54 protein-coding genes and 1 pseudogene (1 of these 55 running past the window's edge) are annotated in these 42,675 nt (G+C 54.7%); 16 read left to right on the top strand and 39 right to left on the bottom strand.

Features of this window, described 5'->3' with window-relative positions; translation table 11 throughout:
- The 22 genes and pseudogenes from F8R23_RS23650 to F8R23_RS23550 all read right to left on the bottom strand — a co-directional run.
- The coding region (locus F8R23_RS23650; RefSeq protein WP_151415504.1) for a GpE family phage tail protein at positions 1–109 on the bottom strand (109 nt) is incomplete at its 3' end.
- 32 nt (positions 110–141) lie between these two features.
- The gene (locus F8R23_RS23645) at positions 142–444 is read right to left on the bottom strand and encodes a phage tail assembly protein (protein ID WP_151416102.1); all 303 of its coding nucleotides are present in this window, start codon (positions 442–444) and stop codon (positions 142–144) included.
- A 63-nt stretch (positions 445–507) separates the two neighbouring features.
- The gene (locus F8R23_RS23640; RefSeq protein WP_151416101.1) at positions 508–1,026 is read right to left on the bottom strand and encodes a phage major tail tube protein; all 519 of its coding nucleotides are present in this window, start codon (positions 1,024–1,026) and stop codon (positions 508–510) included.
- Positions 1,027–1,042: 16 nt separating this feature from the next.
- The gene (locus F8R23_RS23635) at positions 1,043–2,212 is read right to left on the bottom strand and encodes a phage tail sheath protein (protein WP_151416100.1); all 1,170 of its coding nucleotides are present in this window, start codon (positions 2,210–2,212) and stop codon (positions 1,043–1,045) included.
- Between the two features lie 274 nt (positions 2,213–2,486).
- A complete protein-coding gene (locus F8R23_RS23630; protein WP_151416099.1) occupies positions 2,487–3,650 on the bottom strand; it encodes a phage tail protein in 1,164 nt (387 codons plus the stop codon).
- A 12-nt stretch (positions 3,651–3,662) separates the two neighbouring features.
- A complete protein-coding gene (locus F8R23_RS23625) occupies positions 3,663–4,373 on the bottom strand; it encodes a LamG domain-containing protein (RefSeq protein WP_151416098.1) in 711 nt (236 codons plus the stop codon).
- On the bottom strand, positions 4,370–6,178 hold the full coding sequence (locus tag F8R23_RS23620) for an SGNH/GDSL hydrolase family protein (protein WP_151416097.1): 1,809 nt from the start codon (positions 6,176–6,178) through the stop codon (positions 4,370–4,372). Before F8R23_RS23620 ends, F8R23_RS23625 begins: the two co-directional genes overlap by 4 nt.
- Positions 6,171–6,779 (bottom strand): phage tail protein I, encoded by a 609-nt coding sequence (locus F8R23_RS23615; RefSeq protein WP_151416096.1) that lies wholly within the window; start codon positions 6,777–6,779, stop codon positions 6,171–6,173. Before F8R23_RS23615 ends, F8R23_RS23620 begins: the two co-directional genes overlap by 8 nt.
- The gene (locus F8R23_RS23610; RefSeq protein WP_151416095.1) at positions 6,772–7,680 is read right to left on the bottom strand and encodes a baseplate assembly protein; all 909 of its coding nucleotides are present in this window, start codon (positions 7,678–7,680) and stop codon (positions 6,772–6,774) included. Before F8R23_RS23610 ends, F8R23_RS23615 begins: the two co-directional genes overlap by 8 nt.
- Before the next feature lie 4 nt (positions 7,681–7,684).
- Positions 7,685–8,035, bottom strand: a complete 351-nt coding sequence (locus F8R23_RS23605; protein WP_151416094.1) for a GPW/gp25 family protein — start codon at positions 8,033–8,035, stop codon at positions 7,685–7,687.
- Positions 8,032–8,673 (bottom strand): phage baseplate assembly protein V, encoded by a 642-nt coding sequence (locus F8R23_RS23600; RefSeq protein WP_151416093.1) that lies wholly within the window; start codon positions 8,671–8,673, stop codon positions 8,032–8,034. The genes F8R23_RS23605 and F8R23_RS23600 overlap by 4 nt, the downstream gene beginning before the upstream one ends.
- A 70-nt stretch (positions 8,674–8,743) precedes the next feature.
- A complete protein-coding gene (locus tag F8R23_RS23595) occupies positions 8,744–9,193 on the bottom strand; it encodes a phage virion morphogenesis protein (RefSeq protein WP_151416092.1) in 450 nt (149 codons plus the stop codon).
- On the bottom strand, positions 9,186–9,653 hold the full coding sequence (locus tag F8R23_RS23590; protein WP_151416091.1) for a phage tail protein: 468 nt from the start codon (positions 9,651–9,653) through the stop codon (positions 9,186–9,188). The genes F8R23_RS23595 and F8R23_RS23590 overlap by 8 nt, the downstream gene beginning before the upstream one ends.
- Positions 9,628–9,906, bottom strand: a complete 279-nt coding sequence (lysC, locus tag F8R23_RS24345) for an Rz1-like lysis system protein LysC (protein WP_244953415.1) — start codon at positions 9,904–9,906, stop codon at positions 9,628–9,630. The genes F8R23_RS23590 and lysC overlap by 26 nt, the downstream gene beginning before the upstream one ends.
- A pseudogene (locus tag F8R23_RS23585) lies at positions 9,830–10,180 on the bottom strand (Rz-like lysis system protein LysB); the annotation flags it as partial. The pseudogene F8R23_RS23585 and the gene lysC, both read right to left, overlap by 77 nt.
- Complete coding sequence (locus F8R23_RS23580; protein WP_151416089.1) at positions 10,177–10,686, bottom strand: lysozyme; 510 nt, start codon at positions 10,684–10,686, stop codon at positions 10,177–10,179. The pseudogene F8R23_RS23585 and the gene F8R23_RS23580, both read right to left, overlap by 4 nt.
- On the bottom strand, positions 10,670–10,879 hold the full coding sequence (locus tag F8R23_RS23575; RefSeq protein WP_151416088.1) for an HP1 family phage holin: 210 nt from the start codon (positions 10,877–10,879) through the stop codon (positions 10,670–10,672). The genes F8R23_RS23580 and F8R23_RS23575 overlap by 17 nt, the downstream gene beginning before the upstream one ends.
- A gap of 2 nt (positions 10,880–10,881) precedes the next feature.
- Positions 10,882–11,085: a tail protein X gene (locus F8R23_RS23570; protein ID WP_151416087.1), complete on the bottom strand. Its 204-nt coding sequence runs from the start codon at positions 11,083–11,085 to the stop codon at positions 10,882–10,884.
- On the bottom strand, positions 11,085–11,591 hold the full coding sequence (locus tag F8R23_RS23565; protein WP_151416086.1) for a head completion/stabilization protein: 507 nt from the start codon (positions 11,589–11,591) through the stop codon (positions 11,085–11,087). The genes F8R23_RS23570 and F8R23_RS23565 overlap by 1 nt, the downstream gene beginning before the upstream one ends.
- Before the next feature lie 94 nt (positions 11,592–11,685).
- Positions 11,686–12,432, bottom strand: a complete 747-nt coding sequence (gene gpM, locus F8R23_RS23560) for a phage terminase small subunit (RefSeq protein ID WP_151416085.1) — start codon at positions 12,430–12,432, stop codon at positions 11,686–11,688.
- A 3-nt stretch (positions 12,433–12,435) separates the two neighbouring features.
- A complete protein-coding gene (locus F8R23_RS23555; protein WP_151416084.1) occupies positions 12,436–13,641 on the bottom strand; it encodes a phage major capsid protein, P2 family in 1,206 nt (401 codons plus the stop codon).
- Positions 13,642–13,711: 70 nt separating this feature from the next.
- Positions 13,712–14,557, bottom strand: coding sequence for a GPO family capsid scaffolding protein (locus F8R23_RS23550; RefSeq protein WP_151416083.1), 846 nt, complete (start codon positions 14,555–14,557; stop codon positions 13,712–13,714).
- Positions 14,558–14,717: 160 nt separating this feature from the next.
- Here F8R23_RS23550 and F8R23_RS23545 point away from each other — a divergent pair, with 160 nt between their 5' ends.
- The 3 genes from F8R23_RS23545 to F8R23_RS23535 are packed head-to-tail and all read left to right on the top strand — an operon-like array spanning position 14,718 to position 18,204.
- Positions 14,718–16,487, top strand: coding sequence for a terminase ATPase subunit family protein (locus tag F8R23_RS23545; RefSeq protein ID WP_151416082.1), 1,770 nt, complete (start codon positions 14,718–14,720; stop codon positions 16,485–16,487).
- On the top strand, positions 16,487–17,167 hold the full coding sequence (locus F8R23_RS23540; protein ID WP_151416081.1) for a terminase large subunit domain-containing protein: 681 nt from the start codon (positions 16,487–16,489) through the stop codon (positions 17,165–17,167). The genes F8R23_RS23545 and F8R23_RS23540 overlap by 1 nt, the downstream gene beginning before the upstream one ends.
- Positions 17,164–18,204, top strand: coding sequence for a phage portal protein (locus F8R23_RS23535; protein ID WP_151416080.1), 1,041 nt, complete (start codon positions 17,164–17,166; stop codon positions 18,202–18,204). Before F8R23_RS23540 ends, F8R23_RS23535 begins: the two co-directional genes overlap by 4 nt.
- Positions 18,205–18,723: 519 nt before the next feature.
- Here the strand turns inward: F8R23_RS23535 and F8R23_RS23530 are convergent.
- From F8R23_RS23530 to F8R23_RS23490, 9 genes are all read right to left on the bottom strand, one after another.
- On the bottom strand, positions 18,724–19,359 hold the full coding sequence (locus F8R23_RS23530; RefSeq protein WP_151416079.1) for a hypothetical protein: 636 nt from the start codon (positions 19,357–19,359) through the stop codon (positions 18,724–18,726).
- Between the two features lie 128 nt (positions 19,360–19,487).
- Positions 19,488–21,776: a replication endonuclease gene (locus F8R23_RS23525; RefSeq protein ID WP_151416078.1), complete on the bottom strand. Its 2,289-nt coding sequence runs from the start codon at positions 21,774–21,776 to the stop codon at positions 19,488–19,490.
- Positions 21,773–21,976, bottom strand: coding sequence for a hypothetical protein (locus F8R23_RS23520; RefSeq protein WP_099784753.1), 204 nt, complete (start codon positions 21,974–21,976; stop codon positions 21,773–21,775). The genes F8R23_RS23525 and F8R23_RS23520 overlap by 4 nt, the downstream gene beginning before the upstream one ends.
- The gene (locus tag F8R23_RS23515) at positions 21,976–22,257 is read right to left on the bottom strand and encodes a DUF5405 family protein (RefSeq protein ID WP_099784755.1); all 282 of its coding nucleotides are present in this window, start codon (positions 22,255–22,257) and stop codon (positions 21,976–21,978) included. The genes F8R23_RS23520 and F8R23_RS23515 overlap by 1 nt, the downstream gene beginning before the upstream one ends.
- Positions 22,258–22,259: 2 nt before the next feature.
- Complete coding sequence (locus tag F8R23_RS23510) at positions 22,260–22,475, bottom strand: TraR/DksA C4-type zinc finger protein (RefSeq protein WP_151416077.1); 216 nt, start codon at positions 22,473–22,475, stop codon at positions 22,260–22,262.
- Positions 22,476–22,477: 2 nt separating this feature from the next.
- Positions 22,478–22,777 carry a DUF5405 family protein gene (locus F8R23_RS23505; protein ID WP_151416076.1) on the bottom strand — a complete coding sequence of 100 codons (300 nt, stop codon included), beginning with the start codon at positions 22,775–22,777 and terminating at the stop codon, positions 22,478–22,480.
- Positions 22,770–23,027, bottom strand: a complete 258-nt coding sequence (locus F8R23_RS23500; RefSeq protein ID WP_151416075.1) for a DUF2732 family protein — start codon at positions 23,025–23,027, stop codon at positions 22,770–22,772. The genes F8R23_RS23505 and F8R23_RS23500 overlap by 8 nt, the downstream gene beginning before the upstream one ends.
- A gap of 63 nt (positions 23,028–23,090) precedes the next feature.
- Positions 23,091–23,591 (bottom strand): replication protein B, encoded by a 501-nt coding sequence (locus F8R23_RS23495; RefSeq protein ID WP_151416074.1) that lies wholly within the window; start codon positions 23,589–23,591, stop codon positions 23,091–23,093.
- Positions 23,592–23,771: 180 nt separating this feature from the next.
- The gene (locus F8R23_RS23490; RefSeq protein ID WP_099784767.1) at positions 23,772–24,044 is read right to left on the bottom strand and encodes a Cox family DNA-binding protein; all 273 of its coding nucleotides are present in this window, start codon (positions 24,042–24,044) and stop codon (positions 23,772–23,774) included.
- 134 nt (positions 24,045–24,178) lie between these two features.
- Between F8R23_RS23490 and F8R23_RS23485 the strand changes: the two genes are divergently transcribed.
- Together F8R23_RS23485 and F8R23_RS23480 are read left to right on the top strand one after the other, a co-directional pair.
- Positions 24,179–24,472 (top strand): helix-turn-helix domain-containing protein, encoded by a 294-nt coding sequence (locus F8R23_RS23485; RefSeq protein WP_099784769.1) that lies wholly within the window; start codon positions 24,179–24,181, stop codon positions 24,470–24,472.
- A gap of 66 nt (positions 24,473–24,538) precedes the next feature.
- Positions 24,539–25,567, top strand: a complete 1,029-nt coding sequence (locus F8R23_RS23480; protein ID WP_099784771.1) for a phage integrase — start codon at positions 24,539–24,541, stop codon at positions 25,565–25,567.
- Between the two features lie 136 nt (positions 25,568–25,703).
- Here F8R23_RS23480 and cpxP read toward each other — a convergent pair whose 3' ends face one another.
- Positions 25,704–26,198 (bottom strand): cell-envelope stress modulator CpxP, encoded by a 495-nt coding sequence (gene cpxP, locus F8R23_RS23475; RefSeq protein WP_129936359.1) that lies wholly within the window; start codon positions 26,196–26,198, stop codon positions 25,704–25,706.
- Between the two features lie 149 nt (positions 26,199–26,347).
- Here cpxP and cpxR point away from each other — a divergent pair, with 149 nt between their 5' ends.
- From cpxR to F8R23_RS23455, 4 genes are all read left to right on the top strand, one after another.
- Positions 26,348–27,046 carry an envelope stress response regulator transcription factor CpxR gene (gene cpxR, locus F8R23_RS23470; protein ID WP_004953234.1) on the top strand — a complete coding sequence of 233 codons (699 nt, stop codon included), beginning with the start codon at positions 26,348–26,350 and terminating at the stop codon, positions 27,044–27,046.
- Positions 27,043–28,416, top strand: coding sequence for an envelope stress sensor histidine kinase CpxA (cpxA, locus tag F8R23_RS23465; RefSeq protein ID WP_099063886.1), 1,374 nt, complete (start codon positions 27,043–27,045; stop codon positions 28,414–28,416). Before cpxR ends, cpxA begins: the two co-directional genes overlap by 4 nt.
- A 63-nt stretch (positions 28,417–28,479) precedes the next feature.
- Complete coding sequence (gene trmL, locus F8R23_RS23460) at positions 28,480–28,953, top strand: tRNA (uridine(34)/cytosine(34)/5-carboxymethylaminomethyluridine(34)-2'-O)-methyltransferase TrmL (RefSeq protein WP_012147485.1); 474 nt, start codon at positions 28,480–28,482, stop codon at positions 28,951–28,953.
- 151 nt (positions 28,954–29,104) lie between these two features.
- On the top strand, positions 29,105–29,776 hold the full coding sequence (locus F8R23_RS23455; RefSeq protein WP_012147486.1) for a DUF3313 domain-containing protein: 672 nt from the start codon (positions 29,105–29,107) through the stop codon (positions 29,774–29,776).
- Positions 29,777–29,842: 66 nt separating this feature from the next.
- Here F8R23_RS23455 and cysE read toward each other — a convergent pair whose 3' ends face one another.
- The 5 genes from cysE to F8R23_RS23430 all read right to left on the bottom strand — a co-directional run bounded on the left by cysE (position 29,843) and on the right by F8R23_RS23430 (position 33,024).
- Positions 29,843–30,664, bottom strand: coding sequence for a serine O-acetyltransferase (cysE, locus tag F8R23_RS23450; RefSeq protein WP_099063888.1), 822 nt, complete (start codon positions 30,662–30,664; stop codon positions 29,843–29,845).
- A 99-nt stretch (positions 30,665–30,763) separates the two neighbouring features.
- Entirely contained in the window at positions 30,764–31,783 is a 1,020-nt protein-coding gene (gpsA, locus tag F8R23_RS23445; protein ID WP_129936356.1) for an NAD(P)H-dependent glycerol-3-phosphate dehydrogenase, read from the bottom strand.
- Positions 31,783–32,253, bottom strand: coding sequence for a protein-export chaperone SecB (gene secB, locus F8R23_RS23440; RefSeq protein WP_012147489.1), 471 nt, complete (start codon positions 32,251–32,253; stop codon positions 31,783–31,785). The genes gpsA and secB overlap by 1 nt, the downstream gene beginning before the upstream one ends.
- Positions 32,254–32,312: 59 nt before the next feature.
- On the bottom strand, positions 32,313–32,561 hold the full coding sequence (gene grxC, locus F8R23_RS23435) for a glutaredoxin 3 (protein WP_012147490.1): 249 nt from the start codon (positions 32,559–32,561) through the stop codon (positions 32,313–32,315).
- Positions 32,562–32,589: 28 nt separating this feature from the next.
- A complete protein-coding gene (locus F8R23_RS23430) occupies positions 32,590–33,024 on the bottom strand; it encodes a rhodanese-like domain-containing protein (RefSeq protein WP_085120037.1) in 435 nt (144 codons plus the stop codon).
- A gap of 300 nt (positions 33,025–33,324) precedes the next feature.
- Here F8R23_RS23430 and gpmM point away from each other — a divergent pair, with 300 nt between their 5' ends.
- The 3 genes from gpmM to F8R23_RS23415 are packed head-to-tail and all read left to right on the top strand — an operon-like array spanning position 33,325 to position 37,181.
- On the top strand, positions 33,325–34,869 hold the full coding sequence (gene gpmM, locus F8R23_RS23425) for a 2,3-bisphosphoglycerate-independent phosphoglycerate mutase (protein ID WP_129938889.1): 1,545 nt from the start codon (positions 33,325–33,327) through the stop codon (positions 34,867–34,869).
- Between the two features lie 9 nt (positions 34,870–34,878).
- The gene (gene envC, locus F8R23_RS23420) at positions 34,879–36,213 is read left to right on the top strand and encodes a murein hydrolase activator EnvC (protein WP_129936354.1); all 1,335 of its coding nucleotides are present in this window, start codon (positions 34,879–34,881) and stop codon (positions 36,211–36,213) included.
- Positions 36,214–36,215: 2 nt separating this feature from the next.
- Positions 36,216–37,181 carry a divergent polysaccharide deacetylase family protein gene (locus F8R23_RS23415; protein ID WP_129938890.1) on the top strand — a complete coding sequence of 322 codons (966 nt, stop codon included), beginning with the start codon at positions 36,216–36,218 and terminating at the stop codon, positions 37,179–37,181.
- Positions 37,182–37,231: 50 nt separating this feature from the next.
- On the opposite strand, the gene tdh is transcribed toward F8R23_RS23415, so the two are convergent.
- Both tdh and kbl read right to left on the bottom strand, forming a co-directional pair.
- On the bottom strand, positions 37,232–38,257 hold the full coding sequence (gene tdh / locus F8R23_RS23410) for an L-threonine 3-dehydrogenase (protein ID WP_099063893.1): 1,026 nt from the start codon (positions 38,255–38,257) through the stop codon (positions 37,232–37,234).
- A gap of 9 nt (positions 38,258–38,266) precedes the next feature.
- Positions 38,267–39,463 carry a glycine C-acetyltransferase gene (gene kbl / locus F8R23_RS23405; protein ID WP_099063894.1) on the bottom strand — a complete coding sequence of 399 codons (1,197 nt, stop codon included), beginning with the start codon at positions 39,461–39,463 and terminating at the stop codon, positions 38,267–38,269.
- Between the two features lie 240 nt (positions 39,464–39,703).
- Here kbl and rfaD point away from each other — a divergent pair, with 240 nt between their 5' ends.
- The 4 genes in view from rfaD to F8R23_RS23385 are tightly spaced (at most 23 nt apart) and all read left to right on the top strand, a layout consistent with a single transcriptional unit that may run on beyond the window.
- The gene (gene rfaD, locus F8R23_RS23400) at positions 39,704–40,633 is read left to right on the top strand and encodes an ADP-glyceromanno-heptose 6-epimerase (RefSeq protein WP_129936352.1); all 930 of its coding nucleotides are present in this window, start codon (positions 39,704–39,706) and stop codon (positions 40,631–40,633) included.
- Between the two features lie 23 nt (positions 40,634–40,656).
- The gene (rfaF, locus tag F8R23_RS23395; RefSeq protein ID WP_129936351.1) at positions 40,657–41,703 is read left to right on the top strand and encodes an ADP-heptose--LPS heptosyltransferase RfaF; all 1,047 of its coding nucleotides are present in this window, start codon (positions 40,657–40,659) and stop codon (positions 41,701–41,703) included.
- 2 nt (positions 41,704–41,705) lie between these two features.
- On the top strand, positions 41,706–42,671 hold the full coding sequence (rfaC, locus tag F8R23_RS23390) for a lipopolysaccharide heptosyltransferase RfaC (protein ID WP_129936350.1): 966 nt from the start codon (positions 41,706–41,708) through the stop codon (positions 42,669–42,671).
- Positions 42,668–42,675 carry the 5' portion of a glycosyltransferase gene (locus F8R23_RS23385; RefSeq protein ID WP_151416073.1) on the top strand. It continues 1,162 nt past the right edge of the window, so 8 of the gene's 1,170 nt are visible here — the first part of the coding sequence; its start codon is at positions 42,668–42,670; its stop codon lies beyond the right edge, outside the window. The genes rfaC and F8R23_RS23385 overlap by 4 nt, the downstream gene beginning before the upstream one ends.

Below are 42,675 nucleotides of genomic sequence, written 5' to 3'. Positions count from 1 at the left end.
TTTGTCCGCTTCGTTGGAGCGCTTTATCGCGCCAGTTGAGGAGTTCTTGCGGTGTCATCGGGTAAAGCTCTGACGGCGGCCAGTGGAAAATCGTCGCGATATCCGCCATCAGGTCATCAACCGACAATCCTGCCGGGAAATCTACAGTGCCGAACTCGGTGCCAAAAAACCGATAACCTTCCCGGCCAGTGCCACAAGGTCAGGCAACTCCAGCGCAGTGACTTCGCTCTCGGTCAATGCCGGGTACGTCATGCGCGGCAGCACCTTAATCAGCGCATCAACGTCAGAGCTTGCCAGCGAGGCCAGACCCACGCCGCGCAGAGTGCCCGCGTTCGGTTTGGTCAGGGTTACCGTATCGATAACGGTTTCACCGCGTTTGACCGGGGTATCCAGTTTCACGACGTTCGGGTTTTCGGTAGCGGTGATGGTGTTTTCTTTTTTCATGGTGTGCTCTCAAATTTAATGAGTCAGGAGGAATGGCGGCCAGCGTCGCTGACCGCCCGGTAATTACAGCCCGATATTGCGGCGGTGCTGTTCCAGCATGTCAACGCCGTTCACACGTTCAATCATGTTGACGGTGTCAACTTCAATGCGCTCTTTGCCGTCGACGGTCAGCTTGAAATAGGTGCATTGGGTCGAGATTTTTGTCTCTGTGTCTTCGCCCTGTTTCTGGTCGCCAAAATCAAATTCTTTATGGCGGCCACGCAGCACAATCTCCACCGCCGTAATGTCGCCGGTATCGTCGCGCTGATAAGAACCGCAAAAGCGCAGCGGCACGGCCGTCGAGCTTGAGGCGGCGTATTGCGCCCAGAGCTGGTCATCTGGCAGGCCGCCGATAGTCCATTCAACGCTGAGCGCGTCATCGTCCAGCCCCATATCCACCGGGGCCGCGCCGTTCATGCCGCCGCCGCGATAGTTCTCCAGCTTGCGGGTCAGTTTCGGCAGGGTCACTGAGCTGACCACGCCCATATAGCTCAGGCCGTCGTTAAACAGGTTGAGGTACTTCAGTTTGCGTGGGAGTGCCATGGTTTAACGCGTCCTCTTAGCTGTTGACGCCTGCGGCCAGATTCACCAGATACTTATCGGTGATGCGCTGGCGCAGGGTCAGGTCTTCCAGTGGGGGAACCGGGGTGTAGTCGTAATCGATATACAGCTTCCCGGCTTTCAGGGTCTCTTTATCGTTGGCCGATTCGTCATACCAGCAATCGGCGTCGATGATGTAGCCGTTGGATTTCAGCTCACGGAATTTGGCTTTAATGCCTTCGACAATGTCGCGGATAAGCGTGGCGGTGACCGGCTTATCCACCGCCCACATATGCGCTTCGGCCATGGTGTCAGCCAATACCTGCGCGGTGCGGGTGTAGTTCTCAAACAAGAACAGCGGGTCATCAGAACAGGAGCGGTTACCCCAGAAGCGGAAACCATCTTTGCGCACCAGCGTCGTGACCCCGGCCTCATTGAGCAAGTCGGCATCGGTGCCGGGTGCCTGTAAATCCCAGAACACGCTGGCGGAAATGCCGGTCACGCCGTTGACACCAACGTTAGACAGGGTCTTATGCCAGCCGGTTTCCGTGTCGATTTTTGCGCGCAGGCCCAGCGCGCGAGCGGTGGCGAATGCCGTGGCGCTCACATTGCCGGTGGTATCCCATGCGAGGAAATCCGGCCAGATGAGCATCAGCTCGCGCTGGCTGAAATTGTCGCGGTAGGCGATGGCCTCGGAAATGGTTTTGCAGCCATACGCACTGATATAACCGTACGCGCGTAACTGCTGGCAAATACCCGCCAGCGCCGTCGCCACTTCCAGCGTATCCAGTCCCGGCACGCCCAGAATACGCGGTTTCACCCCGGTGACCGCCTGCGCGGTAAGCAAGGCTTTCATACCGGTATAGCGGCCGTTTTCATCCGCGCCGCCGATGATGTTCGACGTGGTTGTCGCGGCGTCTTTGCCCTCTTCAACCCGCACGACAATCGTCACCGGCTTGCACTGGTCACCGATAGCTGCCAAAGCGTTCGCCAGCGTGCCAGATTTCCCCGCCTTACCGGCAGCGGCAATCACATCGGTAATCAATACCGGGGTGTTGAGGGGGAAAACCTTCGGGTCAGCATCTTTGCCGGTGCAGACCATACCGACGATAGCCGTCGAAACGGTAGAAATGACGCGCGTCCCGTCGTTGATTTCGACGACGCGCACGCCGTGGTGATAATCACCCATATTGTGACTCCGGTTGTTGGTGGTGTGCCTAGCTTGCCGCCGGGCTTGCGCAGGCGCACGCGATGGCCGGTGGATGGCCCACCAGACAACGGAGTAAAAAGACAGGAGGAAGGGAAAACGCATTGCGATCGATTTGGCCGATCAATATCGACGCATTGATCTATGTAATCGATTGGACGGAATTTAGCCGGAGCGGTTAGGGTGGCGTTATCTATCCGGCAACATCAGGGAAATGCCGCAGGTAGACAACGGCCCGCACATGCGGGCCATTTTTTTATGCTATACGGTGCCAACACATTTGCAGGACGTGGCTCTCGACAATGCTGACAGCCTGACCGCTACCGAGTGCATCCGTTTCCCCCGTAACATTATGGCCATGTGACCCGAGATCCATTTCGTGGTCATGCTCGCCAGCCTCATCCGTATCACCTTCGGCATACGGGTCAAAGAAGACGCGGTTATTCCCACCCAATTCATAATTGCTATTACGCTGTGGCGTGCCATGGTGAACGTGCTTCCCGGCTGCCTTGGTTCTCTTGGTGCCGAGGTCGGTATCGTGGGCCGTGCCATTTACGCTAATTTTTTCTGCGGGCAAATTTGCGCGGGCGATTGTCACGGTATCACTGCCGCCGGTTTGCCCCACATTGGAGCCGTCCCGCTTGGCAATGCGGATGGTTCTCCCCTCCCCGGTATACTCCCACTTTGACCACGGCCAGCGGGCGTTAGGGTCGACGTTGGCAAAAAAGAAATGACTGATGCCAACGGGGTTAGATAACTCCCAGCTCTCGCGCACGGCGGCCGCAATGGCCTTTTTAATCGCTGCCGGAGTGGCGGCCAGTGCCTCGCTATCGCTGTTTGTTGCGCTGCTGAGCTGCGTAAACCCCTTTTCGGTCAGTGTCGCATCAGGGTGACTGCGGGATTGCTCATGCGCCGAAAGCTGATTATCGGTGTAATCCTTAACCACCGCTTCCAGCTTATGGACGTCCTCCACAGTAGGAATCATGACCGACGGGTCGGCAATAAGTGCCACGTCCGCAGTGCTGCTGACCTTCAATTGCACCCTGATGACCTGAAAGCGCCCGGAGCCTTCGACAAGCAGTGGTTTATACGTCTCCGGCATATTGCCGACAGCGATACACACCCCGTCATCAGCATAGAGCGCCAGCTCACGCAACCAAAACCCGCCAATTTGTGGCGGCATAATCATTTCCGCCTCAATGACACTCGCATCCGCGTCCGCAATGACCAGCTTATTCAGCTCAGCGCGATATTGCTCACCCACAAGACCCACGCGGGTTAGGTCTGGCCGTGACAGTAGCCCGCCGCCGTCACCGACAGCCATTGCGGCAATGGCAACCGGCGTCCCGGTGACTGCCGCATTCGCCAGCCGCTCTGCCCCGGCCTGCGTGATTAGGGTCAGGAATTTTTTCTCGGTCATATTCCCTCCCTGTCAGTTAACGAAATGCCCGCGCGTACGCATGATTTCTTTTAGTTTTGTTCGGGCTTGCTCCTGCTCATCCACGGTCAATACCCGGTCATAAAACGCGATGACACCCATCACGCCGGGCAGCCCTTTGTTTTGTTCTTTGCTCGGTGCGCCATTCAGAAAAATGGACTCTGGAGATTTCGCACGTTTTTTCACTTTTGCCGCATAACGTGTACCCGCCGCGCGCGTGATAGTCACCTCGCTGTTAGAAACCGTCGCAGTAAAGCGCGTCCAGCCACCCACAGCGCCGCCCGCTGCCACCGAATATAATGGGTCAAACTCGACGCTACCGACAATGCCACTCGCGACCTGAAAAATTAACGACCCATCAGGCTCAATCCGTAACTGGATACCCGAAAACGGTGCAACACCCGGAATAAAGTTAGAGAAAATACGCCCACTGGTTTTAATGTTATCCACGTTAATGCAAATCGCGAACGTCATCTCGTCCGTTTCGATAATACCGGTATCAGCACCGTGTTCGGCATCATCAACGAGTAACATTCCGGCTTCGGTAAAATCATTGCCGGTAATAAGGTCACGTCCATTGCCGCTGGAATCATATTTATCTTGCAAGCCATAGGTTGCCAAACTTGAATCAAGATTCAGCAACATTTCCGGGTCTGCCAACTCTAAATCTGTTGAGTGCACCACACCGTCACAAACAATTTTCATTTCGCATTCTCCAGATTAATAACGCCCGCCTGACAAATATAAATATCTGCCGCATTATTTGCCGCCACGACAACTTTTATTTCTTCAACATCGGCCGGGACAATAAACTCATAGCTGTAAGTTAAATACCCTTCAACCGGATGACTCCACGCCCTCAAGCCCGCAAGATTCAACATATCGGCATTATTCGTTTCGCAGTAACAGGCCACCGTTGATTTATCGTCGGTATCAATTTTCACTTTAAAACAGAATTCCCGGCGCTCCCCCGGTTTTACCTTCACAACCTGCGACACTTTGGCGTAAGTGCCGGAGCTGGCTTTTACAGCAAGCGCATTACCAACAATGTCCGGGGCGCTAGTCACACTCACGTCGCCGGATTCAATCGCCCAGTCAGCCGGCCGCCCGGCGGCATCAACGTTAAGAAACAGCGGATTGCGCAGGCCGTTCGGGCTGCGTTCCGGTGTGGTGTTGGCGATGGCCAGTGGTGGATAGGTTGGCATGGTATAGGGTGCCAGCGTCTCAGCCAGTGCCGTCCCCATATGGAATGCGCCAAGGGGTGCCGGATGCGAGGGGTCTGGCCCGCCGTTGAGAATGCCGTTATACCCTGGCTTCCATGCGTCTGTCGCCGGGTCAACGGTTACCGCGCGCATGTCCACAAACGGATAGCCCTGATCCAATGCGTAAGCACGCAGGAACGCATTGACAGCATTTTCACGCCCTTTCAGCACGTCACTCGCATTAATCTGCGCGGCCATTGAGCAAATTACGGGGATGATACCGGCCTTCCTCAGCGCGGTGCAGATAGTCCTGACGTTTGCCTTTGTGGTTTCCAGCGAGATTTCCAGCCTAATGACGTCATTACGGCCAATAAGCAGACCGCAAAATCTCGGCTTGGCCTCGATGGCTGATTGCAGATGATGCTTAATGACGTCACCCGAGGTATAACCGCCAGTCGCCCACTGCCCGATGTATTTCAAACGCCCGCCAGTTTTCATCACGGCCCACGTTTGCCATGACCGCGCGTTATACGTCCAGCCGCGAGGGCGGCTTGCAATCTCTTTCGGGTTGCGGCCGTTATCCGACAGTGAGTCGCCCAAAAAGCCCAGCGTGTTTTCAAGTAGCCCCAAATGATTTTCGACGGGAATACCGCGATGCTCCAGCGTTCCACGACCATCGTCACGCACCGATAAGAGACGATACCCACCAACGACCAAGTCAAACAGATAGCCCGGACGCACACGCCGCACCGACGTTTGACCAACAATCAACCCTTTCAACACATTCAGGTAATCCGCGAACGAGTTGCCGGGCAGCGATTTATCCCCGTTCCCTTTGATGGCAAACAGACGATACCCCTGACGACTGACAATATCGAAAGGGTATTTAGAGCGTGGCAGCGTCAACAGGCCACGCGTGCGCTTGTCCGTTCCGGCGGCCAGCAACTCCACCGCCTCGACAAAGGCACTGGTAACAATTTTCTTGCCAGTTTTAACCGCAATGCCATTAACGTTTTCGTACTGTTCAACCCAATAATTGGTAATCTGAGACGTTACGGTAAAAAACTGCCGTTTTTCGACGCCGTCATTAATAGCCTGTTGCGCCTCCGGCTCATTGTCATAAATCTTCGCATCACTCATGACAGACGTATTAAGTTTATCCACATCATTTTTTAATAACGCAGTACGGTTTGCCAACTGGCGCGCCTGAATATTTGCAACACCATCCCGGCCACCTGAGACGTCATCACCGCGCTGGATTTGATAAATGGTTTTTTCCCACTTTGCTTGTTCTGATAGCTCAGACATATTTTTCCCCGGAGTAATGATAATTGCCGTTAAATCTCGGTATGCCGTTGTATTTCACTTTTTCCGAAGGTGAATAATCAGCAGGGTATACGGTAACAATATCGCCGTCATGAATAGCGGCGGCGGAATAAATAGCCCCGGATATTTGGGTGCTGATACTTAACTGCGCAATATGACGACTTGCTGATTTTGCCTCACCGATTAATCGCTCAAGTTCATTAACGATTTCCTCCGTAATACCGACGTCATTCACATCGATAGTCAGGCGAAACGTCCCGGCGGGGTCGGCTACTTCCCACCATTCCGCAATGCTCATGCTATAGCCCATGTTTTCAATCACACGGCGAATAGCGGCAACCGTGCCTTTACGCCGGTGAATGTAAAACGCATCGCTGACGGCTTTACGCTTTTCCGCCTCCGGCCAATCCTCATCCCAGCGGTCAACGCTGAACGCCCACGCCAGATACGGCAGGAATTTAACCGGGCATCGCTCCGGGTTCCACAGGTCACGGAGTGGCACATTCAAATCCATACCCACCGAACAAGCCTCGGCCGCCCGGCGTTCTAGCGCGGATGACCCCGGCGGTAAAAGGTTACTCATCAGAGCCACCGATTAAGATTTGATAGTCGGTACAGTTAGCCGCCTGCGTCTTGTCCAGTACCACATCAGATTGCGGGGCGGCCAGCTCAACACGCTGCACACCGCTCACATGCAGCGCGGCATAAATAGCCGAGCGACGAATATCACGTCCAAGGCGACGTTGCGCGTTGATGTAGGCTTTTAGACGCTGCTCAGCGGCGGCTTTGATAGGTTCGACGGCCGGGTCAGGCAAGACAAAGAGTGTGGCGTTAATCTGGTAATCAACAATCTTCGCCGACGCGACAGTCACCCGGTCAGCCACTGGGCGCACACTCTCGTCATTCAGTGCCTTGGCAACTACCGCGAGCAACTCATCGGGTGCGGTGCCGTCACCGTCGCGCGCCAGCACGCTGACCGAGACCCTAGCCGGGGCCGGACTGAATACCGAGGCATCGGCGACACGACCGTCGGCGCTCAGGGCGTGAAACTCATATGCCCCCACCGGCCCCGCGACTGACATTCCCTCAAAGGCGGCCGGGATGCGAGGGCGAAAATCCTCGTCTGACTCCATCACGGCCGCAACAGGCGGGATAGCAGTATCATCCGCCGGGGTAATAATCAGTCGCGGGGTATTGTTGTTCGCGCCGAGCTGGTCGAGGTCTGCACCGCCCGCATAGGCTACCATGACCGCCTGCGCCGCCTCGTTGACGCGCTGGCGCAAGATAACTTCACGATATGCATTCTCTTGCAGGACCTTGACTATAGGGTCTGACTCCAACGCCAATGTTCGGGCGATAGCCTCCTGCTGGTCTGCCGGATACAGGGAAATCAGCGTTGCCTTGCGCTCGGCAAGCAGGGTTTCATAGTCCAGTGGTTCAACAACATTTGGCGCGGGTAGCTGGCTTAAATCGATAGTGGCCATAGTGTCAGCTCAGTGGAACGGTTAGCGAAAATGTGCCGCCGGTGGTGTCTTGGCGCACGCCGGTAATATCAACGAACATCTGACCGTTGAAGGCTTTCTCGAAGGTGATAGAGGTCAGCCTGACGCGCGGCTCCCATTTGAGGATTGCCATGTAGCAGGCGGCCATCACCTGCCCGTTGACCGCCGGGCTTTGCGGCTGGTCAATCAGAGCTGACAGAAGCGAGCCATACTCACGACGCATCACCCGCGAGCCGATTGGTGTGATGAGGATATCGCGCACGCTCTGGCTGATATGCTCGCTATCCGTCAGAGTCTGGCCAGTGTCCCGGTTCATGCCGGTGTATCTGACGGTCATTTAGTTTCCTCCGTCCAGTCATTGCCGCGCTGCACACCACCGTGACCGTGTTTATCAACTTGCACACCGTTGGATTTAAAGGTGCCGTCGCCATGCTCGATATCCCCAAACATTTTCCCGCCTTTTTTCACCTCCAGCGTGCCGGTAGTCAGTTTGTTAGTGCAGACCACCTCCGGCGTGTCGAGGGTGATGCTTTCTGCGGCTTTTACCATCACCACTTTGGTATTGGCGGTTATCGACTCAGACGCTTGCACGTCAGCAGTTTTAATACCGGTAACGGCCAGCGCGCCGGTTTCTGGCTCGTATTCGATGACCGCGCCATCGGGGAAGCAGTTGTGATATGCCTCGGCCGACGCTGACGGGGCTGGAAAATCGTCGGAATATATACCCGGCAGCACGAAAGCGGTGTCAAGTTCGCCCCCTAACGCCAGCAGCAGCACCTGCTCACCGACAGAGGGTGCCCACCATGTGCGTGCACCACCGGCACGACAAGTCAGCCATTGCAACCAGTCCGACGTATTACCGCCAAGTTGAACGCGACAACGTGCCTGCGTGGCGTCAACGTCAACGATGACGCCGATGCGAATGAGGTTGCGCACTGCGCGCGCAAGTTCTGAAATCGTTTCGAGTGTATTCATGAGGGAAAGGATGCCGCTGAAGGGATCCAGCGGCAATTTGCGGGCGTAGGATGACCCGCCAAACAACGGGCTACTCGCTCAAACGAGTAATAATCACATCCTCCACAATCTGCCGTTCAGCTTCACTAAAACCTAATAACGGGCGCGCGTCATACTGCACGTCGCGGCTATGGCGATTCGGCCGGTCACGTAAACCTTCCTGATGCACGCGCGCAATCCGCTGCACACGGCCCGCAAACTCGACAAGCGCCTCATCAGCCGTGCCTTTGGCTTTCATATAGCGATTAGTGCGCAGCTTGACGAACATCTCGCGCTTAACCCGCCCTTTTTTGCTGCGAATCGGTTGACGCTTACGGTCGGCATAGGGCGTGCTGTCCGGTGCCTGCTGGCGCTTAATTCGACCCTGTTGACTGGTGCGCAGGCGCTTCGCAATCTCGGCGGCCATCTGGCGTCGGCTGGAGGCGGACAGCCCGGCAATCAGCGCAGCCAGCTTGTCATCAAAGGGCTTTAACTCATTCATCCCATTTACTCACCAGCTCGCCATTAGCATAAAGATGAGTCGGGCTTTCCACCGGCATCGGCAAGGGGGGTTCCGGCGCGTGCGAGACATGCAGCTCGCGATTAACCTCTTTCACTATCGTGCGCTCAGTCAGTTGCAGGCTGATACTGAGGTCATAGCTGTCGTCTTTGTTGATATCGGCGATGTAGGTAAAGCCCTTTTTTCTGCCCTCGTCCGCGGTCATGATATCGGGTTGATTTTCCCGCAACCATGCCTCAATGGGCACCAGCAGAAAATCAATATCATCAGGGTAGTCGGTGACCATGATGTTGAGCGTATAGCGATTTTCAAAGGACAGGGACGCGGCCAGCGTTGCACCGATGACACCGCTATCGATAAAAATACGCAGCATATCCGGGTTGGCCTTGAGTTTCGGCACTGCGTCATAGAGCGCCTTACGCAGACTTTTCGGTTTTAACATCGTGTTCCTCCTGACATTTTTTCACGGTCTCAACCTGTAGCGCGCAGCTCACCAGCGCACGCTCAAGATTGAAAATATCCGCGCTTAAATCACCGTTGGTTTTCGGGCTGCTGCCGGGCAGAGGGCAACTGCTGACCTTCGGACAGCCAGCGTAAATAATCGTCGGGGGTGGCAAAGTCGGGGCGGGTGTGCAACCCGATAACATCATCAGGCAAAGCAGACTGATACCAGCGGCGCAGAACGTCATTTTCATTGAGCAACCTCGTAATGGTGTGGTTTCGACGGTTCGCCAGTTGGTCAGCGGCGGCGATACGCTGGCGTAAAATGACCTGTTCTCGCTCATTGCTCAGGGCGCTGTCCTGTAACGCAGCTATAGCCGTTCGGCTTTCGGCTAGCGCCGCCACTGCCCTGACGTTTTCCAGCTTCGTAGCATCCAGTCGATCGCCGAGGGTAAGAACCTGCCATTTCAACAAGCCAATGACCGCCAGCAACACCAACGCAAAAAAAAGTTTGCTACCGCCACTCATAATGCCCCCTTCATGCATAACGCCAACTCACGCCCCCGGCGATTCTCCAGCCCGGCAGACCTGACGCCGTTGACAAACACCCAGCGGGGAAGCTGATTGCACGCGGCCGGCCACTGTTTTTTATTGATGAAATACGCCAGTGTCGACGAGCACGCCGCACCCGTGCCCACGTTAAACGCAAAGCTGACCACGGCGTCATAGACCGGTTGCGGCATGGTCACCGGTATGCACTGCGCGAGGCGCTTCTCGACCCGCATGACATCGGCCACCAGATTGACCGCCGCCTCCCGCTCGGTAATGGGTCGCCCTGGGTTAACCCCGGCCGTGTGACCAATGCCACTTGTCCAGACGCCTGCGCTGCACTGGTACGGACTCAAGCGACACCCTTCTAAATTGGCAATAAGCTCAAGTCCCGCCATCGACGTATGCAGCCGGGTAAAATCCGGCAACAGGGCCGCCAGCGCCAGCACGGCGGCGACACTGCAACGTTTAACGATTGATTTCATCGATAACCTCCCGAGGGATGCCGACATTTTTTAGCAGCAGATAGCTTTTGCGGCGGTAGTACCAGTTGGTGACAAAGGTGCCGACGCCAACCACCGCGCCGACAATCAGCGCGATATCCTGCGCGGAATACTTCCCGGCCCACGCCAACAGCACCGCGACGGCGTAGGCAATAAACGAGGTAACTTTCTCCATGGTTAATCCCATAGCTGAACGGTTTCGGATGCCGGGGCCGTGTCAATCACTGGCAGCGTGACCACCGTGCCATGCGGCAAGATGACACCCAACTCAGCCAGCCCCGAATTAGCCAGCAGCACCGCCTCGACCACGCCCTCGGTGCGGCCGTAGGCGCGATAACACAGCGCGTCGAGCGTGTCCCCCTGAAGCGCGATGACATTCATCAGATTTGTCCGACAATGCAGCGCGGTTTACCCTGCAAACGGGCAATTGACCAGCGCATGTCCCGCCAGTGCTCATCAATGGACACCTCGACGCTGTCGGCTTTTTTGTCCCCCTTGGCGCTGGCATCCGCACCCCGATAACGCTCGTACAGCGTCGCGGTGGTCATGGCACAAACCGCACTCAGGTAGTGAAAACACTTCTCGCTTTCCCCGTCGATTTCATCGGCAGGAACCTCGGCCAACGTCTTGAACCCGGCGGCGATTTGCTGCTCGCGGTAGAGATACAGCTCCGCATTCGCCTCCGCGATACCGCTGCGAATAGCAAAGCGCAGACGCTCCGGTGTGAACGTGTACTCCAGCCGCATTAATTCACGAATGCGCTTCGGGTCAACGTCCGGGAAAAAGAAGGTGTTTTTAATCACCGGCTCAGGTTCATCCGGTTGCGGGATAATGGCCGTTGGCTCGTCCTTCGGCTCAACCGGGTTACGTATAATCACTGTCGTCATGACAACCTCAAAATGGGTGGGCGGTGGACGATGGCGTTGATAAGTCAAAAGACACTCGCGGCCATCGTGCCGCCCGGCACGGGGGTGCGTTCTGTTAACCGGCGGTTTTTACCGCCTTGCGTGGTCGCCCGCGTTTGGCCGGAGTAGCGGCGGCCTTACGCGTGCGCGTGGTTGTTCTTTTCGCAATGGGCGCGGGCTTCGGCTTAAGTGCGCTCTCGCATTTTTGGATCTCTTTTTTCACCCCGGCATTGCTGTCGAGCTGCATTGCGCGGACGAGGTACTCCAGCGCCTGCGCCGGGTCACCGCTGTCGCTCAACATAAGACCAGCCACCTTGTAGAGCTTGGCCTTGACCATGTCAGGCATATCCTCGGCGGCGGTCATCTCAATGGCGACGCGTAGGTCATCGATGCTGGCCGGACTTCCCGCCTTGCGGCTGCGTTCTGCCGACAGCGCCACTTCCTCGGCAAACAGATACGCGACCGGCCGTTTGTTGTTCGGCACCTTAAGACGGTATTTCAGGGCATAGGGCGCGATTTCCAGCGCGCCGGGAATGTCATCGGCGTCGAGCTTCCACTGCATGACCGTCATCAGAATGTCATCCTGCGCGCCCCGACCTTCGGCTAATACACCCGCCACCCATGGCGCGTATAACGGCAACATCGCGCGTTTGTGGTCGGCCTTTCTCTCGACAGAATGGATAAGTTTCAGCTTGGTGCGGTCTGCGGCCAGCTTGACGAGCATTTGCTCGTAGGCGGTGGCATGGCGCAGCGGGTTATCCACCCGCTGCGCGGCCTCCACGGCCGAGACCCGCATCATGTGACGCTGTGCGGGACTCGTCATGGTTTACTCGCCGCCTTCTGGTTGAGTTTCCGGCGTGGTTTCCGGGGTTGCTGCCGGTTGAGCCACAGCGCCTTGAACTGCCAGCACGATAGCGTCAGCTAACGCATTGATATCCGCGCCGGATGACTGCTGGATCACATTCGATACCATAGCGGCCGATTTTTCAGTCGGTGCGGGCAGCAGCTCGATGTTTTCAATCAGGCAACCGGCCGCATAGTCTTCGACCACATAGTCAATTTTCATCGACTCGTAGTTTTCGACGCGGTCACGCTTGGCGTTCTCTTCAATGTGGCGACGGTGACTGTCATCCATGATGTAAATCGACAGATTGGCGAGCGTGGTGATAAAGATGGCGTTAGCCGGGAAGAACGGCACGCGCACCGCTGGCAGGTTACCGATACGCTTCTGGCTGACAATCACGTCGGCGGCCAGTGCCTCGGTATTGGGTTGCTCTTGGTTGACCAGCGGGAAATATTTGTCGGCCAGCAGTTTACGGCCACAAATCACCACAAGGTCAGGCGACTCCTGATGCCATGGCGCAATCAGGTTGTTGGTCGCGTCCATCACCACGGCATCAAGATTGGCATAATCGCCGCCCTTGCCAATGCGAATAACCGTCGAAATTACCGCGCCATCTTCGCCGGTGATGTTGCTCATCACGCGGGATGGGGCTTCTTTGCGGTATTTTTCCAGCCAGCCCTCAGCCACATCTTGCAGCATCGGGTTTTTGGCACGGTCAGAGGTCGCCGCGCGGCTGGTGCCGTTAAACCCGGCCATGATGAAATCCAGTGCCTGACGCTTGGCGATGGCGTTGCGGATGCGTAACTGGAAATCCTGATAGCGCGCCCACAAATCAAGCTGGTTATAGCGCAGATGGAAATCAAAGTTCACCTGCTGGCATTCGTATTTATTGGACTCCAGCGAGGTGAAGTCAGCGGTCTGACGCTCTTTGCCACCGTCGGTGTCAGTGGTGCTGGCAATTGAACCGTTGACGCCCACGCCAACCTTCTCGCCCTTCAACTCAGCAACCGGGGTAATGTTGATGCGGGTCAGGAACTCGGAGGACTCCTGTACGATGTTCATCAGCGATTGCGTCACTGACGGCTCTACACTGAATTTTTTGGAGATATCGCCAACGTCCGTGATGCCGTTCAGCTTGGCAACCTGTTGCAGATAGGCGTTAAATTGAAAGCGGGTCTTTGTCTTCATTACATTATCCTGATTCGATGAATTCGGGTTACTTCACAGCGGCACGCCACGCGCCCCGCCCTGGCTGTTATCAGCAGTTGGTCAACAGACTGTCTTCACCGTTGCCGCCGGAGGCTTTCGGGCGTCGCTGCTGGCTCAGGTTCTCGGTGGTATCGAGAGTGGTCTGAAGCTCGGAAAGCTGTTCCTGACCGGCCGTTACCTCGCCTTTCAACCCTGCGATTTCCTGTTCAAGCTGGGCAAAGCGCGTTTCGGCGCTGTCACCGTTGGTTTGTACCTGCTCGGCGATAACGGTGACCGCGTCATGCACATCGCTGAATCGCGCGTCATCGCTGACTTGCTTGCGGCTGAACATGCCTTTTACTCGGTCGGTCAGATTGGTTAGCAGACTGTCAGGCAGCTCCTCAAACTCCAGCAGCACCTCAGTCGCCACCGAGAACACATCACCCGGCTCGGCTTTTTTACCGGCCAGCGGGTTAGTCTTGGCGCGGGAACAGAATTCGAGGTACTCGGTGCCGAGGCTAGCCGGGTCATCAGTGACCGCCAGACCGACTAAGTAGCATTTGCCGGTGTTGGCAAAGTTCGGGCGGACTTCCATGGAGGTGTAGACTTTCTGGCTGGCCTTGACCATGGCGACCAGTTCGTCGGTCGGGGTCATTTTGGCAAACAGCGCCCACTTGCCGTTGAGGATGGAATCATCATCAATCGTCTCGGCTTTCAGCTCGACCACGTCGCCGAGGCGTTTAAAATCGCCATTGGGAAACAGCCCTTTGATGTGCTCCAGATTGATACGGCAGCCATAAACACGCGGGTCAAAACCGGCGGCCATTTCCTGAATATCGTTACCGTCAATTACGCGGTTGTCACAGGTGTCGCCCTCGACGCCAATGCGAAACCATTTAGATACTTTCTTTGCCATGAGCCATTGTCCTGAGTGGTTAAGGTCGGGGCTAGTTTCCCGACTGACCACCCTCACGGCCAGCGACTGCCGACGGACTATCCCTCAGACAACAGCACCTTAGCGCGCGGCCGTCGTGGCTTGCGTAGCCTTGCCCTCGTCATCCACATGAGGGCATATCATGCAAATCCAGACCGACACCTCGTTACTCAGCGACCCACGCCGACAGGCTGCGTTGCTGTACTGGCAAGGTTTCTCCGTGAAGCAAATCGCGGAAATGTTGAAGCAGAAAGCACCCACGGTGCAGAGCTGGAAACAGCGGGAAAAATGGGACGATATCGCGCCGATTTCCCGCGTGGAGTCCAGCATCGAGGCGCGAATGGTGCAACTCGTTCTCAAGACAAAAAAAGAGGGCAGCGACTACAAAGAAATTGACCTATTAGGCCGCCAGATTGAGCGCCTTGCGCGCGTCAGCCGCTACATGAATTCCGGCAACGAAGTCGACCTCAACCCCAACGTCGCCAACCGCAACAAAGGCGAGCGCAAAAAGCCGACAAAGAACTATTTCAGCGATGAGGCTATCGCGAAATTGGAAGAGATTTTCTACGACGAGTCTTTCGATTATCAGCTCGGCTGGCACAAGGCCGGACTGGCGCACCGCATCCGCGATATTCTGAAATCGCGCCAGATTGGGGCGACCTTCTATTTTTCCCGAGAGTCACTGCTGCACGCGCTTAAAACCGGCCATAACCAGATATTCCTGTCAGCAAGCAAAACGCAGGCGTATGTATTCCGCGAATACATTATTCAGTTTGCCCGGCGGGTTGACGTTGAGCTGACCGGTGACCCGATTGTGCTCGGCAATAACGGTGCAAAACTGATTTTTCTCGGCACCAACTCCAACACCGCGCAAAGCCATAACGGCGACCTGCTGGTCGATGAAATCTTCTGGATCCCCAACTTCCAAAAGCTGCGCAAAGTGGCCTCCGGCATGGCCTCGCAAAAGCACCTCCGGTCGACCTACTTTTCTACCCCGTCAACGCTGGCACATGGCGCGTTTCCGTTCTGGTCTGGCGAGCTGTTTAACAAGGGCCGCAAAAACGCCAGCGAGCACGTCGAGATCGATATCAGCCACCGCGCGTTAGCTGCCGGGAAACTGTGCGATGACGGTCAATGGCGGCAAATCGTCACCATTGAGGACGCCTTGCGCGGTGGCTGTAACCTGTTTGACCTCGACGTGTTGAAGCGCGAGAACAGCGCCGAGGATTTCCGCAACCTGTTCATGTGTGAATTTGTCGACGATAGCGCGTCAGTGTTCCCGTTTGAGGAGCTGCAGGGCTGCATGGTCGACAGTCTGGTCGAGTGGACGGACGTTAACCCCTACGCTGACCGGCCATTCGGTGACCGTCCGGTGTGGGTCGGCTATGACCCAGCGCACTCCGGCGATAGCGCCGGTTGCGTGGTGCTGGCCCCACCGATGGTGACGGGCGGTAAATTCCGCATACTGGAGCGCCACCAGTGGAAAGGCATGGACTTTGCCACGCAGGCCGAATCCATCCGTAAGCTGACCGGAAAATACAACGTTGAATATATCGGCATCGACGCAACAGGCATCGGGCAAGGCGTTTTCCAGTTGGTGCGCGCCTTCTACCCCGCTGCCCGCGAAATTCGCTACAGCGCCGAGGTAAAAACCGCCTTGGTGTTGAAGGCGAAAGACACTATCGGCAGCGGCCGGCTGGAATATGACACCGCGTATACCGACGTCACCAAATCGTTTATGGCCATCCGCAAAACCATGACCGCCAGCGGCCGAGGCATGACCTACGAGGCCAGTCGCAGCGAGGAAGCCAGTCACGCCGACGTCGCATGGGCCACCATGCACGCCCTGCTAAATGAACCCCTGACCGCCGCAAACGGCCAGCCTTCTAAATCTATTCTGGAGTTCAACTAATGCGCTATGAATTTACCGGCCAGCAAGCCGCAACCTTAAAAATCCTGCTGGGTAATAATGGTTTCGAATATCAGCGGCGCTGGTTCATTTCACAGAAAAAGATACGCCACATCACAAAAACTCGGCAGTGTGGTGCTGACTGGTATTTCTCTCTGGAAGCATTAATTGATGCCATTGAAACAGGTCGCAATCAGTATTTTCTAGCCCCAAGCGTAGATAACGCGATGTCAATTAATCGACAAATTATTGCTCATTTTTCCGCACTAGCGGGAGTAGCTATTAACCCTAACGATTCTGTTATCAAGTTAGCAAACGGCGCTGAAATTCGCTTTCTCGGTGGCAACCAAAGCACTATCGCCGCGTTCTCTGGTAACGCCTATGTAAGTGAATATGCTTGGGCAGAAAAACCAGCCAACTTGTTCAAAATTGCCCGTGGATTGTCCGCCCATGCAAATCACCGATTCACGGCTTATACCTCTCCCTCTGAAAATAACGAGGCTTACGCGTGCTGGGTGACAGAAAAAGCGGAGAATCAACAACGGCTTTCGGCTCTCACTGCTTTCCAGCAGGGCAGCACCCTTATCGACCTACCAGAGATAAAAGCCGAATGTTCAAAAGATGATTTTGACATGCTTTATTCCGCTATCTGGCCGCAGGAAAAAAACGAGGTGGCCAAGTGAATAAGCGAAACAAGCGTCAACGTGGTCAACAAAACCGTACGCAGAATACCGCCGCAGAAGGACAAAAAATGGAGGCGTTTACCTTTGGTGAGCCGAGTGCGGTTCTCGATCGCCGTGAGATTCTGGACTACACCGAGTGCGTCGGTAACGGCAAATGGATTGAACCGCCGATTAGCTTCTCTGGACTGGCGAAAAGCCTGCGCGCCGCCGTTCACCACAGCTCGCCGATTTATGTGAAGCGCAATATTTTAGCGAGCACCTACATCACACACCCGCTGTTATCACAGCAGGATTTCAGCCGGTTTGTGCTGGATTATCTGGTGTTCGGCAACGCCTTTTTAGAAAAGCGCCAGAGCGTCAGCGGCAAGCTGTTAAAGCTGGAGACCTCCCCGGCCAAATACACCCGGCGCGGTGTTGAACCCGGGGTCTATTGGTTTGTGCAATCTTTCGTTGAGCCACATCCATTCGCGCCTGACAGCGTGTTCCACCTGCTGGAGCCGGATATCAACCAAGAGCTGTACGGAATGCCAGAATATCTGTCGGCACTCAATTCAGCCTGGCTTAACGAGTCTGCAACGCTGTTCCGTCGCAAGTATTACCAGAACGGCGCGCATGCGGGCTACATCATGTATGTAACAGACGCCGCGCAGAACAGCACTGATGTTGAATCGTTACGCGCTGCAATGAGCGACTCTAAAGGGATGGGGAATTTTAAAAACCTGTTTTTCTACGCGCCGAACGGAAAGCCCGACGGTATCAAGATTGTGCCGCTCAGCGAGGTAGCGACAAAGGATGATTTCTTTAACATCAAAAAGGTCAGCGCCGCCGACCTGCTGGACGCCCACCGCATCCCCTATCAACTGATGGGCGGTAAGCCGGAGAACGTCGGGTCAGTGGGTGACGTGGAGAAGGCAGCAAGGGTGTTTGTCCGCAACGAGCTGACGCCGCTACAGCAGCGCATCACTGAGGTTAATGACTGGATCGGCGAGGAGGTTATTCGCTTTAAAAAATACACCCTCGATAACGAGGATGAGTAATCATGGCTGGCTCATTGTTCTGTATGTTTGCCTTGGCTTTGTTTGTTGTTTGGATTTGCATCACTGCGCGCCGACCAGCAGCACCACGCAGGCCACCACCGCCACCTAATTACGTAAAACCATCACCACCGCCAGCCCCACCAATAGCGCGGGGTCAGACCCAGCACTGCTGTTGTAGGTGTTGGTGCAAGAACGCACCCAGCTCACCAGAATGACAACGAAACCGGCCGCCTGATTGGCGGCTTTTTCGTACCTGCCTGTAAGCGCCTCAGACACCCACCACGACGAGCACACACGCCCTCACGCGCGAATCCAACCAAAGCACCCCAACGCCCTCACGGCGCGCTGATGCCGTCAATTCTGATAATTAAATACGTGCCCGCGCGCAATGCTATCCCCGCCACGCCTGCCCGCTTCATGAGTCGCTTTTAATGCAGTTGTCTGACCACACTGGATCCGCGCCAGCTCTGGCGGCACACAGCCAGAACGGGAAAATCTGACGCAGGCAAAATAATGCACCTAGACATGTTGGAGTGCCTCCATCTTTTTAAACAAATTATGTTGTGTTTTTAAAGCGATGATAAAATCACAAGGCAACAAATGAACATACGTATCCATATTCGTGCAAATTTGTATTTTTGCCTTTCCAAATGAGATGCCTCCCTGCAACTCGATTTGTTTAAAAATACCCCACCATGGAGGAGTTAAATTACACGTAACAGAGTACACGCATAACTCACCTTTCTTATTAATGACGCACGGGAAATTTTTGTCTGATACTAATACCTGATTCAAACCGATGCTTTTCTTTTTATCTTTTACTATTAAACGAACATCCTTTATTTCAGTATAAGTATTACGAAGACTTTGCACATGAACATCCATTCTCATTTTGCCATCAACGCCCCCCATCAATTGGTGTCCGATCTTGATTTTTTCAACATCGTTTTGCGATGCCTGATAAGCCATATACAACGATACGCCAACAGCTGCTAACGTCGCCAGACCTGACACCCACCCACCCAACATAGTCAAAAATGCAACATCATTAGAGTGCTGAGAATTACGCCAACCCCATGAAACACCGCCTGCACAAAAACCTAACAAAAACACAAGTAAACATAAAACAAACAATCCGAAGACTTTAAAAATCATGACCCATGATTCCTGCATATTTTCATATAATCACACTAATTCAGATTTTAGTGAAAATCGAGTTATTTATGAGCAACTTTTCATATCTACATAAACTTATCAATACTCACTCTGATATTTCAGTCCTCTCACATATTAAACCCCGGCCACCCCTCAAGCGCCGAATATGAGAATTCTTTACCATCAATACTTAGCGTTGCCCCTCGTGTCAGGGCTTTTAGCTCCCAGCGCTCGGCAGTAATACCCTGTTGCGCCAGTTCAAGCCGGATTTGCGGAATCCTAGCCCGTTCCGCCGGGGTCAGGCGTGCCGAAGGCGCATCATTTAGGGATTTTTTCCGATTATTGGTGATTTCTTGGTGATTACTCTTCGGTGACTGCTGCCGTATAGCGTCTCTCATCGTCTTGGCGACGTCGGCGTCATTCCAGCTAACATCCCCGCTCTCAATCAAATTCATCACCGCCGTGACATACTCAGGCGTTGCTACCTGCATATCTGGATCAGGTTCTCGCTGAACCTCCCCACAGTTATTGACAGGACTCCGAGGCGCGCCAGAGGCGCTTTTTAAAGTCAAAGGCTTAACGTCAACGTCAACGGCCTTGCGGACAATGCGCCATTCTGTTGACCGGGTTTCGTGGATATGGCCCGCGCCAAGGTGTGGCGCAAAAATGCCGACAACCTTTTGCACCTCTTCGTCATAAGCGTTCGGCTCATCAGCCACCTTGCGGGCCACACGAACGGTCTGCACATCACGCGGGACATTTGCACCACCCTGCCCGGCCATGTAGGCGGCAAAGTTTCCGGCGCTGGCCGCTTCGCGTACAGCCTCGACTCGTTCATCAAAGGAATCAGCCAGACTAATGTGACGAAGGCAGGCGGCGCGGCATTCACGGTAAGCGCCCATGGTGGGAATTCCGATAGGTTTAAACTGAGGGATGCGCCATGTTGACGCCCACGAGGTCACCGCCGCAGCCATATCGCGCAGCGGCTTGCCGGTGTCGTGGTCAATCTGGCCATCGAGCGCATAACCGTCGATATTCTTGGCGATGTATTTTGCGATATACCCCGCCGCACCGCCCTTGTTCATGTGCTTGGCTTCAAACCGGTTTTTTGCCGCGCCTCGCTCGTCGCCGTCCTCTTTCAAGGCATAGCGGCGCATGATATCGATGACGTTCTGACGCTGCTTACGCTGGCAAAAAAGCATCATATGCCAGTGCGGCGTACCGTCATGATGCGGCTCAACGACACGCATACCGTAAACACTCAAATCGTTGTCTTTAAACGCGGTGCGCATCTTGCTCCAGATGTGTACGAGATAACGCTGACCGTCTTTCGGTGAAAAAGACTCTAAATCCCAGTTATGGTTAAACTGGACTTTTTCGGCCCCTTCTTTGCCAACAACACGGGTCGGGTGGTATTTCGACGGGGTAGTGATGGTGATAAACATGCCGACGTGCTTCTCGCTGGCGGCATATTTCTCTATCCCCGCGATGGTGCTCATAAGCTCCATGCGGCGGATTTCCGGGTTAGAAATGCTCGCCATCACTTTATCAATCAGGTCGACGCGCTCGCCGGTGGCAACGTTCTCCAGTTCACACCCTTTCAGGTAATCCATATTGGCAAGCCGCCGGGCCTGCACTTCACGGATAGCCTGTTTACTCGCATATGGGTGTTTTTTCAGGTTCACTTCACCGGCCGCAATCAGCAACGCTTCACACCAGCGGGTTCGCTGTGCCTTCAATTGGCGTTCCCACCACTCGGAGTTAACCAGCCGTTGCAGACTGCGAATCGCTGATGTCGCGTCCAGCTTGTCTTTGAGATACTTGCGCCAGTGCATCGGAGTGACGTTAAACGCCCGCGCCATATGCGCGATACGGCCATAGAATTCAGCCTGTACACTGTCGCTAATGAGCTGTGAATTATCCCCGTTATTTTCAGCGATAAATTCCTCACAATAGCGGTCATAATTTTGCAGCAACTGCCCGGCGATGCGGTCAGCAAAGCGCCGCAGCCCCTTATCATCCATGCCCGGCAGGCTCGCATAGTTGTCTACCTCCGCCATAAAGCACGGCGACGAGCAAAGTCTCATCGCATTTTTATCGTTAACGATTTCGATGCGCGGCCAGATGCGACGCTGGAACTGGAGCACCAGCCATTTATTGGCGGCGTGGATCCCCTGTTCTTTCAGCAGATAGGTATGGCGGCCCAGAAAAATAAGGCTGAGGAAATGCGGCAAGGATTGGATATTACGCAAAACAGCTTGCCCCTGAGCATGTTGCTCACGGGTAAGCGGTCTTTCTTTGCCAATGGCAGACTTTGGAGCGTTCCATGCATGAACGCCGACGAACGGTTCACGGGAATCGGTAGAGAATGGCGGAGGTGGTGAGGGGGCTACACGCCCCCGGACTAATGCAGTCATTTAACCAGTTTCGCTACGACCTGCACTATCACCGCAATCACGAATAACGCGGCACCGATTAAAAGGATGGCAGCAGGCACAGCCCATAATGGTGCGGTTACCGCCCACCAAGACCACGCAGCAAGAAACCCCGTCAACTTCAACGTGATGAAAATTAGCGCCAATACACAGGTGAAAAAATTTAACGGATTGAATTTCATTATTTGCCCTCTTTGTTTATTGCGGAAAATGCCTCTTGGCAAAGTTTGCCGATGCGCTCAATCTCAGCGGCCAAACCGGCGATACTGGTGACGGTTGAGTCACGAACGTGGTGATGCGCCAGCCCGGAAACCAACTGCGAGACAGTCGGGTAATAACCAACAGCGTCGAGCCATACCTCACCCGCCTTGCCACCGGTTTTAACTAGCTTCTTTTGGTTCAAAATGAACTGATGGGCGTCACTGGTGATAACCCAGTCCTTACCGACAGGAATGCGCAGCATGATTACCCCCTGAAATGCTTGGTTTGTTGTTCGTGGATGGTCTGGCAGGACACGCAACGAGTCACACCGGGAAAAGCTGCACGACGCGCGGCCGGGATAGCTTGGTCACATTCCTCACAAATTGACGCCGACACTCCGCCCTTAATACGCGCCGCATTAATTTGGTCGGCGAGTGTTTCCTGCTGGCGCTGCTGCACCAAATCCATTAAATCCGGCATCGTTATTGCTCCGATTCTTTATTCAGTTGATTGAGTGCCTGCTGACATAATTCTGCGATGCGGTGTGATTCCTTCATCACTTCGCTAATGCTGGTAATAGTTTTAAGAAAAACACCACGTTTCACAGATAAATTAACAATGTCAGCAACAAGCTTTAACTCATTCGAGTAAATAGCTCTTGTCGGGTAATACTTTTCCTTGGTCTCTTTATCCGTTTTCACTTCTGCCAGAATTATTTTTTCCGCATTCATTTTAATAATGATGAATACATCATTAATTTCTACACACGGACGATTACCCATGATTAAAGCCCTGTTTGCTCGCACGGCCTTCGTGGTCAAACTTCTCTGACTCCTGCCGCAGCAGTTCGATAATCTCAACGCTGGATAGCTGGTTGACGGCGGCATGCGTCGCGAGGCGGTCAAGGTGAGATGAGAAGCTAACAGCGGCGTCGGCCTTTGCTTCATTGCGCGCGTTGTTCAACATAAAATTTCGTGACTCTGCATCAGCCTTATTTCGCATTTCTTGGCCGACGGTTTTATGCATGTGCATAGAGAACTCCAGATAAAAGAATGCCCGACGCAATCAAGCGCCTTTTTATTTAAAGCAAGTTAATTAATGGAAATACGCTTCGGGTTTAACCGAGGTTAATATAGTGGGTGCATATTCGAATAAATTAAACAGCTCGCGCAACGCTCTGAATAAAGCCTCGCGCCACGCGCACACTTCATCATCAATACGCCAATATGGCTGATTAAACTCAGCATCAGTTAACCCGGCATGCAGAAATAAAGTGCGCCGCTGACTTATTGTCAAACGACCAATAAAACCAGATTTGCTAATACCATGTTTGCGGTAGGTAGCGAAGGCGCTGCGAAGCTCATCAATGGCGCAAACAAGTCGCTCACGTTCGCTGTCATTCATTTCTTCCAGCTTCAACACTATATGGCGCTGCTTCAACTGCGCATGGAAACAGATGGTCTGGCGTTCGCGTTCCATCATCTGGTTGTAGAAATCGCAGGTGCTTTTCCAGCGAGGGACGGCGAGGCGTTCCCCAACCAAAGCACGCAGCCCGGCGGGCTGATTACGAACAATACCGGCGGTGATAGCTGTCATTGCGAAAAACCCCGCATTGCTGATTTGATGGAGGAGATCCAACGACTGGCCCGGCGGGTACGAATGACAATACCTTTCCGACCTTTGCCGTGGGTGATTGTGATATCAAGCTTACGCCCGGTCTGGTGATTCCAGAGCAACGGGGCGATTGAGATAGGTTGTTGCATACTTTCGCCCCGCTTATAGGCCCATCCAGAGCAGCCACGCATCGCGCTGTTCTGTTGGCCTGTTCATGAATGCCTCACGTAAGCCCTGATTAAACGCAGGGATGTAGACAAATTTGTCGCCAGCACGCGCACCAACCTTTTCCGGGTCACGCAGTTCGATAACCGGTAGTTTATTTTTCTTCACCATCTCGGAAACTGCCGAACACGGCTTTCCCAACAGCTCGGCGAATTTCTCAACCGTTACGCCGTCAATTGGATAACGAATCGCATAATCTTCAATGTTCATGTGCTAACCTCTCCAGATCCAACCCCTTGTAAACCGTCCCAGACCGTTTATATCGGGTTGGTTTTTCACATCCCGAAAAGTCCTGACTTGATGACCTTTCGGGAGAATATAGTCATTAACTAAGGACCATGTCAATGAGTATCGCTCAAAAGCTAAGAGCCATTAGAAAAGCGGAAGGGTTAACACAAGCCAAATTCTGTGAAATCAGCGGAATAGCGCTAGGCACTCTGAAGAACTACGAGGGCGGGCATCAAGAACCCGGTCTTCATGTCGTTTTACAGGTAACAAATGCCAAGCAGTTCGAAAAATACACACTCTGGCTAATGACGGACAAAACAGCACCAGAATCCGGGCAAATAGCACCGGCATGCGCACACTCTGGGCAAGACAGCAAGGAATCAGACCACTCCGAAAGGAATGCTGGCTAACGATTTATAAGCTCTACATTTTCACAATTTGTTACCAAGATGAAGTAATCATCGGAGGGTTATCTTATGTCGATTAAGAAACTCGATGATGGTCAATACCAAGTGGATATAAGGCCGAACGGGCGTGAAGGACGTCGCATCCGTCGGAAGTTTGACAGGAAGGCAGAGGCAGAAGCCTTTCAGCGTTATGTGCTGACCAATGCCAACAATAAGGAGTGGGCAGAGAAGCGGGCTGACCGACGCACGCTGACCGAGTTGCTTAATGTATGGTGGCTCTATTACGGACAAAGCCAAGGAAACGGCACGATTGAGAACAGGCACCTTAAAAAGACGATAAAGGCGCTCGGCGATATAACCGTCAACAAGCTTAATAAGCGCGTTTTGACGTTACATCGCAGCCAGCGACTCACGGATGGAATAAGTGCAGCAACCATCAATCGAGACATGTACCGGCTTTCCGGCATGTTCACGGCCCTCATAGAGCTGAACGAGTTTTCAGGTGTTAATCCCGTTCGCGGCTTGGCTCCTTTGGCCGAGAAAAACCCGGAAATGACCTTTCTTGATATGGACGAGATAAATGATTTGCTGAGCACTACGGAAGGCGATGACAGGTTATTTGCGCTTGTTAGCTTGAGCACCGGCGGAAGGTGGAGTGAGGTTTACTCCCTGAAGCGGACACTCATGACGCGCGGCCGCGTGACCTTTCTTAAAACGAAGAACGGTAAAAAACGCGTCGTGCCGGTTTCTGATGAGCTGGAAAAAGAAGTGAAAGAAAATGCCGAGGGGAATGATGATGGAACACTCTTCAAAGTTGATTATGAAAAGTTCTGCGGGATACTGCGGAAGGTTAAGCCCGACTTACCTCGCGGACAGGCAACGCATGTTCTGCGGCACACCTTCGCGAGCCATTTCATGATGAACGGGGGGAATATTATCGCATTGCAGCAGATTCTCGGACACGCAAGCATTCAGCAAACCATGGCCTATGCTCACTTAGCGCCGGATTACCTGCAAAATGCCATCGCACTGAACCCGCTGGGCGGTAATATTCACGTAAAAGCGTGTCCACAACCCGTCCACACGCAAGCAACTTAGAGCACTTCCCAGCCCCTTAGTGCACTTTATTAAGTCATTGTTTTAGAAAAGTTTGCACATAAGTGACTGATAAAAAAAACCCCCTCATCATGAGGGGGAAGACAGGGATGGTGTCTATGGCAAGGAAAAACAGGGACTACTCAGTCATACTTAACTTCTGGGCAGAAGTTTGCTGCAAACCAGAAATTTGTTGCTCCATCTGCTGCATGCGCTGCTGATGCTTCTGGTCTAAAACACTTTTTTGCTGTGGCGTCAGCAGGTTATACATTTGGTTGCGCACTCTGGCCATTTCGACCTGGCGCTTAACCTGTTGCTGAGCCATCTGTTCCGCCTGGGCATACACGGCGGCTTCATCAAATTTGTCTGCGGTCACCAGCTTATGCATGGCTTCCATTTCAGCTACATTGACACCAGGCAGATCGTGGCGCGCCTGGCGCATTAAATCGCGCATTCGCTGACGCTGCTCTTCAGTCAGGCTGACACCGTCAAACATATGGTGCTGACCAGGTGTTCTGGTCATCGCGTCGCTTCCGGGAGTCGGTACAGTTTCCGATGTAGTGTCGGCAGCGAACGCAGCGGTAGAACCTATTGCCAGCATTGATGCCATAACTAATGCGGTCACCTTACGCATTTTAACTCCTCGTGCTTTCTCACTTTGCGAATCAACGAGGAGCAGTGTACTGCTGCACCTGCAAACATGCGTCAGTGCATGTAAAACTACGTAAAGTCATGGAATGCCAACAGTTGATGACGTATTTTGCGTCAGGAGGAAAATACACAATGAATAAAATTCTGTTAGTTGACGACGACCGCGAGCTGACCTCGCTGTTAAAAGAACTGCTTGAAATGGAAGGCTTTACCATCGTCGTGGCCTACGATGGTGAACAGGCGTTGTCGCTTCTGGACAGCTCCATCGATCTGCTGTTGCTCGATATCATGATGCCGAAGAAAAACGGTATCGATACCTTAAAAGAACTGCGTCAGCACCACCAGACGCCGGTCATTATGCTGACCGCACGCGGCAGTGAACTCGACCGCGTGTTGGGCCTGGAACTGGGTGCCGATGACTACTTGCCAAAACCTTTTAACGATCGTGAGCTGGTGGCGCGTATTCGTGCGATCCTGCGCCGTTCCAACTGGAGCGAACAGCAGCAAAACGTGGATACCGGCGCACCCACGCTGGACGTTGACGGTTTGCAGCTCAACCCGGGCCGTCAGGAAGCCAGTTTCGACGGCCAAACGCTGGATCTCACCGGCACCGAATTTACCCTGCTGTACCTGCTGGCGCAGCATCTCGGCCAGGTGGTGTCACGTGAACTGCTGAGCCAGGAAGTGCTGGGCAAACGTCTGACACCGTTCGATCGCGCCATCGACATGCATATCTCCAACCTGCGACGTAAACTGCCGAACCGCAAAGATGGCCATCCGTGGTTCAAAACGTTGCGTGGTCGGGGTTACTTAATGGTATCTGCAACATGATCAACAGTTTGACGGCACGCATCTTCGCCATTTTCTGGTTCACATTAGCCCTGGTGCTGATGCTGGTGTTGATGGTGCCCAAGCTCGACTCCCGCCAAATGACCTCGCTGCTGGACAGCGAGCAGCGGCAGGGGCTGATGCTGGAACAACATGTCGAGGCCGAGTTGCAAAACGATCCGGCCAACGACCTGATGTGGTGGCGGCGCTTATTCCGCGCCATCGAAAAATGGGCCCCACCGGGGCAGCGGCTGCTCCTGGTCACCAGCGAAGGCCGGGTGATTGGCAACATGCAGCGCAACGAAATGCAGTTGGTGCGTAATTTTATCGGCCAATCTGATAATTCCGACCACCCGAAGAAGAAAAAATACGGCCGTGTCGAACTGGTCGGCCCATTCTCCGTACGTGATGGTGAAGACAACTACCAGTTGTACCTGATCCGTCCCGCCAATAGCCCACAATCCGACTTCATCAACCTGATGTTCGACCGGCCGCTGCTGCTGCTGATCGTCACCATGTTGATCAGCGCCCCATTACTGCTGTGGCTGGCCTGGAGCCTGGCAAAACCGGCACGTAAACTGAAAAACGCGGCCGATGACGTAGCTCGCGGCAACCTGAAACAACATCCGGAGCTCGAAGCCGGGCCGCAAGAGTTTCTGGCTACCGGTGCCAGTTTCAACCAAATGGTCAGTTCGCTGGAACGCATGATGACCGCTCAGCAACGGCTGATCTCCGACATCTCGCATGAGTTGCGCACCCCGCTGACCCGTCTGCAGTTGGCGACCGCGTTAATGCGCCGTCGCCACGGTGAAGGGCGTGAACTGGCGCGTATCGAGACCGAAGCGCAGCGCCTGGACTCGATGATCAACGATCTGCTGGTGTTGTCACGCGGACAGCAGAAAAGCGAGTTGGTACGTGAACGGCTACTGGCTAATGAACTGTGGGCCAATGTGCTGGATGACGCGGGCTTCGAAGCAGAACAAATGGGCAAACAACTGGAGGTTACCTCCCCTCCTGGTCCGTGGACGCTATTCGGCAACGCCGGCGCATTGGACAGCGCGCTGGAAAATATCGTACGTAACGCCCTGCGCTATTCAAACACACGTATCGCCGTGGCATTCAGCGCCGACAATCAGGGCATCACCATTGTGGTCGACGATGATGGCCCCGGTGTCAGTGCGGAAGATCGCGAACAAATTTTCCGACCGTTTTATCGCACCGACGAAGCGCGCGATCGCGCCTCTGGTGGCACCGGTTTGGGTCTGGCAATCGTAGAGGCGGCGGTCAACCAGCACCGCGGCTGGGTGAAAGCGGAAGACAGCCCGCTCGGTGGTTTGCGTCTGGTGTTGTGGTTACCCTTGCATCAGCGCTGATCGCCTAAGACAGGCCGGTAAGATTTTGCTATTCTGCGCCCCTCGTCATGAGGGGCTTTTTACATGCTGAACATTGTTTTATTCGAACCTGAAATTCCACCCAATACCGGCAATATCATCCGCTTGTGCGCCAATACCGGTTTTCAACTGCACCTGATAGAACCTATGGGTTTCCCGTGGGATGACAAACGTCTGCGCCGCGCCGGGCTGGACTATCATGAATTCGCCAGTATCCGACGTCACGCCGACTACGCCGCTTTTATCGCCAGCGAAAATCCGCAGCGGCTGTTTGCCCTGACCACCAAAGGCACCCCCGCGCACAGCGCAGTCAGCTATCAGGCTGGCGACTATTTGCTGTTTGGGCCGGAAACCCGCGGGCTGCCTGCTGAAATCCTGGAAGCCTTGCCGGCACAACAGAAAATCCGCATTCCGATGCAGGCACAAAGCCGTAGCATGAACCTGTCCAACGCCGTGGCCGTGGTGGTGTATGAAGCCTGGCGGCAACTGGACTATGCGGGTGCGCTGATCAAATCCTGACTACGCGCTTTGCAGGTAAAAACAAGCTGCACATCACGATCCTGATAGGCCGCCCCGTAACATGGCACGCACAGCGCCAAAACATTCGCTATGGCAGAAGATAATAAGCTATCTTTTGTAAGGGTTATCGGCACTCATCATAGGAAATCGTATGAAAAAACAACGCTTGAGCGTTGCCATGGCGGCATTGGCAGTGAGTTTGTTACTGGCGGGTTGTTCGTCCAAAGTGACCACTACAAAGCAGTACTCGGGGTTCCTGTCTGACTACAGCAAATTGCAAGAAACGACGTCACCAAGCGGCCATAAAACGCTGCGTTGGATCGACCCAAGCTACAAAGAATCCAACTACCGCGGCCTGTATTTCCAGCCGGTCGTCTATTTCCCAGCGGAAAAACCGACCACACGTGTGAGCCAGGACACGCTGAATAAAATCAAGGCCTATTCCACCCAGCGGATAAAAGCTGCGCTTCAGGATCGCTTTACCATCCTGAAAAGTCCGGCCGGTTCGCGCGTTCTGGTGGCCAAACTCGCCATTACCGCCGTCTCCGCTGAAGATGAAGACATGAAATTCTATGAGGTTGTTCCAGTTGCCGCGGTGGTTGCCGGCACCATGGCTGCCAGTGGCCACAGAACTCAAAACACCACGCTTTATATTGAAGGTGAGTTGATCGATCAGGACACCGGTAAAACAGTGCTGGAAGTCGTGCGTAAAACCTATGGCAAAACCGTTAGCAACGACAGCACGCCGGTCACTGCAGAGGATGTGAAAGCGGCGATCGACGACGTCGTCACCGATATCACCAACTTCCCTAAACAGGGTTAGCTCCGCGCCAGAAAGCATCAGGGGAGCCGAAGCTCCCCTGATTTTATTCTTTAACAACCCGCCAGCTTAAATACCGTCACCGTACTCAAAGCCGTGGTTGGTACCGTTAAAGTACTGATCCATATCCATCGATGGCGTATCGCTTTCCGGTCGACCGACAATGCGCGCAGGCACTCCGGCAGCCGTGGTATGTGGCGGCACCGATTGCAGCACCACCGAGCCGGCACCAATTTTCGCGCCTTTGCCCACTTCGATATTGCCGAGAATTTTAGCTCCGGCGCCAATCATTACGCCCTCTCGGATCTTCGGATGGCGATCGCCGCTGGTCTTGCCGGTACCACCAAGAGTGACCGACTGCAGAATAGATACGTTGTTTTCGACCACCGCAGTTTCACCGATCACAATGCCGGTCGCATGGTCGAGCATGATGCCGCAACCGATGGTCGCCGCCGGATGGATATCCACACCAAAGGCGACCGAGATCTGGTTCTGCAGATAAATTGCCAGCGCCTGGCGCCCCTGCAACCACAGCCAGTGGCCGATACGGTAAGCCTGCAGCGCGTGGAAGCCTTTCAGGTACAGCAGCGGCGTTGAGTATTTGTCTACTGCCGGGTCGCGCAGGCGCACAGCCAGGATGTCCTGTGCTGCTGAAGCGATCATTTGCTGATCGGCCAGGTAGGCATCTTCCACTACTTCACGCACCGCAATGGCGGGCATAATCGGGTTAGCCAACTTGTTTGCCAGAATATAGCTGAGCGCACCACCCAGGTTGTCGTGCTTGAGCAACGTCGCATGATAAAAGCTAGCCAGCATCGGTTCACACTCAGCCAGCTCTCTCGCCTCTGATTTGATGCTATTCCAGACCTGCTCTAACTCTTCTGACGACATCAGGTTCCTCTCCGCCTTGCAAAAACAGGCCGCCTCACCGCATTGCGATCAGGCAGCCCAATTCAATTGCCAGGGTCAGCATGCTGCCCCGCATATAGGTTATGCGCTGTGTTTTTCGTCTTTTCTGGTACGCCCTAACAGGCTCAGCGCAGCTTCCCGGGCATTTTTATGGCAATACAGCACCTGGTAAATCTGTTCGGTAATCGGCATTTCCACGCCGTAGCGTTGCGCCAGCGCCAAGACTTCTTTGGTATTGCGATAGCCCTCGACCACCTGACCGATGCTGTCCTGCGCTTCTTGCACGCCTTTACCCTGCCCCAGCATAATACCGAAACGGCGGTTGCGCGATTGATTATCGGTGCAGGTTAATACCAGATCGCCCAACCCGGCCATGCCCATGAAGGTCGATGGATCCGCACCCAACGCAGAACCGAGGCGGGTCATTTCCGTCAGGCCACGTGTAATCAGTGCAGTACGCGCATTGGCACCAAAACCGATGCCGTCTGACATCCCGGCACCGATGGCAATCACGTTCTTCACCGCCCCGCCCAGCTGTACACCGATAAAATCGGGGTTACTGTAAACCCGAAAACTTTTGCCGCAGTGCAGCAACTGCTGCAAGTCTTCGGCGAACTGCGCATCGGTAGAAGCCAGCGCAATCGCAGTTGGCAGCCCGGCGGCCAGCTCTTTGGCAAACGTCGGCCCAGAGACCACAGCCAGCGGAATAGCCTCGCCCAGCGCTTCACGTGCCACATCCTGCAACAGCCTGCCGGTTTCCGCTTCCAGCCCTTTGGTCGCCCACACAATGCGGGCATCCGGGCGCAGATGCGGTTTCAACTGACGCAGCACATCGCCGAACACATGGCTTGGCACCACCACCAGAACGTCGCGGCTGGCAGCCAGCGCGCGCGCCAGATCGGCTTCGAGCAACAGCGTATTGGGGAAAGCTACGTCAGGAAGAAATGCCTGGTTGCAGCGGTCGTGCTGCATCTTTTGGATCTGCTCGGGGTTATGGCCCCACAGCACCACGGAGTGGCCATTACGCGCCAGCGTAATGGCTAATGCGGTGCCGTACGAGCCGGCACCGATTACGGTCATTGAAGCATTGACGGTGTTCATCAGGCATCCTGATGTGGTGCGGCACCTTCGCCTTCGGACTGCTGCTGCAGATAGTTCATGAACAGCGCGTCAAAGTTAACCGGTGCCAGGTTCAACTGCGGGAATGTACCGCGAGAAACCAGGCTGGTGATGCACTCACGGGCATACGGGAACAGAATGTTCGGGCAGTATGCACCCAGGCAATGCGCCAGCTGCGTGCCGTCGATGCCCGCTACGGAGAAGATACCCGCCTGCTGCACTTCACACAGGAACGCAGTTTCTTCGCCCAGGGACGCAGTCACGGTTACGCGCAGTACAACTTCATACACTTCGTCAGCCAGCTGGCTGGAAGCGGTATCTAGATCCAGTTTAACTTCTGGCTGCCATTCCTGCTGGAAAACCTGCGGAGCCTTTGGTGCTTCGAAGGAGATATCCTTGGTATAAATACGCTGGATCTGGAAAGCCATCTCTGTGCTGTTTTGTTCTGACATGTGTGTAATACCCTTGGTTAAACGTCCTTATTGACACTCAGTAACCGGCAGCCGCCCGCTTAAAGCAGCGGATCCAGACCACCACGAGCATCGAGTTCATATAAATCATCACAGCCGCCAATGTGTTGGCCGTCGATGAAAATCTGAGGCACGGTGGTGCGCCCACTGCGCGCAATCATCGCTTCGCGTTTTTCATTATCACCATCAATGGCGATTTCGTTAAACGCAGCGCCCTTGCTGTTCAGCAGCGCCTTGGCGCGATGGCAGAACGGGCAAGTCGCTTTGGTGTAGATATCAATGTTAGCCATGGATTACCACCTCAAATACGTTAAAGAATTACTTACCGCGTACTAGCGGCAGGTTTTCCCCGCTCCAGCCGGCAATACCGTCTTTCAGCGTAACTACGTTTTCAAAACCGGCTTTGCTCAGATTATCTGCCGGCTCGCGAGAAGTGGTGCCGTTGGCACAAACCACGATGATCGGCTGAGCCTTGTGTTTTTCCAACTCGCCCAGACTGCCGCTTTTGATTTCGCTGGCGGTCAGGTTGATGGCGTTGGCCAGGTGGCCTCGGCGGAAATCATCACGGCTGCGGGTATCAACCACAACGGCATCTTCTTTATTAATCAGGCGGGTGGCTTCACCACGGGTGATCTCTTTCACCTTGGAGAAACTGCTCTTGAACGTCATGACGATCACCGCAACCAGCAGGGCGATCCAGGCCAGGCTCAGTATGGGATGCTTGCTAACGAATTGCATAATTTCTTGCAGCATGGGGTGTAACAACTCCCGTCAGTTAAGGGAAAAAATAACTCAAGGTTCCAGAGTATACCTGCCGAGTGCAGCAAATACAGCCAATAAGCAAGCGCTATTGCAGAAACTGCGGGCTACGCTGAGAAATTCGCACTGCCACAGCATAAAAGCCAGCCTTGTTCACCGCAACTTTGATCTCTCTGGGCTCTTTTTAACCGACCACGTTGTAAAATCGGACGGTTTTGAGAGTGAATAGCCATTAGCCTGACCATGGACCAATGGCTATTCACAACTTATAAAGTTCATAACGAGGTTAACGCAATGTCGAGTAACAAAAAGCCGATGGTACTGGTGATCCTGGACGGTTACGGCCACCGCGAGGAACAACAGGACAACGCCATTCTGAACGCCAAAACGCCGGTGATGGACCGCCTGTGGCAACAGCAGCCACATACGCTGATCGCCGCGTCCGGACTGGATGTCGGCCTGCCTGACGGCCAGATGGGCAACTCGGAAGTCGGCCACGTCAACCTGGGTGCCGGGCGCATCGTTTATCAAGACCTGACGCGACTGGATAAAGAAATCAAAGAAGGCGATTTCTTCGCCAACCCAACGCTGACGGCGGCGGTCGATAAGGCTGTTCAGGCGGGTAAAGCAGTGCATATCATGGGCCTGCTGTCGCCGGGCGGCGTGCACAGCCACGAAGATCACATTCTGGCGATGATTGAGCTGGCTTCACAGCGCGGTGCCAAAGCCGTTTACCTGCACGCATTCCTGGACGGCCGCGATACTCCACCCCGCAGCGCAGAAAAATCGCTGCAACATTTCAGCGACGCATTTGCCAAACTGGGCACCGGGCGCATCGCATCGCTGATTGGCCGTTATTACGCCATGGACCGCGACAACCGTTGGGACCGCGTGCAACTGGCCTACGATCTGCTGACCCAGGCCAAGGGTGACTTCGTGGCCGATAACGCCGTTACCGCCTTGCAGGCCGCCTACGAGCGCGGTGAAAACGACGAGTTCGTCAAACCGACCGTGCTGCAAGCCGCCGGTGAAGCCTCTGCCGAGCTGCATGACGGCGACGCGTTGATTTTCATGAATTTCCGTGCTGACCGTGCACGCCAGATCGTCCGCTCCTTCGTCAATGCTGATTTCGACGGTTTCCCACGCGCCAAAGTCATCCATTTTGGTGATTTCGTGATGCTGACCGAGTACGCCGCCGACATCAAAGCCCCTTGCGCCTATCCGCCGGCGTCGTTAAGCAATACCTTCGGCGAATGGTTGATGAAACACGACAAGACCCAGCTGCGCATCTCGGAAACCGAAAAATACGCCCACGTCACCTTCTTCTATAACGGCGGTGTTGAAGAACCGTTCACCGGCGAAGATCGCGTGTTGATCAACTCACCTAAGGTCGCTACCTACGATCTGCAGCCGGAAATGAGCGCCGCCGAACTGACCGATAAGCTGCTGACCGCCATTGGCAGCGGCAAGTACGACGCCATTATCTGCAACTACCCGAATGGCGACATGGTAGGTCACACCGGCGTTTACGACGCGGCGGTAAAAGCGGTAGAAACACTGGATAACTGTATCGCCCAGGTGGTCGAGGCGGTCAAGGCCGCCGACGGACAGTTGCTGATCACTGCCGACCACGGCAACGCCGAACAAATGCGCGATCCAGCCACCGGCCAGGCGCATACCGCTCACACCAGCCTGCCAGTCCCGCTGATTTATATCGGCAAGCCTGCCAGCGCAGTCAATGGCGGCAAGCTTTCGGACATCGCGCCGACCATGCTGACGCTGATGGGAATGGAAATCCCGCAAGAGATGACTGGTAAGCCGCTGTTCATCGTGGAATAATCCTTCTCCATGAGGGAAAAGGCGTTTTTTGCACTATCAAGGGTAACCCGAAGCGCAAACGCAGGCAGCCAGCCGCTGCCTGAACGCACCGCGCCAAGGAAGTTGACCACCATGTGCGCCAGCGTATTTTACGCTGGCGTCTTGTTGTTGCCGTTAGCCAGCCAGGCGGCGGAAGACAACAAATCCCAGCTCAAAGACATCCAGCAGAGCATCGCCGAGAAAGAAAAGGCGGTTAAACAGCAGCAACAACAGCGCAGCTCACTGCAGGACCAGCTCAGGCAGCAAGAAAAAACCATCGCGCAGGCCAGCCGCCTGCTGCGTGATACCCAGGGCACATTGAGCCAGCTGGGGAAAGATATCTCCGGCCTGAACGCCTCAATCGCCAAGCTGCAAAAACAGCAGTCAACCCAGCAGGAAATCCTTGCCAAGCAACTCGATGCCGCCTTTAGGCAGGGCCAGCACAGCGCCGTCCAGTTGGTGCTTAGCGGTGAAGAAAGCCAACGCAGCGAGCGTATTTTGGCTTACTTCGGCTATCTGAACGAAGCGCGCCAGCAAACGATTGAAGAGCTGAAACAAACCCGCGCCGAACTGGCGAAGCAAAAAACCACGCTGGTCGCCAAGCAAGGCCAACAGAAATCGCTGCTGGGCGAGCAACAGACGCAGCAACAGAAGCTGGAGCAGGCACGCGGAGCGCGTAAGAAAACGCTGACCGCACTGGAAGCCTCGCTGGAAAAAGATCAGCAACGTCTGGTGGAACTGCGCCAGAACGAAACCCGCATGCGCGACAAGATCGCCCGGGCCGAGCGTGAAGCCCGCGCCCGCGCGGAACGCGAAGCCCGTGAAGCCGCCAAGGTGCGCGAGCAGGTTCGCGTCAAAGAACAGCAGGCGAAAAAAACCGGCACCAGCTATAAGCCAAGCGAAGCCGACCGTTCACTGATGGCCCGTACCGGCGGCCTCGGCCGACCAAATGGGCAGGCAATATGGCCGGTGCGCGGCCGCACTCTGCATGGTTTTGGCGAACAGCTGCAAGGCGAGTTACGCTGGAAAGGCATGGTGATCTCGGCCTCCGAAGGCAGCGAAGTGAAAGCCATCGCCGATGGCCGTGTATTGCTGGCCGACTGGCTGCAGGGCTATGGTCTGGTTGTCGTCATCGAACACGGTAAGGGTGACATGAGCCTGTATGGCTATAACCAAAGCGCGTTGGTCAACGTCGGGGCGCAGGTGCGCGCCGGTCAGCCAATCGCCTTGGTGGGTACCAGCGGGGGCCAGGGAACACCGTCGCTCTATTTCGAAATTCGTCGCCAGGGTCAGGCCGTTAACCCACTACCGTGGTTGGGAAGATAGATTTGCGCTATATCAAAATCCGTACTGCCGTATTGATTGGCTGTCTGCTGCAAGTTTGCGTCGCACAGGCAGGAAAACTATCCATCGTTATTGATGACGTCGGCTACCGGCCGCATGAAGAAGGCGCCGTGCTGCAGATGCCGACGGCGATTTCCGTTGCCGTACTGCCCAATGCTCCTCATGCCCATTTAATGGCCACCCGCGCCCACAGTCAGGGTCGCGAAGTGCTAATCCACATGCCGATGGCACCGCTCAGCAAGCAACCGCTGGAGCGTGATACGCTGCAACCTTCGATGAGCAGCGAAGAGATCCAGCGCATTATCCGCAATGCGGTCAATAATGTGCCCTACGCGGTGGGTATGAATAACCATATGGGCAGCGCCATGACTTCCAGCCTGCCAGCCATGCAGAAAGTGATGCAGGCACTCGACAGCTACCAGCTCTATTTCCTCGACAGTATGACCATCGGCAACAGCCAGGCCACCCGCGCGGCAGCCGGCACGCACGTGAAGGTGATCAAACGTAAGGTGTTCCTGGACGATACCGCCAACGAAGCCGATATCCGCCGCCAGTTCAACCGCGCGGTCGAGTTGGCACGACGTAATGGTTCAGCCATAGCCATTGGTCACCCGCGCCCGGCGACGGTAAGAGTGTTACAGCAAATGCTGCCGACGCTGCCGGCCGATATTGTTCTGGTGAAACCGAGCTCACTGCTGAATGAGCCGCAGGGCAGCAGCAGCGGTGGCAATTACGTCCCACCACCGGTCAAGCCAACGAAACCACAGCCGAAGAACCCGTTCACCGGCGGTATCAAACAGTGTAAGGTCAAGTTGCCGAAGGAAAAAATCAACGCTAGCAAGGCGATAGGCGTGATCGGCGAAAGCGTGACGCAGTCGCCAGCCGTCACCTTTATCAAACGCCAGTGGCAACGCTGGACAGACTCAACACCAGACAAACCCAAAGCATAAAAAAAGGGCCGGAATTCCGGCCCTTTTTACACCTAAGCAGCAACTTAAAACTAATCCCAGCTCAGAATCACTTTACCGGACTGGCCGGAACGCATGGCGTCAAAGCCCTGCTGGAACTGGTCAACGGAGAAACGGTGGGTGATGATAGGAGTCAGATCCAGACCCGACTGGATAAGCGCAGCCATCTTGTACCAGGTCTCAAACATCTCGCGACCGTAAATCCCTTTGATAAACAGTCCTTTGAATATCACCTGATTCCAGTCGATCGACATATCCGACGGCGGAATACCCAACATGGCAATGCGTCCGCCGTGGTTCATCGCGTTGAGCAACGAACGGAACGCCGGTGGCGCACCAGACATTTCCAGCCCGACGTCAAAGCCTTCGGTCATGCCCAGTTCGGCCATCACGTCAGTCAGGTTTTCTTTGCTGACGTTTACCGCACGGGTCACGCCCATTTTGCGCGCCAGATCCAAACGGTATTCGTTAACGTCAGTGATCACCACATGGCGAGCGCCAACGTGCTTACACACTGCCGCCGCCATGATACCGATCGGCCCGGCACCGGAAACCAGCACGTCTTCGCCAACCAGATCAAACGACAGCGCGGTGTGCACCGCATTGCCGAACGGGTCGAAGATAGATGCCAGCTCATCGGAAATGTTATCCGGGATCTTGAAGGCATTAAACGCCGGGATCACCAGATATTCAGCAAAGGAGCCTGGACGGTTCACGCCCACGCCGGTGGTGTTACGGCACAGATGCGTACGGCCACCGCGGCAGTTACGGCAATGACCGCAGGTAATATGGCCTTCACCGGAAACGCGGTCGCCCACGCTGAAGCCTTTGACTTCCTGGCCGATGGCAACCACTTCACCCACATATTCATGGCCGACCACCATAGGGACCGGGATGGTTTTCTGTGACCATTCATCCCAGTTATAGATATGAACATCGGTACCGCAGATCGCAGTTTTACGGATTTTAATCATGATGTCGTTATGGCCCAGCTCCGGCTGAGGCACATCGGTCATCCAAATCCCTTCTTCCGCTTTCAGTTTTGACAATGCTTTCATGGTTTTACCTTATGCAATAACGCCAAGATCTTTACCGATACGAATGAACGCAGCAATTGCACGTTCAATTTGCTCCGGGGTGTGATCGGCGGACATCTGGGTGCGGATGCGCGCCTGGCCTTTCGGCACCACCGGATAGAAGAAACCTGTCACATAGATGCCTTCCTTGAGCAACGCATTGGCGAAATCCTGCGCCAGTTTTGCTTCACCCAACATCACCGGGATGATGGCGTGATCGGCCCCGGCCAGCTCAAAGCCCGCCGCGGTCATTTTTTCACGGAACAGACTCGCATTGGCCCACAGGCGATCGCGCAGCGCGTCCCCCTGCTCCAGCAGTTCCAAGACTTTAATCGAAGCGGCGACAATAGCTGGCGCCAGTGAATTGGAGAACAGATAAGGGCGCGAACGCTGGCGCAGCCACTCCACCACTTCTTTTTTTGCTGCGGTATAACCGCCGGAAGCCCCACCCAGTGCCTTGCCCAGGGTGCCGGTAATGATGTCGACGCGGCCCATCACTTCGCAATATTCGTGGGTACCACGCCCATTAGCGCCGACAAAACCCACCGCATGGGAATCATCAACCATCACCAGCGCCTGATATTGGTCAGCCAGGTCGCACACCCCTTTCAGGTTGGCGATCACACCGTCCATTGAGAATACGCCGTCGGTGGCGATCATAATGTGGCGCGCGCCGTCGGCCTTGGCCTGCTCCAGCTGTGCAGCCAGTTCGGTCATGTTGTTGTTGGCATAGCGATAACGTTTCGCCTTGCACAGACGAACGCCGTCAATGATAGAAGCATGGTTCAACGCATCGGAGATAATCGCGTCTTCCGGGCCCAGCAGGGTTTCAAATAACCCGCCGTTAGCGTCGAAGCAGGAGGAGTACAGGATGGCGTCTTCCATCCCCAGGAAATCGGCCAGCTTTTGTTCCAGCTGTTTATGGCTGTCCTGAGTGCCGCAGATAAAGCGCACCGACGCCATGCCGAAACCGTGGCTGTCCATACCGGCCTTGGCCGCTGCGATCATCGCCGGGTGGTTAGCCAGACCAAGATAGTTGTTGGCGCAGAAGTTGATCACATGGCGACCATCAGCAACGGCAATATCTGCCTGCTGAGCGCTGATAATGATGCGTTCTTCTTTGAACAACCCTTCACTACGGGTGGTCTCAAGTTGTTGTTCCAACTGCTGATAAAAAGACGCGGACATTCGGTTATCTCCAGGATTGGTCTGTTTTCAACATATTTTACTGATTTGTAACCAAACTGACGAGAATCTGCGGGAGAGAATATGAAAATTGCAGCAGATATCACGGCAAAGTGCTGCGGAGCTCGACATCGCGGGATATTCAGAGCCCGTCCGATGTTTGCGACGACATGAAATGCTATTATAAGCAGCATTGAGCGTGGGGCACTGTGTCCCACCGGGTAGAATAACAGGGGTAACCCAATGATTATCGTCACTGGCGGCGCCGGCATGATCGGCAGCAATATTATTAAAGCGCTGAATGACACAGGGTATCGCGATATCCTGGTGGTAGATAACCTGAAAGACGGTACCAAATTCGCCAACCTGGTCGATCTCGACATCGCCGACTATATCGATAAAGAAGATTTCATCGCCAACATCATCGCCGGTGACGATCTGGGTGAAATCGACGCGATCTTCCATGAGGGTGCCTGCTCTTCCACCACCGAGTGGGACGGCAAGTACATGATGGACAATAACTATCAGTACTCCAAAGACCTGTTGCACTACTGCCTGGATCGCGAAATTCCGTTCCTGTACGCCTCATCCGCAGCCACCTACGGCGGCCGTGAAGAGTTTATTGAAGAGCGCCAATTTGAAGAGCCACTGAACGTCTACGGCTACTCAAAATTCCTGTTCGACCAGTATGTGCGCGAAATCCTTCCGCAGGCAGATTCACAAATTTGCGGCTTCCGTTACTTCAACGTTTACGGCCCTCGTGAAGGTCACAAAGGCGGTATGGCCAGCGTGGCGTTCCACCTGAACGGTCAGATCAACCGCGGCGAAAACCCAAAACTGTTCGACGGTAGCCAGGACTTCAAACGTGACTTCATCTACGTCGGCGACGTGGCGGCAGTCAACCTGTGGTTCTTGAAAAGCGGCGTGTCCGGCATCTTCAACTGCGGCACCGGTCGTGCGGAAACTTTCCAGGCCGTAGCCGATGCCGTGGTCGACTTCCACCAAAAAGGCACGGTAGAAAACATCCCGTTCCCGGAAAAGCTGAAAGGCCGCTACCAGGCGTTCACCCAGGCCGATCTGACCAAGCTGCGCGCCGCCGGCTATGACGCACCGTTTAAAACGGTCGCCGAGGGCGTGAAAGAGTACATGGCCTGGTTGAACCGCACCGCTTAAGCAGAAGGGATTTAACGTAGGGTATGAAAATACTGGTTATCGGCCCTTCTTGGGTTGGCGATATGATGATGTCGCAAAGTCTCTACCGCACCCTGAAGGCCGAGCACCCGACGGCAGAAATTGATGTGATGGCGCCGGCCTGGTGCCGTCCATTACTGGCGCGTATGCCGGAAGTCAATCAGGCACTGTCTATGCCCTTGGGCCACGGTGCGCTGGCGCTCGGTGAACGTCGGCGGTTGGGGCATACCCTGCGAGCCAACGGTTACGACCGCGCCTATGTGCTGCCGAACTCATTCAAATCCGCGCTGGTGCCATTCTTTGCCAAGGTGCCGCAACGTACCGGCTGGCGAGGTGAAATGCGCTATGGCCTGTTGAATGATATTCGCCTGCTGGACAAAACCGCCTTTCCACTGATGGTGCAACGTTACGTAGCCCTTGCCTATGACAAGCAACGCATTCAGCGCGCCGAAGACCTGCCACAGCCTCTGTTATGGCCGCAACTGCAGGTCAGCGACGAAGAAATTGCCGAAACCACCGCCGCCTTCAATCTGACCGATCATCGACCGATTATCGGCTTTTGCCCAGGCGCAGAATTTGGCCCGGCCAAACGTTGGCCGCACTACCACTACGCCGCGCTGGCCCAAAAGCTGATTGACCAGGGTTATCAAATCGCCCTGTTTGGTTCCGCCAAAGATAATGAAGCGGGCGAGCAGATCCGGGCCGCACTGGATGATGATTCCCGCGGCTTTTGCATGAATCTGGCCGGGGAAACCCAGCTTGAGCAAGCGGTGATCCTGCTGGCTTCCTGTTCGGCCGTGGTCAGTAACGATTCCGGCCTGATGCACGTCGCAGCAGCGTTGAACAAGCCGCTGATCGCCTTGTACGGCCCAAGCAGCCCGGATTTCACGCCGCCGCTGTCCAGCAAAGCCAAAGTGATCCGCTTAATAAGCGGTTACCATAAGATACGCAAAGGCGATGCCGATCAGGGATACCATCAGAGCCTGATCGATATTCAGCCCCAGCAGGTGTTGGACGCGCTGACGCCGTTACTTGCCGCCAGCGAGGAATAAGCATGCAGGTGTTGATTGTTAAAACTTCCTCCATGGGAGATGTGCTCCATACGCTGCCGGCGTTGACCGACGCGATGCAGGCGATCCCCGGCATCCGCTTTGATTGGGTGGTAGAGGAAGGTTTCAGCCAAATTCCCACCTGGCATCCGGCAGTAGACCGAGTGATCCCGGTGGCGATCCGCCGTTGGCGCAAAAACTGGTTTGGTAGCGAAACCCGCCAACAGCGTTGCGACTTTAAACGTGTGGTGCAGGAGCGTGACTACGATGTCGTGATCGATGCGCAGGGGCTAATCAAAAGCGCCGCGCTGATCACCCGCATCGCCAAAGGCAGTAAGCATGGTCAGGACAGCAAAAGCGCCCGCGAACCTTTCGCCAGCTGGTTTTATAACCATCGCCATGATATCGACAAACAACAGCATGCCGTAGAACGCACACGTGAGCTGTTCGCCAAAAGCCTGGGCTATGACAAGCCGGACAGCTACGGCGATTATGCCATTGCGGCCCGCTTTCTCAGCCATCTGCCGGCCGATGCCGGGCAGTATCTGGTGTTTTTGCACGCCACTACCCGCGACGAGAAGCACTGGCCGGAGTCTCACTGGCGCGATCTGATTACGTTGGCCGCAGCGAGCGGATTAAAGATTAAACTCCCGTGGGGCGCGGAGCACGAACGTCAGCGCGCATTGCGTTTGGCGGAAGGCTTCCCACAGGTTGAGGTTTTACCCAAACTCAGCCTGCAACAGGTGGCTGAAGTCCTGGCGGGTGCGAAAGCCGTGGTCTCGGTTGATACCGGCCTCAGCCACCTGACCGCCGCGCTCGACAGGCCGAATATCACGCTGTTCGGCCCTACCGATCCAGGGTTGATCGGTGGTTATGGTCAGAATCAACACTCATTGATCTCCCCGGAAAAGAGCATGGCAACCCTCACTGCCGACGCAGTCTGGTCCGAGTTGCAAAAGGTTATTGGATGAAAAA

This window comes from Serratia proteamaculans (assembly GCF_008830365.1).
Lineage (GTDB): Bacteria > Pseudomonadota > Gammaproteobacteria > Enterobacterales > Enterobacteriaceae > Serratia > Serratia proteamaculans.
The sequence above is the reverse complement of the archived record's forward strand: the minus strand, read 5'-3'. Positions and strand labels throughout refer to the sequence as shown.

Coding starts and splice junctions, on each gene's coding strand:
- F8R23_RS23645 (WP_151416102.1), bottom strand. CDS start 444: ATGAAAAAAGAAAACACCATCACCGCTACCGAAAACCCGAACGTCGTG.
- F8R23_RS23640 (WP_151416101.1), bottom strand. CDS start 1,026: ATGGCACTCCCACGCAAACTGAAGTACCTCAACCTGTTTAACGACGGC.
- F8R23_RS23635 (WP_151416100.1), bottom strand. CDS start 2,212: ATGGGTGATTATCACCACGGCGTGCGCGTCGTCGAAATCAACGACGGG.
- F8R23_RS23630 (WP_151416099.1), bottom strand. CDS start 3,650: ATGACCGAGAAAAAATTCCTGACCCTAATCACGCAGGCCGGGGCAGAG.
- F8R23_RS23625 (WP_151416098.1), bottom strand. CDS start 4,373: ATGAAAATTGTTTGTGACGGTGTGGTGCACTCAACAGATTTAGAGTTG.
- F8R23_RS23620 (WP_151416097.1), bottom strand. CDS start 6,178: ATGTCTGAGCTATCAGAACAAGCAAAGTGGGAAAAAACCATTTATCAA.
- F8R23_RS23615 (WP_151416096.1), bottom strand. CDS start 6,779: ATGAGTAACCTTTTACCGCCGGGGTCATCCGCGCTAGAACGCCGGGCG.
- F8R23_RS23610 (WP_151416095.1), bottom strand. CDS start 7,680: ATGGCCACTATCGATTTAAGCCAGCTACCCGCGCCAAATGTTGTTGAA.
- F8R23_RS23605 (WP_151416094.1), bottom strand. CDS start 8,035: ATGACCGTCAGATACACCGGCATGAACCGGGACACTGGCCAGACTCTG.
- F8R23_RS23600 (WP_151416093.1), bottom strand. CDS start 8,673: ATGAATACACTCGAAACGATTTCAGAACTTGCGCGCGCAGTGCGCAAC.
- F8R23_RS23595 (WP_151416092.1), bottom strand. CDS start 9,193: ATGAATGAGTTAAAGCCCTTTGATGACAAGCTGGCTGCGCTGATTGCC.
- F8R23_RS23590 (WP_151416091.1), bottom strand. CDS start 9,653: ATGTTAAAACCGAAAAGTCTGCGTAAGGCGCTCTATGACGCAGTGCCG.
- lysC (WP_244953415.1), bottom strand. CDS start 9,906: ATGAAAATGACGTTCTGCGCCGCTGGTATCAGTCTGCTTTGCCTGATG.
- F8R23_RS23580 (WP_151416089.1), bottom strand. CDS start 10,686: ATGAAATCAATCGTTAAACGTTGCAGTGTCGCCGCCGTGCTGGCGCTG.
- F8R23_RS23575 (WP_151416088.1), bottom strand. CDS start 10,879: ATGGAGAAAGTTACCTCGTTTATTGCCTACGCCGTCGCGGTGCTGTTG.
- F8R23_RS23570 (WP_151416087.1), bottom strand. CDS start 11,085: ATGAATGTCATCGCGCTTCAGGGGGACACGCTCGACGCGCTGTGTTAT.
- F8R23_RS23565 (WP_151416086.1), bottom strand. CDS start 11,591: ATGACGACAGTGATTATACGTAACCCGGTTGAGCCGAAGGACGAGCCA.
- gpM (WP_151416085.1), bottom strand. CDS start 12,432: ATGACGAGTCCCGCACAGCGTCACATGATGCGGGTCTCGGCCGTGGAG.
- F8R23_RS23555 (WP_151416084.1), bottom strand. CDS start 13,641: ATGAAGACAAAGACCCGCTTTCAATTTAACGCCTATCTGCAACAGGTT.
- F8R23_RS23550 (WP_151416083.1), bottom strand. CDS start 14,557: ATGGCAAAGAAAGTATCTAAATGGTTTCGCATTGGCGTCGAGGGCGAC.
- F8R23_RS23545 (WP_151416082.1), top strand. CDS start 14,718: ATGCAAATCCAGACCGACACCTCGTTACTCAGCGACCCACGCCGACAG.
- F8R23_RS23540 (WP_151416081.1), top strand. CDS start 16,487: ATGCGCTATGAATTTACCGGCCAGCAAGCCGCAACCTTAAAAATCCTG.
- F8R23_RS23530 (WP_151416079.1), bottom strand. CDS start 19,359: ATGATTTTTAAAGTCTTCGGATTGTTTGTTTTATGTTTACTTGTGTTT.
- F8R23_RS23525 (WP_151416078.1), bottom strand. CDS start 21,776: ATGACTGCATTAGTCCGGGGGCGTGTAGCCCCCTCACCACCTCCGCCA.
- F8R23_RS23520 (WP_099784753.1), bottom strand. CDS start 21,976: ATGAAATTCAATCCGTTAAATTTTTTCACCTGTGTATTGGCGCTAATT.
- F8R23_RS23515 (WP_099784755.1), bottom strand. CDS start 22,257: ATGCTGCGCATTCCTGTCGGTAAGGACTGGGTTATCACCAGTGACGCC.
- F8R23_RS23510 (WP_151416077.1), bottom strand. CDS start 22,475: ATGCCGGATTTAATGGATTTGGTGCAGCAGCGCCAGCAGGAAACACTC.
- F8R23_RS23505 (WP_151416076.1), bottom strand. CDS start 22,777: ATGGGTAATCGTCCGTGTGTAGAAATTAATGATGTATTCATCATTATT.
- F8R23_RS23500 (WP_151416075.1), bottom strand. CDS start 23,027: ATGCACATGCATAAAACCGTCGGCCAAGAAATGCGAAATAAGGCTGAT.
- F8R23_RS23495 (WP_151416074.1), bottom strand. CDS start 23,591: ATGACAGCTATCACCGCCGGTATTGTTCGTAATCAGCCCGCCGGGCTG.
- F8R23_RS23490 (WP_099784767.1), bottom strand. CDS start 24,044: ATGAACATTGAAGATTATGCGATTCGTTATCCAATTGACGGCGTAACG.
- F8R23_RS23485 (WP_099784769.1), top strand. CDS start 24,179: ATGAGTATCGCTCAAAAGCTAAGAGCCATTAGAAAAGCGGAAGGGTTA.
- F8R23_RS23480 (WP_099784771.1), top strand. CDS start 24,539: ATGTCGATTAAGAAACTCGATGATGGTCAATACCAAGTGGATATAAGG.
- cpxP (WP_129936359.1), bottom strand. CDS start 26,198: ATGCGTAAGGTGACCGCATTAGTTATGGCATCAATGCTGGCAATAGGT.
- cpxR (WP_004953234.1), top strand. CDS start 26,348: ATGAATAAAATTCTGTTAGTTGACGACGACCGCGAGCTGACCTCGCTG.
- cpxA (WP_099063886.1), top strand. CDS start 27,043: ATGATCAACAGTTTGACGGCACGCATCTTCGCCATTTTCTGGTTCACA.
- trmL (WP_012147485.1), top strand. CDS start 28,480: ATGCTGAACATTGTTTTATTCGAACCTGAAATTCCACCCAATACCGGC.
- F8R23_RS23455 (WP_012147486.1), top strand. CDS start 29,105: ATGAAAAAACAACGCTTGAGCGTTGCCATGGCGGCATTGGCAGTGAGT.
- cysE (WP_099063888.1), bottom strand. CDS start 30,664: ATGTCGTCAGAAGAGTTAGAGCAGGTCTGGAATAGCATCAAATCAGAG.
- gpsA (WP_129936356.1), bottom strand. CDS start 31,783: ATGAACACCGTCAATGCTTCAATGACCGTAATCGGTGCCGGCTCGTAC.
- secB (WP_012147489.1), bottom strand. CDS start 32,253: ATGTCAGAACAAAACAGCACAGAGATGGCTTTCCAGATCCAGCGTATT.
- grxC (WP_012147490.1), bottom strand. CDS start 32,561: ATGGCTAACATTGATATCTACACCAAAGCGACTTGCCCGTTCTGCCAT.
- F8R23_RS23430 (WP_085120037.1), bottom strand. CDS start 33,024: ATGCTGCAAGAAATTATGCAATTCGTTAGCAAGCATCCCATACTGAGC.
- gpmM (WP_129938889.1), top strand. CDS start 33,325: ATGTCGAGTAACAAAAAGCCGATGGTACTGGTGATCCTGGACGGTTAC.
- envC (WP_129936354.1), top strand. CDS start 34,879: ATGAGGGAAAAGGCGTTTTTTGCACTATCAAGGGTAACCCGAAGCGCA.
- tdh (WP_099063893.1), bottom strand. CDS start 38,257: ATGAAAGCATTGTCAAAACTGAAAGCGGAAGAAGGGATTTGGATGACC.
- kbl (WP_099063894.1), bottom strand. CDS start 39,463: ATGTCCGCGTCTTTTTATCAGCAGTTGGAACAACAACTTGAGACCACC.
- rfaD (WP_129936352.1), top strand. CDS start 39,704: ATGATTATCGTCACTGGCGGCGCCGGCATGATCGGCAGCAATATTATT.
- rfaF (WP_129936351.1), top strand. CDS start 40,657: ATGAAAATACTGGTTATCGGCCCTTCTTGGGTTGGCGATATGATGATG.
- rfaC (WP_129936350.1), top strand. CDS start 41,706: ATGCAGGTGTTGATTGTTAAAACTTCCTCCATGGGAGATGTGCTCCAT.